Below are 55,711 nucleotides of genomic sequence, written 5' to 3'. Positions count from 1 at the left end.
TCCGACCCACACATGTTGAACTTCGGCGTGAGGCTTCAGCCTCGCGCCGCAGGCCGAAGCTTGCTCGAGAACGGAAGATGGACCTGATCGATCGATCATAGACACGAGGCAAAACTCCGCGGGACCCTATGGTGCTCGACACCGCCTTCCTGTTTGGAACTCGTGCTGTGTACCCCATCTTGGCAGCGGTCATGTGCGACCGCATCAAAGACCGGACATATGGCCGCAATCGCTTCGATCACAACCAGCATTCCGCCTCTTGCCAGCAGGGGGCCGTCCACATATGGGTCCCGGCTCGGCGCTGCAACGCCTTCGGCATTGCAGCTTGTCCGGGACACGAGAATGGTGGTTGCGCGACGCTGCGATCAGGCGCTCTGGGCGGTCTTCACCACCACGACGTTGCTGTCGTCCGGCTGGGCCGGGCCGGCATCGCGCACCGTCTTTTCCGCTTCGCTGGCATGACGTTTCAGATAGTCGCGGCGCATGCCGATCTCGTCGCGGACGAATTCGTAGCCGAGCTTGAAGGTGTCGAGCCCGTCGGTACTGATCGTGCCGTCTCTGAGGCCGATAACGGCGCCGCGCAAGATGGCCTCGAGCTCGTCCTGGAGACATTCGAGCTGATCCAGCGAGTGGGCGTGCTCGATCCGCTCGCCGATATCGAGGATGGCGGTCGAGAGCTCGCTGGCCTTCTCAGGTGCGATGCGGGTGATCTTGGCGTAGATCGCTGCGAAGATCGAGCCGATGACGCTGAGCGCGGCGGCGCCCAGATACATCATGTCGCTGTACTTATCCATGAACGACTTGGTGTCGTCGTTAATGTAGTCGGCGGCGCCCCGATGCGCGATCACGAAGGCATCCTTCTCGACGGAGGCTGGCTCTATCCTGTTGGCAAAGCCGTTGTCGAGCCCGAGCGCGGACTTGTTCTCGTAGATGGTGCGCGCGAGCTCGCCGGCGGTGGTCGGGGACATCCTGGATTGTGCGACCAGGAGCCATTCGAGCCCGATCGTGTCGAGATCGTCGTCGGGAATTTGCGGCGACGTCGACAACGTGCCCGCTGTCAGCGTCTCGTCGGAAATGCCCGGGAATTTGCGCGCCAGCGCCTTGGCCTCGTCGATCGCGTTCAGCGTGAAGCCGCCGCGCTTGGCGACTTGCTCATAGGACTTGTCCCGCACTGCTCGGGAGGCGTGAACGATGGCGATCACCGCACTGAAGCCGGCCGTCGGCGCAAACAGCTTGTCGAGCGTTGCGCCCTGCGGCGCCATCTGGATCTTCATGGCTTCGGGACTGTCGGGAACGTCGAGGATGCTACGGACGAAAGCGAGCGAGGATTCGCTCTCGGCGACGACGGCGACCTTCTTCTTCTTCAGCTCGGCGAGCGACTTGATCTTCTTGTTGCCGGGACCGAGCAGGAGCACGAGATCGTGCTCGAGGATCGCGAGCGTGCGCGCCCGCAGCGGCACCTTGGCGTCCGTGCGCAGCACGGCGAGGTCGGCCTGCTTGCGGTCGAACTGGGCAATCGCCTTGGCGTTGTCGGCGTTGTTGACGACCTTGATCCGGAACCGCGATGCGGTGTTCTTCAGAAGAGCGGCGAGCTTGGCCGCGAACAGCGCCTCGTCGCTGTTGGGGCCACCGACGGCAAAGGTGAGCGTTTCCGAATTGTGCACCAGCGTGCGGCCGGCCCAGACAGTGGCAAGCGACAGCAGCAGGGTCAGCACGACGTAGAGGAAAACCTGCTGCTGGTTGGTCTTGATCACCTTGGGACGCCGGTGCGGCGGCACGGTCGGGGACGCGGTTGGGCCGTCAGTACTCATGGCAGCCTCTGGCCCTATTCTTCGGTGGCAGGCGGTTCGCTTGTGTGATCGCAGCGGACGCCCTGTAATTCGTAAGCGCCTGAAAAAAGAACGATATTCTCTATCGCCGAATGATAGCGTGACGGTAGCGGAATGCAAATTTCGAGCCGAAGGTAACCTTACTCGATGTGGCCGCGGCGATTGGTCATCCTATCACCGGTTAGCCACAGTTGGCGATTTTCCGGTTCCCCCGGCTGCATTCCGCCGCGGGAGATGTCATAAATCACGCGTCCCGGCGATTTTGACCGGTCCAAGAAGAAGTTGCGCTGAACGCTCCAATTCTTCTCGTCACGTCAATGAGGGCGTCAGCTTGTCGTTTCCACCCATGTCATCGGCGATTCCGGTTGAAGCGCTCATTGGCTGGATGTTGCTGCTCACCTTCAAGCACGTCATCGCCGATTTCGTTCTTCAGACCGCCTGGATGGCGCACGGCAAGGACCAGAAGCATGGCTGGGCCTTACCGCTTCTGGTGCACTGCCTGGTTCACCTTGCCGTTGCGCTGCCCCTGATCCTGATCGTGGCGCCAAAATTCTGGTTCGTGGCGTTCATTGATTTCGCGATCCACATCACGATCGACCGCGCCAAGGGATACGTCTCCGCCAATTTCGGCGTCGACCTTTCGCATCCTTGGTTCTGGACCCTGATCGGCGTCGACCAGGCGCTGCATCACCTGACCGGTTTCGGCCTCTCCATCTTCATGGCAGCGAACTGAAGGCTGCGCAGTCATTCCGGGGCTCGCGATGCGAGAACCCGGAATCTCGAGATTCCGGGTTCGGTCCTGCGGACCGTCCCGGAATCACGCCCGGACGACTACCGCGCAGCGTGGTTAACCTTTCGTTAGAGAATTGCGCTGCATCTTCCGAACACGAGGGAGAACTGCAATGTTTTCAAGCCGCGAAACCTTTGAAGGCGATTTCTGCCCGGTCCGCGACGAGCTCCTTGGCGAGATGTATCGCGCCAGCGAGAGTGGCCTGCCGAGGCTGGTTGAGAGTGTTTCCCCTGACGTTCGCGCCAGGCTGGCGCTGTTCTGCTATCGCCGCAGCCATTTGCACTCGCTGGCGGTCGCGATCGCAGCAAGCTGCAGCGAGCGCGACCTGATCGAGAACGGCGGCCGCGTCGGCTCGACGCTCTACGCGCTGTCGCGTGAGAGCTCGGCCAAATCGTCGCCGTCGCTGTCGGGCGGACGTAAGCCGATCACGCTGTCGACCAAGCCGCTGTCGGTGCTCGCTCCACTCGATGACGAGCTTGACGACGAGATCAGCGAAGCAGTTCCCGCTTAAGCGGCCTCGATTACGGGCAGTCCAAACTTCCGCCGTGCCATCGCGCATTCGGCGTCGCCCGGCATGCAGGTGCGGCACACCTCCGGTCGCACCGCATAGATGCCGCAGGCCGTCGCTTGTCCGATTTCCCCCTGCAATGCCGAGCAGCGATCGCCCTCGCAGCGCATGCCGGACTGGCGATCATTGACCAGCGTTTCAGGAATCGCGGCAAGCTCCTCGTCGCTTTCGATCGAGAAGCGCGGCCAGTTCTGCGAATAGCCGCAGCAAGCGCCGCAACTCTGGCAACAGTTCGACAGATCGATCTCTTCCATCGTCCTCACGTGTCCTTTGGCGGACCCCAGACCAGGCTCTGCCGCCATCTTGCGCGCAGTACGTCGCGTCGCTCTGGATATCTTTCGTCGAGATACGTCGCCTCGACCACGCGGTCGGTGCGGAAGCTGCGGAAGTCGCCGCGCAACTCGCACCAGGCCGCCAGCAGCCGCACCGCTTCGAGATAGCCGACCGAAATCGGCCAGATCACGCGCTCGCTGGGGCGGCCTTGCTCGTCGCGATAGCGCAGCATGATCTTCTTGCCTTCGTGGATCTGGGTGCGGGTGCGCGCCATGTCCAGGCGGTCCGGCTCCCTGTTCCAGCTCGGGCGCGCCCGGCTCGCCGGCTCCAGCACGAAGGGCCGCAGGCGCTCAGGCACGGTGTCGGCGATCTTGGCCATCAGGTCTTCGGCCGCGCGCGCCAGCGCTGAATCGGCGTGGCCCGCGACCCATTGCGCGCCCAGCACCGCCGCCTCGATCTCGTCGGGTGTCAGCATGAGCGGCGGGAGGTCAAACCCCTTTTCCAGGATGTAACCCATGCCGGCCTCGCCGCGGATCGGCACGCGCTGGCCGATCAGGGTTGCGATGTCGCGATAGATGGTGCGCTTCGAGGTTTCGAGCTCGGCTGCGATCGCGTCCGCCGTCAGCGGCTTACGCGTGCGCCTCAGCACTTGGATGATTTGAAACAGCCGGTCGGCGCGTCTCATGACAGGTCTCTTATCGCTGCTTTTTCTCGATGGTCTTTTTCAAAAGGCGGCGTGCGGCTGCTGACAGGATGTTGGCAGCAGGGGAGTTCTATACCGGGACAACACATCGACTGAAGAGGGTTTGTCCATGATCATTCCAATCCATCTCGGCCTGGCCGGTCCGCTGTGGCGGGCGCAGCTGTGGCACGGCCAAATGTTGCGGGCTTGGGCGTTTGGCCGCCTCGTTTCGCTCGATCTCATGGCCGTTGATCTCCGATTTGCACTCGCAAGCGTGGTGGCACGCTCGCTGACCCAGGCCGCGGACGCGCTGGTCCGCCACGTCATGAGCCGCGCCTGGCGGGGGGCCCGTTTCGCAGAAGATATCACGGCTGCTGCCACCATGGTGGCAGCAGCCCGGCACTAGGTTCCGTCAAGTTTTCGGTAGACCAGGAGAACGCGCATGATCACGCTTTACGGCTTTGGCACCGGCTTCGGCCTGCCGGAAATCAGTCCCTTCGTCACCAAGACCGAGGTGCAGCTCAAGATGGCGGGGCTGCCCTATCGGAAGGAACGCGCGATGCCGCCCGCTTCGCCCAAGGGGCAGCTGCCTTTCATCGACGACGGCGGCGAGGCGGTGGCCGATTCAACCTTCATCCGCGCCCATATCGAGCGCCGCTACGGCTTCGATTTCGACGCCGGGCTCTCGTTGCAGGAGCGTGCCCAAGCCTGGGCGTTCGAGCGCATGATCGAGCATCATGTCTATTGGGCGCTGGTCGGCGCGCGCTGGGTCGATCCGGTCAACTTCGCCAAGGGCCCTGCGCATTTCTTCGACGGCGCGCCGGAGCACAACCGCGAAAAACTGCGCGAGGATGCGCAGTTCCGCGTCGCCGAGAACTATCTGCTCTCCGGCCTCGGCCGCCATGCGCCCGACGACGACGTCGATCTCGCCGTGCGCTCGCTGTTCGCGCTGTCGGTGCAGCTCGGCGACAAGGCGTACCTGATGGGCAACAAGCCCTGCGGCGTCGATGCGACAGCCTTCGGCGCGCTCGCCGGCATTTTGACGCCGTTCTTCGAATCGGCGCTGCGCAAGCGCGCCGAGGGATTTCCGAACCTCACCGCTTACGTCGACCGCATGATGGACGATTACTATCCGGAGTTCGCCTGGACGCCGCTACGGCAGGCGGCGTGAGGCCCGGTGCATCGGCAGACTCGGTGTAACCTCTCCCGCTTGCGGGGGAGGTCGGCGCGAAGCGCCGGGTGGGGGCTCTCTCCTCTGGGGGATTGTCTCTGCAGGCCTCGGATAATCCCAACGCGGAGGCACCCTCTCCCCAACCCTCTCCCGCAAGCGGGAGAGGGGGCGCACCGGCGCCGGAGCCGCAGCTCACTCCATTAACCAAACAAAAAAGCCGGCCCATCGGGCCGGCTCTCGTCGTCTCAAATCTTCGCTCTGCCTACTTCACGAGCGAGTACTTGCCGTTCTTCACCGTGAGCAGGATGCGCGAGCGCTCATCGAGGCCGTAACGGTCCTTTTCGGTGAAGTTGTAGACGCCCTGGCTCGCCGCCAGCTCCTTCTCCGAGAGCAGCGCCTGGCGGATCGCTTCGCGGAATTCCGGCGTGCCGGGTTTTGCGGTCTTCAGCGCGGTCGGGATGATGCGCTTGAGGATCTCGAACGCATCGTAGGAGTGGCCGGCGAACTGGCTGCGGCTGTTCGGACCGTATTTGGCTTCATAGGCCGAGTTCAGCGCGAGGCCCGGCTTTTTAGTGGCAGCCTCGTCCGGCTGGTCCTCGGGGTCCATCACGGGGCCCGAGGCCATCAGCACGCCCTCGGCCGCTTTGCCGGCGATGCGGATGAAGTCCATGCTGGCCGCGCCATGAGTCTGGTAGATCAGGCCCTGATAGCCGCGCTCGCGCAGCTCGGTCTGCGGCAGCGCTGCCGCGGTGCCGGAGGCGCCGACCAGGATGGCGTCGGGATTGGCGGCGACGAGCTTCAGCACCTGTCCGGTCACCGAGGTGTCAGGACGGGCGAAGCGTTCCTCGTCGACGATGGTCATGCCCATCGGCACAGCCTGCGCCTTGAGGTCGTTGAACCAGAGGTCGCCGTACGAATCCGAATAGCCGATATAGCCGAGCGTCTTCACGCCCTTGGCCTTCATGTGATCGTACAGCACCTTGCCCACGATCGGAATCGGCTGCGGCATCGCGACCGACCACTTCATGCGTTCCGGCGTGATCGGGAAGGGCGCAAGACCAAAGTGCGGAATGCCAGCCTCGTTGGCGACGTTGGAGACCGCGATCGTCGGCGGCGTCAGCGCCGAGCCCATGATGATGTCGGCCTTGGATTCGGTGACGAAGCGGCGGGCGTTGGTGGTCGCGGTGGTGGGATCGCCGCCGTCGTCGAGCACGATCACCTTCAGCGGCACGCCGCCGATCTCCTTTGGCACGAATTCCAGCGCGTTGCGCTCGGGTATGCCGAGCGCGGCGCCCGGGCCGGTCGTGGTGGTGGTGATGCCGATGGTGATCTCACTGGTCTGGGCCAGCGCGGGCAGGGCCGGCAGGGCAAGTGCCGCCGCGGTGATGGCAGCGGTCAAATAAAAGCGTTTCATCTATTCCTCCCTTGACGTCTTTCTTTGAAAGCAGAAATCGGGGGGTAATTCAGCCCCCTCTTTTGGTGATGCGGCGATTTAGCTTCCCGTGAATTTGGCGACCATTTCCGGCGGAAACGGTGCCGATTTTAGCTTGTCGGGGTTATCAGGGTCGCGGCCGACTAGAACGCGGGTCTCGAACCCCTCGATCGCCAGTGCCTCGCCCTTGTAGACATTGTGCTTCACCTCGAAGCTCGAGCGCTTGATGCTCTCGATTCTGGTTTCAATGGTGATCCAGTCGCCATAGGTCGAGGGGATGTAGAACTTGGCCCGCGTGTCGACCATGGGAATGCCCACCAGGCCGTATTTGCGGACCAGATCCTGCTTGGAGAATCCGGCGACCTCGAACAGGGTCGAGGTCGAATCGTCGAACATCGCGAAATAGCGCGGATAGTAGACGATGTTGGCGGGGTCGCAATCACCCCACTGGATCTGGACCTCGCGCCGGTTCACGAACATGCGCGGCGCCTTACTTCGGCGCCATGCGCAGCGAGCCGTCGAGGCGCACCACTTCGCCGTTCAGGTAGGCGTTCTCGACGATGTGCAGCGCGAGCGCGGCGAACTCGTCGGCATTGCCGAGCCGGCGCGGGAAGGGGATCGCGGCGGCGAGCGAGTCCTGGGCTTCCTGCGGCAGATTGGCGAGCAGCGGGGTCAGGAACAGGCCCGGCGCAATCGTCAGCACGCGGACGCCGAAGTGCGCGAGCTCGCGCGCGATCGGCAGCGTCATGCCGACGATGCCGCCCTTGGAGGCCGAATAGGCGGACTGGCCGATCTGGCCGTCATAGGCGGCGACAGAGGCCGTGTTGATGATGACGCCGCGCTCGCCGGTCGCCTGCGGCTCGAGCTTGGACATCTCGGCCGCGGCCAGGCGCAGCATGTTGAAGGTGCCGATCAGGTTGACCTTGATCACCTTATCGAAATCGGAAAGCGCCATCGGGCCGTCGCGGCCGACCACGCGCTTGGCAACGCCGATGCCGGCGCAATTGACCAGCACGCGCGCCGGGCCATGGGCCTTGGTGGCTTGCGCGATCGCAGCTTCAGCGGACGCGGCGTCGGAGACGTCGCAGGTCACGGCGACGCCCTTGATCTCGGCGGCAACCGTTTCAGCAAGCTTGGCATTGAGATCGCACACCGCGACCTTGGCGCCCTGCGCCGCCAGTTTCCGCGCGGTGGCAGCGCCCAGTCCCGATGCGCCGCCGGTGACGATGGCTGCCTGATCCTTCAACAACATGGCGTTCTCCTGTGGCGATGATTTTCTAGCCGACCGATATCACACGGTTCGATGGATTGGCAGCGTAGAGCTCCTCGATCAGCTCGCCGCGATGCTCCAGCACCGCACGCTGGTTGATCGAGCCCTTGTCGGTGACCTCGCCCTTGTCGATCGAGAGCGGCGTGTCCATCAGGATCGCGCGCGTGATCCGCGTCGAGGATCCCGTGGCCGAAGCGAGGAACTGGGTCAGGCGCTCGCGAAAAGCCTCGCGCACCAGCCGGTCTCGTGTCGCGACGACGAGATCGTCGGGCGGCAACGTCGGGTTGATCAGGCGGCAGCCGTCGAGGTCGAGCACGACCAGCGCGGAGATCTCGTCGCGGTTGATGCCGGCGATGACGACGTCGCGCACCAAGGGCGCGCAGGCCGCGATGAGGCGCGCGCGCAAGGGGCCGACGCTGACCCAGGTGCCGCTGGCGAGCTTGAAGTCCTCGCTGACGCGGCCATCGAAATCGAAGCCGGCGTTGAGATCATCGGGATCGGCGGGCTTGAGCGCGTCGCCCATCTTGTAGAATCCTTCCTCGTCGAAGGATTTTGCGGTGATGTCGGGCTGGCGCCAGTAGCCGGGCATCACGTTCGGCCCCTTGGCGCGGACCTCCAGCTTGCCGTTGTTCGGCACCAGCTTGGCGTCATTGCCGGAGACGGGCAGGCCGACATGGCCCGAGCGGCTGGTGCGCGGATTGACCGACATGAAGAACGGTGCGGTCTCGGTGGCACCGAGGCCCGTCAGCATCGGCACGCGATAGCCCTTCTCCTTCACCGCGAGCTCGTCGAGACTGTTCCAGACGAACGGCGACAGCGCCGCGCCCGAGAAGAACATCGCATGCAGCCGATCGAAGAACTTTGCGCGCAGGCCCTGGTCGTCGCGCAAATAAGGCAGCAGCGACTCGTAGCCCTTGGGCACGTTGAAATAGACCGTCGGCGAGATCTCCTGGAGATTGCGCACGGTCTCCTCGATGCCGCCGGGCACCGGCTTGCCGGCGTCCAGATACATCGAGCCGCCATTGTAGAGCGTCAGCCCGATATTGTGGTTGCCGCCGAAGGTGTGGTTCCACGGCAGCCAGTCGATAATGACGGGCGGCTCGTCCTTGAGGAAAGCGAGCGTCTCGCGCAGCATCACCTGGTTGGCGCAGATCATGCGCTGGGTGTTGATGACGGCCTTCGGGTTGCCGGTCGATCCGGACGTCAGCAGGAATTTCGCGATCGTGTCGGGGCCGATCTTTTCATGCACGGCGTCGAGATCGCCGCGGAGCGGCGTCGCCATGAGGTCGGCGAGCAGGGTGACGTCGCGGCCCGGCACGCTGCCGTAGGATGCCGCGATCTCGGTGCCGAGCGAGACATTGGCCGCAAGCGCGTCGGCGAACTTATCGGCGTCCTCAGCGAAGACCAGGCCCGGCGTTAGCAGCTTCATCAGGTAAGACAGCTTGCCGTAGTCCTTCGACACCAGCGAATAGGCCGGCGACACCGGGCAGAACGGAATGCCGGCATAGAACGCGCCGAAGGCGAGCAGGGCGTGGTCGATCGAGTTACCGGAGAGGATGACGACCGGCCGCTCCGCCGACAGGCCGCGCTGGATCAATGCGGAGGCAATGTGCCGGCTCGCGGTGAGCAGCTCGGCGTAGGTGATCTTGCGCCAGCCGCGGCCGTCTTCACGCTCGGCCATGAAGACGTGGTCCGGCGTGGTCGTCGCCCAATGATGCAGGCGGTCGGTGATGCGGACCGGATAGTCGCCGAGCGGCTGCTTGGGCCTGAGATAGATCGTGCCGTCGTCGCGACGCTCGACGTTGACGACGGGATCGCCGAACGAAATGGGCCGCAGCGGGAAAGTGCTCGCGCCGCGCTCCGTGCTGGAAGAGGACGGCTGCGCGCTCATGACTTCGGCTTTACCTTTGCGGTCTTGTGCTCGAGGAATTCGCGGATCCTGCGTTTTGCCTCCTTGTCGCTCTGCGCCACGGTGGCCATCAGCGATTCCATCAAGAGGCCGGTCTGCGGATTGGCCTCCGCGATCATCGGCAACGCCTGGAGCACGGCAAAGTTCGTCAGCGGCGCGTTGGAGGCCACCTTGGTCGCAAGCTCCAGCGCCTTGCCGAGCCCGTTGCCGGCCTCCGTCAGGTATTGCGCGAAGCCGTAGGACGCGCCTTCGGTCGCGCTGTAGACGCGCCCCGTCAGCATCATGTCCATCATCCGGGCGACGCCGATCAGCCGCGGCAGCCGCACCGAGCCGCCGCCGCCGACGAAGATGCCGCGCTGCCCCTCCGGCAGAGCGAAATAGGTCGAGGGCTCGGCGACGCGGATATGCGCTGCGCAGGCGAGCTCCAGCCCGCCGCCGATCACCGCGCCCCTGAGCGCCGCGATGACAGGCACCCGGCTGTACTGGATGCGGTCGAACACCCGGTGCCACATCTGGGAATGGAGAAGCCCGCCGGTGGCGTCGTGCTCGGTCAGTTCGGAGAGGTCGAGACCACTGGAGAAATGGTCGCCGATGCCGTGGATGACGACCGCGCCGATGTCCTCGGGCAGGGAGGCAAAGCACTCGCCGATTTCCAGGATGATGCCGTCATTGAGCGCATTGCGCTTGGCCGGCCGGTTCAGACCCACGGTCAGAACCCGGTCCGCCCGCTCGATCCTCAAAAGCCCGGAGGTGCCCGCGTTCGCGGTCTCGGCGTTTCCCTGTGTCATTTGCGTCCTTGTCAGAATAGTTATGTTGTATAACGAATTTTGGGGGTGTCAAGGCGTCACCCGCCCCTTGAGGGGGCGGGTCGCTCGCGCTTCAGCGCGAGCGGGGCGGGGTGACAGTCCCTCAACGGCAGCGGTGTTGCGGTGAGATCACCCCACCCCGCTGCGCATTCCGCTGCGCTGCATGCGCATCGACCCTCTCTCTCCAGGGCACCCCTCCAGGGGAGGGTCAGTGGCGATCTTCGATCAGCTAATGCGCCATCATGCGTGTCGGCAGCCATGTCGCCAGCAGCGGGAAGGCGATCAAAATCACCAGACGCACGAGGTCTGTCGCCACGAACGGGATCACGCCCTTGAAGATGGTGGAGAACGACACGTCCTTCACCACGCTCTTGATGACAAAGACGTTCATGCCGACCGGCGGATGGATCAGGCCGAGCTCGACCGTCATCACGATGATGACGCCGAACCAGATCGGGTCGAAGCCGAGATGCATGATGACGGGGAAGATGATCGGCACGGTCAGGATGATCATCGCCATGGCGTCCATGAGGCAGCCGAGCACGAGATACATCACCATGATCAGCGCCAGCACGCCGTAGGGCCCGAGGCCGAGGCCGGTGAGGAATTCCGTCACCTTCTGCGGCGTCTGCGTCACCGTCAGGAAATAGCCGAAGATCAGCGCGCCGATCAGCACGGTGAAGACCGCAGCCGCGGTGCGCGTCGCCTGCAGCAGCGAGGCCAGCACCTTCTCGCGGTCGAGCCGGCCGGTCAGCACGCCGATGATGAAGGCGCCGGTGGCGCCGACTCCGCCGGCTTCCGTCGGGGTGAAGCGCGGCAGGAACGGCAGGCCGTAGAGGCCGCCGATGACGAACACGAAGAGCAGCACCGGCGCCCAGATCTCCTTTAGGCCGGCAAAGCGCTCGCGCCACGGTGTCACCTTGCCCTTGGGCAGGAAGTCGGGGCGGAAATAACCGATCAGGAAGATCGTGATCATGTACATGGTCATCGCGAGCAGGCCCGGGATGATGCCGGCGATGAACAGCTTTCCGATGTCCTGCTCGGTGATGATGCCGTACACCGCAAGAACAGTGGATGGCGGCAGCATCGCGCCCAGCGTGCCGCCGGCCGCGATCACGCCGGTGGCAAAGGACTGCGGGTAGCCGAAGCGCCGCATCTCGGGATAGGCGACCGCGGAGAAGGTCGCGGCCGTCGCGACCGACGAGCCGCAGATCGCGGCGAAACCGCCGCAGGCACCGACAGTGGCAATGCCGAGCCCGCCGCGCAAATGGCCGACGAAACCGTTGGCGGCGCGGAACAGCTCCTGGCTCATGCCGGAATTGGACACGAACGAGCCCATCAGCAGGAACATCGGGATGACGCCGAAGGTGTAGTCGGTCACCGTCCGCATCGAGGTCTGGCCGACCAGTTTTAGCGCCGGCGTCGCGCCGACCAGATAGGAGAAGCCGGAGACGCCGACGAGGCCCATGGCCATCCCGACGGGCACGCGCAGCAGCATCAGGACAAACAGGGAAACGAAGCCGATAACGGCGACGGCATCGGTGCTCATGGTTACTCCGTCGCCTTGATCTTGGGGTCGTGCATCTCTTCGGGATGGAAGATCAGCCGGTAGGTGCGGATCGCGATCAGCAGCACGGCGGAGACGTCGCCGATCCAGGCGATCGCGAAGAACGGCCAGGTCGGCATGTGCATGTCGAAGGTCTGGACGTTGTCGTTGTAGGTGCCGCGCACCTTGTCGAACAACGTCCAGGTCTGCACGGTCACGACGAACAGCAACACCAGCGTCGCGAACACGTCGATCCAGCGCTGGTAGCGCGGTTCGACATTGCCCCAGACGAGGTCGACGGTGATGTGGGTGCCGCGATAGGAGGTCGCCGCGATGCCCCAGAAAATGAGGATGCCGAGCAGCATGCGGCCGATGTCGAAACTGTCAGGGATCGAATAGTTCAGCGTGTTGCGTAAGAGCACCGACAGGAAGATGTCGAGCGCGACGAGGCCGACGAAGCCGGCCGCGATCCATTCGATCGAGTCGATCACGCGATCCATCCAGGCGCGCTTCATGGGACGTTGATCCTGTTCAAGATAAGTACGAGTTGCATCCACGACGGTGCTGCGCTCCCTCCCCCGCTTGCGGGGGAGGGCTGGGGAGAGGGTGCTTCCACAATCGAGGACCCCCTAGAGGAGAGAGCCCTCACCCGGCGCTACGCGCCGACCTCTCCCGCAAGCGGGAGAGGTGCAGCGAGTGCGCGGCCGCAGTTCAGGTCACTCCGCCAGCGCGTTGTACTTCTTCAGCGAGGCCTTCACATCAGCCAGCGCCGCGTCCGGATCGGCGCCGGCCTTCTTGGCGCCGTCGCCCCAGGTCTTGACCAGCGGCTCGGCGGCCTTCTTCCAGGCGGCGGTCTGCTCGGCCGTCAGCTTGTAGACCTCGTGGCCGGATTCAGCCTTCACCTTGTCGATGCCGGCATCCTCGAACTTGCCCCAATGCTCACCGACCGCGCCCGCCATCTCGACCGAGCAGTTCTTGTCGATCGCGGCCTTCTGCTTGTCGGACATCGCCTTGTACTTGTCCTTGTTGATCACGAACACGAAAGTCGTGGTGTAGAGCGGCGCTTCCATGTCGTATTTGGTCACCTTGTCGATGCCGAACAGCACGAGAGAGCCCCACGGGAAGGTGACGCCGTCGGCGACGCCGCGCTCGATGATGTCGCGCACCTCAGGCGCCGAGGACTGCACGTTGGTGCCACCGAGCGAGGTGACGAAGTTCGCCATGGTGGCGTGGGCGGGGCGGATCTTCATGCCCTTCACATCCTCAGGGTTGACGATCTTCTTGGTGCGGGAATGGAACGAGGAGGGCGAGTGGACGAAGGCGAGGCAGTATTTGACGTCCTTCATCTCCTTCTCGGCATATTTGCGATACCAGGCATCCAGCCCCATCGAGCCGCCCTTGGCGTCCGAGATCAGGAACGGCAATTCCCCGGCGCCGATGATCGGGAAGCGGCCGGGCTGGTAGCCGGGATTGACGTAGGTGACGTCGGCGATGCCGTCGCGCGCCATATCGTAATGGTCGAACGCCTTGCCGAGCTGCTGGGCCGGGAACACCTTGCCGGTAATGGTGCCGCCGGAATCCTTGTTCACCGCGGCCACCCAATCTTCCAGCGATTTCTGCAGCGGGTGCGACGCCGGCACCCAGTGCGAGACCTTCAGATCGAAGGTCTTGTCCTGCGCGAACGCTGGGCTCACGCTTGCTGCCAGCAGCAAGGCCAGACAGGCTTTCCTCATCACGCGTCTCTCCCTTTTTCAACGGCGGGCTTCGATGGCCCGGTCTCGTTAATTAACATGTTATCTAATTGGCCGGCGCGTTCAAGCCGGAACTGACGCGCGCCTCGTCGGGCCATCTACGTCAGCCATGTTGCATGGATTTGTCGCTGCTCGGACGACGACCGCTCCCCTTTTGCGCAAACGTTATATGATATAATTATCGTCTGCCGGCGTTCGCGACAAGCAGGCCGCGACGAAGCCTACAGCATCGGGAGGAGCAAGTATTGCGGACAAAAGTCGCAATCATCGGGGCCGGGCCGGCCGGATTGTTGCTTGGGCAACTTCTGCACACATACGGCATCGACAACGTCATCCTGGAGCGGCAGAGCCCGGACTATGTGCTCGGCCGCATCCGCGCCGGCCTCCTGGAAGAGGGAACCGTCGGGCTGCTCGACCAGGTCGGCGCTGGGGCGCGGGCCCATGCCGAAGGCCTGGTGCATGAAGGCATCGAGCTCGCCTTCTCCGGCCGCCGTCACCGCATCGACATGAAGGGCGCGACCGGCAAGACGGTGATGATCTACGGCCAGACCGAGGTCACGCTCGACCTGATGAATGCGAGGAAGGCCGCGGGCCTCGTCTCCGTCTACGAGGCCAAGGACGTGCAGCCGCATGATTTCGACGGCAGTCACCCGCGCGTTACCTACGTCAAGGACGGCGTCACCCACGCGATTGATTGCGATTTCATCGCCGGCTGCGACGGTTTCCACGGCGTCAGCCGCGCCAGCGTCCCGTCTTCGGCCATCGAAGAGTTCGAGCGGATCTATCCGTTCGGCTGGCTCGGCATCCTCTCGGACACGCCGCCGGTCAGCCATGAGCTGATCTACTCCAATCATGCGCGCGGCTTCGCGCTGTGCACCATGCGTTCGACCAAGCGCAGCCGTTACTATGTCCAATGCGCGCTCGACGACCATGTCGACCAATGGCCGGACGAGCGCTTCTGGGACGAATTGAAAAGGCGGCTCGACCAGGAGGCGGCCGACAGCCTCGTCACGGGCCCGTCGATCGAGAAGAGCATCGCACCCCTGCGCAGCTTCGTCGCCGAGCCGATGCGCTTCGGCAAAATGTTCCTGTGCGGCGATGCCGCCCATATCGTGCCGCCGACCGGTGCCAAGGGGCTGAACCTGGCGGCGAGCGATGCGCACTATCTGTCGAGCGCGCTGCGCGAATTCTACGACGAGAAATCCAGTGCCGGCATCGACGCCTATTCCGCCAAGGCGCTGGCACGGGTCTGGAAGGCGGTGCGCTTCTCCTGGTGGATGACTTCGATGCTGCACAAATTCCCCGACACCGGCACCATCGGCGCCCGCATCCAGCTCGCCGAGCTCGACTACGTCACGCAGTCCAAGGCCGCGATGACGTCGCTATCGGAGAATTATGTGGGCTTGCCGTTTTAGGGGCGGTGCCCACACCTACAACCAGGTGTCATGCCCCGGCTTGACCGGGGCATCCAGTACGCCGCGGCGTCTCGGTATCACGCGCCGTCTCTGGAATACTGGATCACCCGCCTTCGCGGGTGATGACAGCCGTGGTGAGGCTACGGCCCCGTCCAGTTTCAAACACCCACGCAAATCCCGTTTAATACTTTGTAATTGATGCGTCCGTCACGTCCATCGCGTTCAATGGCGACAATCATTGCAACGAACGTGAGACAAGCATGACCTCTCCCGACATCCCCGAAGGCTTCGAGCCGCTCTCCCGCAAGAGCCCGCTCACCGAACCGTGGGAGCCGCTCTACGCAAAGAAGACCGACCGCGCCGTCATCATCGGCCTCCGGCTGGCGAAGCAGCATACCAATGGCCGCGGCCTGATCCATGGCGGTCTCATCACGGCACTCGCCGACAATGCCATGGGCTATAACTGTGCGCAGGCGACAGGCTGGACCACGTCGTTCGTGACGGTCTCGCTCTCGGTCGATTTCGTCGGCTCGGCCGAGATCGGTCAGTGGTGCTCGATCGAGAGCGACGTGATCAAGACCGGCAAGACGATCTGCTTCGCGCAATGCCTGATCAAGGCCGACGACGTCGTGATCGCACGCGCCAGTGGGACGTTCCGCGTGGTGCCGAAGAAGGGGTGATGCTTTCTCGTGTCCCGGACGCGGCGCGGCATGAAATGCCGCGACGCAGAGCCGTGACCCATCGATCCGCAGCCTACTCTGTGGCCTTATGGGTCCCGGCTCTGCGCCGCTTTGCGGCGCGTCCGGGACACGTACCTACCCAAACCTCCATTCCGCCATCTCCACCACGAGATCGATGAACGCGCGCACCTTGGCCGAGAGCAGGCGAGAGGTCGGGTAGACGATGTGGATCGGCAGCGCCGGCTGCTCATATTTCGCCAGCACGATCTTCAGCCACCCGCGCTTCAGTCCCTCGACGGCCTGATAGGCCAGCACGCGCGTCACGCCGCCGCCGGCTTCGGCATATTGCAGGGCGGCGTCGGCGCTGTTGCTGGTGAAGCGCGGGGTCGGCGTCACCTCGATGTCGCGGCCGTCCTGCACGAAGTGCCAGCTGGCCGATGGGCCGAACTGGATGGTCTGGTGCGCGGCGAGCGCCTCCGGCGTCTTCGGCTCGCCGTGGCGCTTCAGATAGCCGGGCGCGGCCACCACGATCCGCCGCATCTCGCCGACCTGGCGCGCCACCAGCGAGGAATCGGCGAGATGGCCGATCCGCACCACGGCGTCGACGGCGTCTTCCACGAGGTTGACGAGGTGGTCCGAAAGCCTGAGCTCGGCGGCGACCTCAGGGTAGCGCTTGAGATAGGCGGTCATAACCGGCCCGACATGCAGCCGCCCGAAGCCGACCGGTGCCGACACCACCAGCCGTCCGCTCGGCCGGTTGCGCTCCTCCCGCGCCGAGCCGTCGGCCTCCTCGACATCGGCGAGGATGCGCCGCGCGCGCTCCAGATAGCGCGTGCCGACGTCGGTCAGCGTCACCTGCCGCGTGGTCCGCTGCAGCAGCCGTGCGCCGAGATGCTCTTCCAGCGCCGCGATCATCCGTGTCACCACCGAGGGCGACAGGCGCAGTTTTCGCGCTGCCGGCGCAAAGCCGCGCAGATCGGCGACCGTGACGAAGACGTGCATGGCTTCCAGGCGGTCCATGGCATTATTGCATATATCGCAATGATGAAGTGTCAAGCGGCTAGATTGTTCTGTGCCGCGGAAGCTCCATCTTGACCAGCGAAGACGCAGAGATGCGCCGGAATTTCAGGAGATGTTCCGTGACGGCCGCAGTCCACACCTATGCCAGCGACGTCGCCTTCTCGCCGACGGTGAAGGCGATCCAGGCCCGCAAGGGTTCGCGTGAGGCCTACGCGCGGAGCGAGCAGCGCGGCTGGCGCACCGAGGTCGACGACAACCTCGCGGCCTTCCTGGCCGACGCCAACAGCTTCTATTTCGCCACCGCTTCAGTCGACGGCCAGCCCTATATCCAGCACCGCGGCGGGCCCAAGGGTTTTCTCAAGGTGCTGGACAAGCAGACGCTGGCCTTCGCCGACTATGCCGGCAACCAGCAGTTCATTACCCAGGGCAATCTCTCGGAGAATCCCAAGGCCTACATCTTCGTCATGGACTACGCCCATCGCCGCCGCGTGAAGATCTGGGGCGAGGCGCGCGTGGTTGAGGACGACGAGGCGCTGATCGCGTCGCTGATGCCGAAAGGCTACCGCGCGCGGCCCGAGCAGGTGATCCTGTTCAAGATCGCGGCGTGGGACACCAACTGTCCGCAGCACATCCCGCAGAAATTCGACGCGGGCGATGTCGCAGCAGCGCTGGCGGCGAGAGACGCGAGGATCGCGCAGCTGGAGGCGGAGGTCGCGGCGCTGAAGGGGGAGAAGGCCGCGACGATTTGAGCGGCCCTCTTCGCCTCTCCCCGCGTGCGGGGAGAGGCCGGATCGCATCGCAGATGCGATCCGGGTGAGGGGGAGCCTCCGCGAATCGATCTGCTTGATATAGCGGCTGCTCCGTCTACACCATCATTGCGAGCGTAGCGAAGCAATCCAGTGTCTCCGCGGAAAGATTCTGGGTTGCTTCGCTGCGCTCGCAATGACGAGGAGAGATCGCGAGCTCGGCTATCACCGTCTGCGCGGAGGCGGCCCCTCACTCCGACCCTCTCAGCGCGAGCGAAGCTCGTCGCGGCCCCGTAAGAACGAGGAGAGGGAGAGGAGAGACCTAGATCCGACTCTCGCCCTCATGCTGGAAGCCGAGATAGCTCGCCGCCACCCGCTCGTTCGCGGCGATGTCACTGGCCTTGCCGCTGAGCACGAACTCGCCAAGCTCCATCACATAGGCCTGGTCCGCGATCTTCAGCGCCGCCTGGGCGTTCTGCTCGACCAGCAGCACGGAGACGCCGCTGGCGCGCAGCTCGGTGATGATGCGGAAGATGTCGGCGACGATGATGGGAGCGAGGCCGAGGCTCGGCTCGTCCAGCATCAAGAGCTTCGGCTCGCCCATCAGCGCGCGGCCCATCGCGAGCATCTGCTGCTCGCCGCCGGAGAGCGTGCCGGCGAGCTGCTTGCGGCGCTCCTTGAGCCGCGGAAACAACGCGTAGACCCGCTCGATCGAGGACTTCGCCCTGCTCCGCTCGATGCGGAAGGCCCCCAACTCGAGATTGTCCTCGACATTCATGGTCACGAACAATTCGCGGTGCTCCGGGACGAGCCCGAGCCCCATCGCGACGCGGTCCTCGATGTCGAGCCGGGCGAGATCCTGCCCGGCAAAGGCGACGCGGCCCTTCAGCGGCAAGATGCCCATGATGGCCGAGAGCAGCGTGGTCTTGCCGGCGCCGTTGGCGCCGACGATGGTGACGATCTCGTTGGTGCCGACCTCGAGCGAGACCGAGCGCACGGCCTCGACCTTGCCATAGGCGACATGCGCATCGGTGACGGACAACAGCGCGCTCATGCCGCCACTCCGAGATAGGCCTTGATCACTTCGGGATTGGTCTTGATCGTGGCGGGCGTCCCTTCGGCGATCTTGGTGCCGAAATCGAGCACCACGATGCGGTCGGCCAGGTTCATGACGAAGCCCATGTCGTGCTCCACCAGCAGCACGCTCATGCCGCCGTCGCGCAGCTCGCGGAGCAGCGTTGCGAGACGCTGCTTCTCCATGTGGCGCAGGCCCGCGGCCGGCTCGTCGAGCAGCAGCAGCATCGGATCGACACACAGCGCGCGCGCAATCTCGACGATGCGCTGCTGGCCGAGCGAGAGCGAACCTGCGAGCTGGTGCATCTGCTCGGCGAGCCCGACGCGCTCGATCTGGCGGGCGGCTTCCGCGAGCAGCTTGGCCTCATCCGCGCGGTCGAGCCGCAGCATCGATGAGATCGGCCCGGAATGGCCGCGCAGATGGGCGCCGATCGCGACGTTCTCCAGCACGGTCATGTCAGGGACCAGCTTGACGTGCTGGAAGGTGCGGGAAATGCCGAGCTTGACGATCTCCTGCGGCGGCGCGTTGTCGACCTTCCTGCCGAGCACCGAGATCGAGCCCGAGGTCGCCGACAGCACGCCGGTGATCAGATTGAACGTCGTGCTCTTGCCGGCGCCGTTCGGGCCGATCAGCGCGACGATCTCGCGGGCCTGGACGTCGAAGGAGACGTTGTTGACCGCGACCACGCCGCCGAACTGTTTTCGCGCTTTTTCGACTTGGAGAAGCACGCCCGATTCGCCGGCCGCGCGGGCGCGATGCTCCAGCTTCAACGAGGTGTCAGGCTTCCTGCCACCGGTGCGCTCGGGCAGGAACGATATCAACCAGGGCCAGAGGCCGCCGGGCGCGAGCTGCAGCAACGCCACCAGCATGATGCCGAACACGATGGTCTCGACCTGGCCGGAGCCGGGCAGGATCAGCGGCAGATAGCTTTGCAGTACCTCCTTCAGCACCACCACGATGGCCGCGCCCAAGACGCCGCCCCAGACATAGCCGGCGCCGCCGACGACCGCGATGAAGAGATATTCGATGCCGGCCTGGGCGCCGAACGGCGTCGGGTTCACGGCACGCTGAAGATGCGCGTAGAGCCATCCCGAAAGTCCCGCGAGCACCGCGGCATGGATGAACACCAAGAGCTTTGCGCGCGGCGTGTGCACGCCGAAGGCCTCGGCCGCGACATGGCCGCGCCTGAGCGCGCGAATGGCGCGGCCGGTCCGGGAGTCCAACAGGTTCATCGTCAGCACGGCCGAGACGATCACGGCGACCCAGATCGCGTAATAGATCGAGCCGGGCGAGAGCATCTTGAACGTGCCGATCGACAGCGGCGGGATCGCCGAGATGCCGTCGTTGCGGCCGAGGAACTCCAGCTTGCTGAAGAGGTAGAACAGGCCTAACCCCCAGGCGAGCGTGCCGAGCGGCAGATAATGGCCGGAGAGGCGGACCGTGATCAGCCCGAGCAGCACCGCGAGCGATCCGCTGACCACGAGCGACAGTGGCAGCGTCAGCCACGGCGACAGGCCGTAAGCCGTGGACAGCACCGCGGTGGTGTAGGCGCCGAAGCCGACGAAGGCGGCCTGGCCGAACGAGGTGAGGCCGCCGACGCCGGTCAGCAGCACGAGGCCCATCGCGACCAGGGCGGCGAGACCGATATTGTCGAGCAGCACGATCCAGAACGGCGGCATGCCGGGAAGATGCGGGATCGCCGCCATGAGAAGAGCGAAGATGAGGATGGGAAGCCGGCTCTGCATCTTGGCGTCAGTCCTTCTCTTCCTCGACCGCGGGAGCTGCGAGCGAGCGCAGCAGCAGCACGGGGATCAGCAGCATGAAGACGATCACTTCCTTGTAGTTGGAGGCATAGAAGGACGAGAACGCCTCGACGATGCCGACGACCAGCGCCGCGACAGCGGTGAGGGGATAGCTGACGAGCCCGCCGATGATCGCGGCGACGAAGCCTTTCAGCCCGATCAGGAAGCCCGAGTCGTAATAGAGCGTCGTGATCGGCACGATCATGATGCCCGACAGTGCGCCGATCACCGAGGCCAGCAGGAAGGCGATCTGCCCCGACAGCGTGGTGCGGATGCCCGCAAGCCGTGCGCCCAGCCGGTTCACCGCGGTTGCGCGCAGCGCCTTGCCGTAGAGCGTCAGGCCGAAGAACAGCCAGAGGGCGACGATGAAGGCGATGGTGATGGCGTAGACGGTGATGCTCTGGCCGGTAAAGCGCAGCGCGCCGGCGGTGAAGGCGCCGGACAGCACGGCAGGTCCGCGCTGGCCTTCGGCGCCGAAGAACAACAGACCGAGGCCCTGCAGCGCGAGGTGAACGCCGACGGATGCGATCAGCAGCACCAGCACGGAGGTGTGCGCCAGCGGCTGGAACGCGATGCGATAGAGATAGACGCCGATCATCGCCACGATCACCAGCGACAGCGCGATGCAGACCGGCACCGGCGGCTTCTGCGCAGCGAAGTACAGGGTTAGTGCCAGCACGATGGCCGGCAGCACGATGTTGGTGATGCAGCTGCGCAGGATCAGCCGCGCATGCAGCGCCTTGCGCGCCACGAACAGGTCGAAGACGAAGGCACCGATGCCCAGCGCCAGTGCGAGCTTGCCCGTGCCGGGCATCTGGCCCGCGGCCAGCGAGGCATAGGTCAGCGCGCCATAGGTGACGAATTCGCCCTGGGGAATGAGGATGACGCGGGTGACGGCGAACACCAGCACCAGTGCGAGGCCGAGCAGCGCATAGATCGCGCCATTGGTGATGCCGTCCTGCACCAGGAACAGCATGATGGTGGTATTCAAGACCGGACGCTCCCCCTAATCCGGACCGGTCCTCTCGATTGCGGTGGACGGTCCGCTCACAGCCATTGAAAAACGCTGACGATATTTGATATGGTCCATAACAATTATCAAATATAACATCAAGGGTGGCGAGCGACCCGTCCCGAATTTAGCGGGATTACGAGCACGAGGCGATGACCGTTTCCAAAACCGCTGAAAAGTCCTCCGAAAAGGCGGCCGACGCGGCCAAGGGCCGCAAGGACCCGGCCGAGCCGCAGGCCGAGGCGCTCCAGCTCGGCGAGCTCTCCGAGCAGCTCGGCTATGTCCTGAAGCGGGCGCAGCTCAAGGTGTTCGAGAACTTTCTGCGCTGCATGGCCTCGCTGCAGCTGACGCCGGCGCAGTTCTCGGTGCTGCTGCTGGTCGAGAAGAACCCCGGCCGCAATCAGACCGAGATCGCCTCCACCCTCGGCATCCTGCGCCCGAATTTTGTGGCCATGCTCGACAACCTGGAGAGCCGCGACCTTTGCGCGCGGATCCGCTCCACCAACGACCGCCGCTCGCACATCCTGGTCTTGACCGACAAGGGCAAGGCCGTGCTGGCGCGCGCAAAAAAGCTCGTCGCCACCAAGCACGAGGCCCGGCTGAACGATCTGCTCGGCCAGTCCAACCGCGAGGCCCTGATCGGGATGCTCGCGAAGATCGCCAACGAGTTTTGAGGGATTTCGTCATTCCGGGGCGATGCGTAGCATCGAACCCGGAATCTCGAGATTCCGGGTTCACGCTTCCGCGTGCCCCGGAATGACGAGAGAGGCACGACCTCAATCCACCAAAATAACCCGGATATCATTCACATTGGTCAGCGTCGGCCCCGGCTGCAGCAGATCCCCCGTGGCTTCGAAGAACGTCGTCGCGTCGTTGTTGTCGAGATAGGCCTGCGGCTTAAGCCCCAGCGCTTTCATCTTCGTGAAGGTTGCCGCGTCGATCAGCGCGCCGGCGGGGTCGGTCGGGTGACCGGCGCCGCCGTCGGCACCATCGGTGTCGCCGGCGAGTGCCGAAATGTTCGGCGTGTCCTTGAGCAGCTCGGCGAGCGCCAGCGCGTATTCCTGGTTCGGCCCGCCGCGCCCGTTGCCGCGCACGGTGACCGTGAGCTCGCCGCCGGAGAGGATCGCGACGCGCTTGCCCTGGGCGCGCGCTTGCAGCGCCAGCCTGGCATGATCGGCGGCGACCTCGCGGGCCTCGCCTTCGAGATCGGCGCCGAGATCGATGGTCTCGTAGCCGGACTCGCGCGCGAGCTTCACCGCGGCGTCCAGCGATTGCTTGGGCCGCGCGATCAGCTCGAAATGCGCGCGCGCAAACGCCGCGTCACCCGGCTTGCAGCTTTCGTTATTGGGATCGTCGAGGGCGCGGCGCACGGCGTCGTCAATGTCGAGCCTGTATTTCGCCACGATCGCGCGCGCATCCGCCAGCGTCGTCGCGTCGGGCACGGTGGGGCCGGAGGCGATCGCGGAAGGATCGTCATGCGGCACATCGGAGATCGCGAGCGTGACGATCTCGGCGGCATTCCTGCCGGCGCGCGCCAGCCGGCCACCTTTGATGCGTGACAAGTGCTTGCGCACGACATTCATCTCGCCGATCGGCGCGCCCGAGCGCAGCAGCGCCTTGTTGACGGCCTGCTTCTGCGCGAAGCTGATGCCCTCCACCGGCGCGATCCAGTTCGCCGAGCCGCCGCCGGTGAGCAGCACCAGAAGCAGATCGTCAGGCCCGGCCTCGCCGGCGAGCGCCAGCGTGTCGGCTGCGCCCTTGAGGCCGGCCTCGTCGGGCACGGGATGACCGGCCTCGACCACGCGGATGCGGCGCGTCGGCACGCCGTAGCCGTGGCGCGTGGTGGCGATGCCGACCAGCCGCTCCGGCGCGAGCTTGAGCGCGTCCAGATAGTGCCGTTCCGCCGCCGCAGCCATCGCGCCGGCGCCCTTGCCGGCGGCAAGACAGATCACGCGTCCCCTGGGGGCCGGCCGCAAGTGAGGGGCCAGCACCACATTGGGATGGGCGGCGGCAACGGCGGCATCGTAGAGCGCGCGGAGCAGGGGACGGCGGTCGGTCATGGACAATGGCCTTGAGCAGACTGAAGTGGCGGCGACAAGGTCGCCGGTCATCTGCCTACCGCATCGGGCGCCAAAGCGTAAGCGGCCTTTACCATCATTCGATTGTGCAATCGCGTGATCATAATCGCTGCGCAAGCAAAGCCCCCTGCGTCGCGCAGGGGGCTTTCCGTCACGAGGTCGTCAGGCAGCTAGCCGCCGACGTCCGCGCTGATCACGTCGCCGAACAACTCCCATTTCTCGCCCTTGAACTTCTCAAGCCGGAGCTGGCTGATTGGCGCGAAGTCGGTCGGGGAGGTGTTGATCTGGATGCCGGGCAGCAGCACCTCCGTGCGGAAGTCCTTCAGGCTGGCGGCTTGCTTCATGATGTTCGCACGCGTCAAGTCGTCGCCACATTGCTTGAGCACCTGAACCAACGTCTGGGCGACGGCATAGCCGACGATGGTGCCGTGATCGAGCTTGTCGCCCTCCGGAAAGTACTTGTTCATGAAGGCCAGAAAGTCCTTCATGCCGGGATCGGTGGACCACTGCGGATCCGCGGCGTCCTTGAGATAATCGGCCGAGATGATGTCCTGGCCGTTCTCGAAGCCGGCCGGTTTCATCACGCTGCCGACGGAGGCGGAGACGTTGTTGAGGAAGTGCAGCGGCTTCCAGCCGATCTCGGCATTCTTCTTGATCGCCTGCGCCGCGAATTTCGGCGTGGTGATGTTCATGAAGACGTCGGCGCCGGTCGACTTCAGCTTGACGATGTGGTTGTCGATGGTCGGCTCGGAAGTCTCGTAGCTCTCCTCGATCACGATCATCGAGGCCGCTTTGGCCCCGAGGCCGTCCTTCAGGCCCTTGAGATAGTCCTTGCCGTAATCGTCGTTCTGGTAGAGCACGGCGATCTTGGCGTCCGGCTTGTTCTTCAAGAGCCACTTCGCATAGATCTGCGTCTCGCTCTGGTAGTTGGGTTGCCAGCCCATGGTCCAGGGGAAGTCTTTCGGATCGTTCCACTTGGTGGCGCCGGTGGCGACGAACAGCTGCGGCACCTTCTTCGAGTTCATGTACTTCTGGATCGCCGAGTTCGGCGGTGTGCCGAGCGAGTTGAAGATCAGCAGCACCTCGTCGCTCTCGACCAGCTTGCGGGCCTGCTCCACCGTCTTTGGCGGTGAGTACGCATCGTCATAGCTGATGAAGTTGATCTTGCGGCCGTTGATGCCGCCCTCGTCGTTGATCTTTTTGAAATAGGCGGCTTCGGTCCGCCCGATGATGCCGTAGGCGGAAGCCGGTCCGCTGTAGGGCATGATGTTGCCGATCTTGATCTCGGTGTCGGTCGCGCCGGTATCGTATTTCTTCTGCGCCGATGCAGTTGAGGTCGAGGCCGCGATGAGCGCGAGCGCCAATGATGCGGCCGCAAGCTTGCCGGTGACAGCAGGCATTCCAATCTCCCTGTTTTTCTTGGTGTGTGCGCGTCCTTTTCTTGTCTCGGTTTTTTTGGCGGCGCGACCGCAATTCAATACGATTTGCCCGAAAGCTTCAAGGAAAAGCCCCTGCGACTTGGCCGCAGGGGCTGCGTCTTTAGTCGTTAATCACGCCAGTCGATCCCCTAGCCTCCGACGTCGCTGCTGAGAACGTCGCCGAACCGCTCCCAGGCTTCTCCTTTGAAGCGGATGAGCTGCAACTGCGAGATCGGAGCAAAGTCGGTGGGGCTGGTATTAACCTTGACACCCGGGAGCAGGCCGGCGGGTTCGAAGTCCTTGATGCTGGCCGCCTGCTTCATCACGTTCGCACGCGTCAGATCGTCGCCGCAGGCCTTCAGCACCTGCACGAGACCCTGGGACACGATGAAGCCGTACATCACCGAGGCGTCGGCCCGGTTGGCCTCGGGATAGTATTTGTCCAGGAACTCGTTCCAGGCCTTCATCGCGGGATCGTCCTTCCATTGCGGATCGGTGGGATCCTTGAAATATTGCGAGGAGATGATGTCCTGGGCGTTCTCGAAGCCTGCTGGCTTGATCACACTGCCGATCGATGCCGATACGTTGTTGAGGAAATGGAGCGGCTTCCAGCCGATCTCCGCATTCTTCTTGATCGCCTGGGCCGCGAATTTCGGCGTCGTGATGTTGAAGAACACGTCCGCGCCGGATGACTTCAGCCTGACGATGTGGGAGTCGATGGTCGGCTCGGAGACTTCATAGCTGTCCTCGATGATGATCATCGAGGCCTTGCTCCCAAGCCCGTCCTTGAAACCCTTCAGATAGTCCTTGCCGTAATCGTCGTTCTGATAGAGCACGCCGATCTTGGCGTCGGGATGGTTCTTCAGGATGTACTTTGCGTAAATCTGCGACTCGCTCTGGTAGTTGGGCTGCCAGCCCATGGTCCAGGGGAAATCTTTCGGATCGTTCCACTTGGTGGCGCCGGTGGCGACGAAGAGCTGCGGCACCTTCTTCTGGTTCATGTATTTCTGGATCGCCGAGTTCGGCGGTGTGCCGAGCGAGTTGAAGATCAGCAGCACCTCGTCGCTCTCGACGAGCTTGCGGGCCTGCTCCACGGTCTTCGGCGGCGAATAGGCGTCGTCATAGCTGACGAAGTTGATCTTGCGGCCGTTGATGCCGCCTTCAGCGTTGATCTTGCGGAAATAGGCTTCTTCCGTCTTGCCGATCACGCCGTAGGCGGACGCCGGACCGCTGTAGGGCATGATGTTGCCGATCTTGATTTCGGTGTCGGATGCGCCGGTGTCGTATTTCTTCTGGGCCGATGCTGCCGTGGACAGGGTGGCAGCAAGCACGAGGGCAGCCGAGAAGGCCCCCAAACGCACATGCATTGCAGGCATCTTGCTCTCCCTAGCTCGGTTTGAATGTGTCGATTGTTTTTGGTTGGGAGCGATCTTTGCCCGTCACTCCGACGCATATTCAATACCCTTCTCGGGCGGCCAGCAAGGAGAACGCCCAGCCTGAGACACCGCGGCGAGGCGCTCTTTTTTTGAGATGATGCGGAATATTCCGGTGCGCGAGATGAGGCGCGTCGTCGCTCGACCGCGCTGAGATTGTCTCGCTGAATATCGGCTATTTTGAATTGCGCGCCGGCGCGCTCAATGCACGAGCTCGCTGGAAATGATGTCGCCGAACAGCTCCCACCTTTTGCCCTTGAAGCGCATCATCTGGAGTTGCTCGATCGGCGCGAAATTGTCCGGCGCGGTATTGATCTTGATGCCGGGCAGCAGCGTATCGGGTTCGAAGTCTTTCAGGCTGGCGGCCTGTTTCATGACATTCTGGCGGGTGAGATCGTCGCCGCACATCTGCAGCACCTTCACCATGGTCTGTGCGGCGGCATAGCCGAACACGACGCCGGCATCGAGCTTGTTGGCCTTGGGGTCATATTGGGCGAGGAAGCTGTAGAACTTCTTCATGCCGTCGTCGGCATTCCACTGCGGATCGGAGCCGTCCTTGGTGTAACTCGCCGACAGGATGCCTTGCGAGATCTCGAAGCCCGCTGGTTCGATCACGCCGCCGACCGAGGCCGAGACGTTGGAGATGATCTGGACCGGATGCCAGTTGATCTCGGCCGCCTTCTTGATCGCCTGCGCTGTGAATTTCGGTGTGGTGATGCTGATGAAGACGTCGGCGCCGGAGGCTTTCAATTTGACGACGTGCTCGTCGACCGCCGGCTCCGAGGTGTCGTAGGCTTCTTCCAGCACGATCATCGAAGCCTTGGCCCCGAGACCCTCCTTCAGCCCCTTGAGATAGTCCTTGCCGAAATCGTCGTTCTGGTAGAGCACGCCGATCTTTCCGTCCGGCTTCTCCTTCATGACGTATTTGGCGTAGATGCGCGCCTCGCTCGTGTAGCTCGGCTGCCAACCCATGGTCCAGGGATATTGCTTGGGATCGTTCCATTTCGACGCGCCGCTCGCCACGAACAATTGCGGCACCTTCTTCTCGTTCATGTATTTGCGGATGGCGCTGTTGGTGGAGGTGCCGAGCGAGCCGAAGATCAACAGCACACCGTCGCTCTCGACCAGCTTGCGCGCCTGCTCCACCGTTTTCGGCGGCGAATAGGCGTCGTCATAGGAGATGAATTTGATCTTGCGGCCGTTGATGCCGCCCTCGGCATTGACCTTGTTGAAATAGGCTTCCTCGGCCTTGCCGATCGCGGCATAGGCGGAGGCCGGACCACTATAGGGCATGATGTTCCCGATCTTGATCTCGGTATCGGAAGCGCCGCTGTCGTATTTCTTCTGCGCCAGCACTTCGCTGCTCATTGCAGTGCACAACGCGAATGCGACGCAGAGGGGCGCAACCTGAAAACGAACGGCAGTCATTGTTCTCCTACCCCGAGCTGGATCGGCGCCGCATTGAACAAGATTGCGGCCAGACGTCAACAAAAAGCCCCCGCGGTTGCCCGCGGGGGCTCTTCGCGCTGAATTATAGCGTCAGCGTGTCATTCGGAGGCGACGTCGCCGCTGATGATCTCGCCGAACAGTTCCCACTTCTCGCCCTTGAAGCGCATCATCTGGAGCTGCGCAATCGGAGCGAAGTCGTTGGCGCTGGTGTTGATCTTGACGCCGGGCAGCAGGGTATCCGGCGCAAAGTCCTTCAGGCTCGCAGCCTGCTTCATGAGGTTGACGCGGGTGAGATCGTCACCGCACATTTCCAGCACCTTGGCCAGGGTCGACGCGGCGCCGTAGCCATAGACCATGCTGGTGTCGGACTTGTCGGCGCCCGGCATGTACTTGTCGACGAACTCGTTCCACCTCTTCATGCCGGGATCGTTGGCCCACTGCGGATCCGTCGAATCCTTGGCATAGGCCGCCGACAGCACGCCCTGCGCGTTCTCGAAGCCGGCCGGCTTCATCACGCTGCCGACCGAGATCGACACGTTGGTGAGGATCTGGAGCGGCTTCCAGCTGAGCTCGGCGGTCTTCTTGATGGTCTGGGCCGCAAACTTTGGCGTGGCGTAGATCAAGAGCACGTCGGGATTGGCCGCCTTGATCTTGACGATGTGGCCGTCGATCGACGGCTCGGAGACCTCATAGCTCTCTTCCATGATGATCATGGATGAGGCCTTGGCGCCGAGGCCGTCCTTGGTGCCCTTGAGGTAGTCTTTGCCGAAATCGTCGTTCTGATAGAGGATCGCGATCTTGGCGTCGGGCTTCTCCTTCATCAGCCATTTCGCGTAGATGTGCGCTTCGCTCTGGTAGGAGGGCTGCCAGCCCATGGTCCAGGGGAAGTTCTTCGGATCGTTCCACTTGGTCGCGCCGGTGGCGACGAAGAGCTGCGGGATCTTCTTGGCGTTGAGGTATTTCTGGATCGCCGTGTTCGAAGGCGTGCCGAGCGGATTGAAGACGGCCAGCACCTCGTCGCTCTCGACCAGCTTGCGGACCTGCTCGACGGCTTTCGGCGGCGAATAGCCGTCGTCATAGGTGACGAAATTGATCTTGCGGCCGTTGATGCCGCCCTTGTCGTTGATCATCTTGAAATAGGCTTCTTCGGTCTTGCCGATGATGCCATAGGCCGACGCCGGACCGCTGTACGGCATGATGTTGCCGATCTTGATGTCGGTATCGGACGCGCCGGTGTCGTATTTCTTTTGGGCGAGTGCAGCGCCGGAGGTGAGAGTGACGGCCGCCGTTGCCGTGACCAGCGCGGCGGCTCGCAGTGTTCTTTCGAAAAGCAATTGGGTCTCCTTCGTTAAACAACAGTCCGTGAGAGATTTCAGTTCTTCCTGAGCTTGCCGATCAGTTGCTGGCCCAGGATCGCGACCTGCCTTGCGCCGTGCGGCACGAGGTAGATGACGAGGAACAACAGCACGCCGAACACTGCGCCGGAGAGGCCCTTGGAGATGCTTTCCGCCATGTTCGGCACGAAGATGATGAAAGCCGCGCCGACGAACGAGCCGGGCAGCCAGCCGACGCCGCCGACGACCATGCCGAGGAACAGCGAGATCGCGAGCGTGATGGTGTAGCTGTCCGGCGCGACGAATTGCACGGCGATGGCGCCGAGCGAGCCGGCAACGCCGGTGATGCCGGCGGACACCCCGAACGCCAGCGTCTTGTAGAGCGAGACGTTGACACCCATCGAGGAGGCCGCGATCTCGTTGTCGCGGATTGCCATGAAGGCGCGGCCGGAGCGGGAGCGCAGCAGGTTGACCGAGAAGATGTAGATCGCGACCGTCACGACGAGCGTGAAATAGTACAGCCACATATCCTGCGACATCGGCAGGCCAAATGGCGCGTCCGGCTTGGTGACGACGAGACCCTGCACGCCACCGGTCCAATGCTCGAGGAAGTTCAGCTTGAGCAGCTGCGGCATCGCGGTCGCGAGCGCGAAGGTCGCGAGCGCGAGATAGACGCCGGACAGCCGCAGCGCCGGCTTGCCGAACAGGTAACCGAATGCGAAGCAGATCGCGGCGGAAATCGGAATGGTCAGGGCGTAATTGATGTTGGCGTGCTCCATCAGCACCGCCGAGGTATAGGCGCCGACGGCGTAGAACGCGCTCTGGCCGAGCGAGAACTGGCCGCTTCCGCCGGTCAGGATGTTCAGCGCCAGCACGGCGAGCCCGTAGATCAGGAGCATCGTCATCTGGAAGATGATGAAATTCTTGACGAACATCGGCACGATCAACAGCGCCGCCAGCACCAGCAGCGAGGTGCCGGTGCCCAGCGTCATGGCCCGCTTCGGAACCGCCTCGACCGCTTCGTGGCCTTCGGCGACGACTTCTTCTGCAGCGCTCATGATCAAACTCGCTTGACGATGTGCCGGCCGAACAGGCCAGCGGGTTTGACGACCAGGACGGAGATGATCAGCGCGAGCGCGATCGGGAGCTTCAGCTCGTTGCCGACGCCCGGGATGTAGGTGCCGGCGAGATTCTCGAAGATGCCAACCAGGAAGCCGCCGACCACGGCGCCGAACGGGCTCGACAGTCCGCCGAGCACTGCCGCGGCGAAGCCGTAGATCAGGACGCCGCCCATCATGTTGGGCTCGAGGAACACGACGGGAGCGATCAGCATGCCGGCGATCGAGCCGATCGCGGTCGCCATGCCCCAGCCTAGCGCGATCATCCAGCTCGTGTTGATGCCGACGAGACGGGCCGATTCAGGCACGGACGCGGCGGCGCGCATGGCGAGACCGATGCGGGTGTACTGGAAGAAGAAGTAGAGGCCCAGCAGCAGCAGCACGGTGACGCCGATCATGCCGGCCTGGTGGGTGGAGATCAGCTGGCTGCCCAGGAACGGTGCGGAGCCGAACGGGGTCGGATATTGCTTGATGGTGAAGTCCCAGATCAGGCCGGCCGAGGAGTTGATGATCGCAAACAGGGCGATGAAGCCGGCGACGTTGGTCAAAACCGGTGCCTTCGCGAGCGGCTTGAACAGGATGCGCTCGATCGCGATGCCGGCGACAAAGGAAAATGCCAGCGTGATGAGGAAGGCGGCCCAATAGGACACGCCCCACTGCATCAGCTGCCACGAGATGAAGGTCGAGAACATCGCCATCTCGCCTTGCGCGAAGTTGAGATGGTCGATGGCCTGGTAGATCATGACGACGGCGAGCGCCATGCAGGCATAGATCGCGCCCGTGGCGATGCCGGCCAGGACTTGGTTGGTGAACAGCTCCATTGTCCCGGCTCCCTAAAACTTGCCCGATGGGGTTTGAACTGCAACGGCGTCGAACGTCCACCTCTCCCTTAGGGAGAGGTCGGCGCGAAGCGCCGGGTGAGGGGTTTCGGTCTTCCGGTGAAGCTGCGGCCCCTCACCCGATTTGCTGCGCAAATCGACCTCTCCCCTTCGGGGAGACGTGTACGGAGAGCGCGTGTGATTCCTTGCCATCATCCGCTCCTCAGTAACCCAGATAGGATTTGCGGATTTCTTCGTTGTTCGCGATGTCCTTGGCTTTGCCAGACATCACGATGCGGCCGGTCTCGATCACATAAGCCTGGTCGGCGAGCTCGAGCGCGAGCTGGGCGTTCTGCTCGACCACCAGGATCGACACCTTGTCCTCGCGGTTGATCTTGCCGAGGATGCCGAACAGATCGCGCACCACCAGCGGCGCGAGGCCGAAGGACGGCTCGTCCAGCAGCATCAGCCGCGGCCGCAGCATCAGCGCCCTGGCGACCGCGAGCATCTGTTGCTCGCCGCCGGAGAGTGTGCCGGCCTGCTGGGTGTGGCGCTGCTTCAACACCGGGAAGTGCGCGTACATGCGCTCGATGTCGGAGACGATGCCGGCGCCGTCCTTGCGGGTGATGGCTCCGAGCTGGAGGTTCTCCTCCACCGTCATGGTGGTGAAGGTGCCGCGGCCCTGCGGCACATGGGCGATGCCGAACCGCACGATGTTCTCGGTCGAGCGGTTGTTCAGCGGCTTGCCGTCGAACTCGATCGCGCCGGTCGAGCGCACCATGTTGCAGATCGCGCGCAGCGTGGTGGTCTTGCCGGCGCCGTTGGCCCCGAGCAGCGTCGTCAGCGATCCCTCGTTGAGCGAGAAGGACAGGCCATGAAGCGCCTGGACCTGGCCGTAATAGGCGCGCAGGTCCTTGACGTTGAGCAGTGTCGTCATTGGTCTTTGCTCCCGAGGTAGGCCTTGATGACGTCGGGGTCCGCCTGCACCTGTGCGGGGGTGCCTTCCGCGAGCTTCTTGCCGAAATTGAGCGCGACGACGTGGTCGGCAATCGACATCACGAGGCCCATATGGTGCTCGACCAGCAGCACGGTCATGTGGCGCTCATCGCGGATGCGGCGGATGAGGTCGCCCAGCACATGGACTTCCTCGTGATTGAGGCCGCCGGCGGGCTCGTCGAGCAGCAGGATCTTCGGATCGGCCGCCAGCGCGCGCGCCAGCTCGACCCGCTTCTGCGTGCCGAAGGGCAGGCCGGAGACGATGGTGTGGGCGACGTCCTCGAGGTCGAGATAGGCGAGGATCTCGTGCACCTTCTTGTTGACGTCGGTCTCGCTGCGCCGGACCCAGGCAAGCCTTAAGGAGTCGCTGATGATGTCGCTGGAGGTCTTCGAGTGCGCGCCGACGCGGACGTTGTCCATCACCGACAGGTTCGGGAACAGCGCCACGTTCTGGAAGGTGCGGCCGATGCCGATCTCGGCGATCCGGTGCGGCGGCCGCGACAGGATGCTTGCGCCGTCCATCAGGATGTCGCCGGACGACGGCTGATACAGACGCGAAAGGCAGTTGAAGAGCGTGGTCTTGCCGGCGCCGTTGGGGCCGATCAATCCGAGGATCTGGCCCTGGTGCATGTCGAAGGACACACCGTTGAGCGCGACGATGCCGCCGAACACGACGCTGACGTCGCGAACCGCGAGCAGGGGCGATGTCCCCCGCGCGAGCTGTGCCTGCGTCATCTCGTCTCGCTCACGTCGTTCAGTGAGCGATGGGGCGATGCGAACCGCTCCCGATGATGACAAAGGCTATCTGAACCCCTCGGCCACACGCGCAACTTTTCCTCCTGATTTCAGCTTTTTGCTGATGTCTTTTTTTGAATGCGGCATCAGACCCCCGAGCGCCGCTTCGATGTTCCTTACCATCGCTAGGAGACGCGGTCCAATGTCGTTGATCAAACGCTCTTCCGTGAAGCGGAATGCCGGCGCGCCGCAATTGAATGCGTAAGGTCCGGTTCCATCGTTGAGCTTGAGCGCGACTCCGGCCGCGCCAATATCGTCGTGCCAGTCGCCGACCGAAATCGCAAAGCCGTATTTCGCGACGGTCTCGCCGGAACGCTCCAATCCATCGCGCATCTTCGGCCAGCGGCTGCCGTAATGTTCGCGCAGTATGCGCGACACTTCAGTGCGACCCTCGTCGTCGAGAGCCCAGAAATAGGCGCGGCCCATCGCGCTGGTTGCAATCGGCACGCGCGAGCCGACGTCAAGTTGAACACCGACCGTCTCGCTGCCGCGGCTCTGCCCGAAATAGATCATGCTGTGACGGTCGCGGCCGCCGACGGCCACGGCGCCGCCGGTCGCGCGCATCACTTCCTCGCGGAACGGCTCGGACAAATGCCGAACGCCCAGATTGGCCAGTGCCGCGTAACCGAGCGACATCGCTGCGGGTGCGAGCTGGTACTTCTCGAACCGGGGAACCGGCGTCAGATAGCCGAGCTTGGTCAACGTGTAGGTCAGCCGCGACACGGTCGGCTTGGGCAGATTGGTGCGGGCCGCAATCTCCTGATTGCCGAGAAGGCCGTCATTGGGTTGGAACGCGCGCAATACATCCAGTCCGCGGGAAAGCGCGACGACGAAATTCCGATCGGTCGCAGTCTTCTTTCCTGTACGCTTCATCCCTGATCTGCTTCTTGCGCGGAGTCGTTGACAACGTCCGTGCTTCAAAATAACCCTGCCGTCAAGATGCGGAATTAAATTCCGCACCGCGAAATCGAACAAAAGTAAATCCCCACCAAGGAGGGACACCGTGAGCGAAGTGGTCAAGCTTGAGCGTCATGACGAAGTCGGTATCGTCACGGTCAACAGCCCGCCGGTCAATGCGCTGAGTGCCGCAGTCCGCGGTGGCATCCTCGAGTGCATCAAGGCTGCGGTCGCCGATCCCGCCATCAAGGGCATCGTGCTGACCTGCGCCGGCCGCACCTTCATCGCCGGCGCCGACATCACCGAATTCGGCAAGCCGCCGAAACCGCCCGCGCTCAACGACGTGCTGTCCGAGATCGAGAATTCGCCCAAGCCGGTCGTTGCCGCGATCCACGGCACCGCGCTCGGCGGCGGCCTCGAGGTCGCGCTCGCCTGTCATTTCCGCGTTGCAGTGAAGGAAGCCAAGCTCGGCCTGCCCGAGGTGAAGCTCGGTCTTCTGCCCGGCGCCGGCGGCACCCAGCGCCTGCCGCGCGCGGTGGGCCCAGAGCTCGCCGTCAAGATGATCGTCGGCGGCGACCCGATCGGTGCAGCGGAAGCGCTGAAGAACGGTTTGATCGAGGAGATCGTCGAGGGGCCGGCGTCGGGCGGCGAAGCCTTCGTGCGCAAGCTGCTCGCCGAGAAGCGCCCGCTGCGGCGCCTGCGCGACGACGATTCCAAGCTCACGGCCGCCAAGGCTGATCGCTCGATCTTCACCAATGCGGTTGCGGCCATGACCAAGAAGTCGCGCGGCCTGGAGGCGCCGTTCGCGGCGGCCGACGCTGTCGGCTATGCCATCGACCTGCCGTTCGACGAAGGTCTGAAGAAGGAGCGCGAGGGCTTCCTCAAGCTCGTCGCCAGCGACCAGTCCAAGGCGCAGCGCTACGCCTTCTTCGCCGAGCGCGAGGCCAACAAGATCGCGGGCGTGCCTGAAGGCACCAAGCCGCGCCCGGTCAACCGCGTCGCCATTCTCGGCGCCGGCACCATGGGCGGCGGCATCGCCATGTCCTTTGCCAATGCCGGCGTTCCCGTCACCCTGATCGAGACCGGCGAGGAACAGCTGAAGCGCGGCATGGGCATCATGCAGAAGAACTGGGAAGCGACCGCCGCGCGCGGTGGCATCCCCGCGGATGCGCCCGCCAAGCGCATGGCGCTGATCGACGGCAAGGTCGGCATCGAGAATGTCGGCGACGCCGACCTCGTCATCGAAGCCGTGTTCGAGACCATGGCGGTGAAGAAGGAGGTGTTCGGCAAGCTCGACCAGTACGCCAAGCCCGGCGCGGTGCTCGCCTCCAACACCTCGTATCTCAACATCGACGAGATCGCGAAGTCGACCAAGCGTCCGCAGGACGTGCTCGGCATGCACTTCTTCTCGCCGGCCAACGTCATGAAGCTGTGCGAGATCGTGCGCGCCGACAAGACCGCGCCGGACGCCCTGGTGACGGCCGTCACCATCGCGCGCAAGATCGCGAAGGTACCGGCCGTGGTCGGCGTCTGCGACGGCTTCGTGGGCAACCGCATGCTGGCGCAGCGCGGCAAGCAGGCCGAGAAGCTGTTGTTCGAAGGCGCGTTGCCGCAGCAGGTCGACGCCGTGGTGACAAAATTCGGCATGCCGATGGGGCCGTTCGCGATGGGCGATCTCGCCGGTCTCGACATCGGCTGGCGCTCGCGGAAAGACCGCGGCATCAAGTCGGAGATCGCGGACGCGCTGTGCGAAGCCGGCCGCTTCGGCCAGAAGACCGGCAAGGGCTACTACAAGTACGAAGCCGGCTCCCGGGCGCCGCTGCCCGACCCGGAGGTCGAGAAGCTGATCGACGAGACGCTTCTCCGCCTCGGCCGCAAGAAGCGCGTCGTCAGCGACGAGGAGATCCTCGAGCGCATGATGTACCCGATGATCAACGAGGGCGCGAAGATCCTGGAAGAGGGCATCGCGGCGCGTCCCTCCGACATCGACGTGGTCTGGCTCTATGGCTATGGCTGGCCGATCTATCGCGGCGGCCCGATGTTCTGGGCCGACAGCGTCGGCCTCAAGCACATCGCCGACCGCCTGTCGTTCTACGCCAAGGAGACCAACGATCCGAGCCTCGAGCCCGCGCCGCTGCTCAAGAAGCTTGCGGCGGAGGGCAAGACGTTCGCCTCGCTGGCCGCGGCGTCGAAGGCGGCGTGATGGAGCTTTACGCTCCAACTCTCAGTCATTCCGGGGCGCCCGCAGGGCGAACCCGGAATCTCGAGATTCCGGGTTCGGCTCTTCGAGCCGCCCCGGAATGACGGTCTGTGTGGTTTAGAGAAGCAATGACCCATCCCGGCGAACAGTTTTATCCCGAGGGCGTGCGGTGGGACGACACCATCGCCCAGGGCACGCTCCCCGACCTCTTGTCGAAAGCCGCCGCCGACTACGGCCCGCGCACCGCGCTGGAGTTCCGCGACCGCCCGATCACCTACACCGAGCTCGGCGCGATGGCGGAACGCGCCGCGGCGGCGTTTCTGCGCGCAGGCTGCGGCAACAACTCTTCCGTCGCGCTGTTCCTCGGCAACACGCCCGATCATCCCGTCAACTTCTTCGGCGCATTGAAGGCCGGCGCCCGCGTCGCGCATCTCTCCCCGCTCGACGGCGAGATCGCGCTGACGCACAAGATCTCCGACTCCGGCTCGCGCCTGCTGGTCACCTCGAACCTCCAGGCGCTGCTGCCCACCGCGCTGAAATTCCTGGAGAAGGGCCTGATTGACCGCCTCGTCGTCTGCGAGGACGATCATTGGGGCAAGGTCGGCACGCCGCAGGCGGCGATCCCCGATGATCCCCGCATCGTCACCTTCAAGACTTTCGTCGAAGGCGCCACCGCGCCGGCACAGTGGCCGTCCGTGACCGCCGACGACGTCGCGCTGCTGCAATATACCGGCGGCACCACCGGCCTGCCCAAGGGGGCGATGCTCACCCACGGCAATCTCACCTCGGCCGTGTCGATCTACGACGTCTGGGGCAAGCCGGCGCGCGCCGCGCGCGGCGATGTCATCGAACGCGTCATCTGCGTGCTGCCGCTGTTCCACATCTATGCGCTCACCGTCGTGCTGCTATCCTCGCTCCGCCGCGGCAACCTGATCTCGCTGCACCAGCGCTTCGACGTCGAAGCTGTCATGCGCGACATCGAGATCAAGCGCGCGACTTACTTCCCGGGCGTGCCGACGATGTGGATCGCGATCGCCGCATTGGCCGATCTCGACAAGCGCGACTTCTCCTCGCTCGCCACCATCGGCTCCGGCGGCGCGCCGCTGCCGGTGGAGATCGCGAGCTTCTTCGAGCGCAAGGTCGGCAAGAAGCTGCGCAGCGGCTGGGGCATGACCGAGACCTGCTCGCCGGGCACCGGCCATCCGCCCACCGGTCCCGACAAGCCCGGCTCGATCGGCCTGATGCTGCCCGGCATCGAGCTCGACGTCGTCGCGCTGGACGATCCGACAAAGGTGCTGCCGCCCGGCGAGGTCGGCGAGATCCGCATCAAGGGCCCGAACGTCACCAAGGGCTACTGGAACAAGCCGGAGGGCTCCACGGAGGCCTTCGTCGACGGCCGCTTGCTCACCGGCGACATCGGCTATGTCGACACCGACGGCTATTTCTTCCTGGTCGATCGCAAGAAGGACATGATCATCTCCGGCGGCTTCAACGTCTATCCGCAGATGATCGAGCAGGCGATCTACACCATCCCGGGCGTGCACGAGGTGATCGTGCTCGGCATCCCCGAGCAGTATCGCGGCGAAGCTGCAAAAGCCTTCATCAAGCTGAGGCCCGACGCAAAGCCGTTCTCGCTTGAGGAACTGCGCGCGCAGCTTGCCGGCAAGCTCGGCAAGCACGAATTGCCGGCTGCGGTCGAGTTCGTCGACGACCTGCCGCGCACGCCGGTCGGAAAATTGTCGCGCCACGAATTGCGCCAGCAGCAGAAACCGTCACAATCCACCAAAACTGCATCAGGAGGTCGCTCGTGACCGACGCCGTCATCGTTTCCACCGCCCGCACCCCGATCGGCAAGGCCTATCGCGGCGCGCTCAACGCCACCGAGGGCGCAACCCTTCTCGGCCACGCCATCGGCGAAGCCGTCGCGCGCGCAAAAGTCGATCCGAAGGAGGTCGAGGACGTCGTGATGGGCGCGGCGCTGCAGCAGGGCGCGACCGGCGGCAACATCGCGCGCAAGGCGCTGCTCCGCGCCGGCCTGCCCGTCAGCGTTGCCGGCACCACCATCGACCGGCAGTGCGCCTCGGGCCTGCAGGCGATCGCGCTCGCCGCGCGCTCGGTGATTTTTGACGGCGTCGAGATCGCGGTCGGCGGCGGCGGCGAGTCGATCTCGCTCGTGCAGAACGACAAGATGAACGGCTTCCACGCTCAGGATCCGGCGCTGCTCAAGATCAAGGGCGAGGTCTACATGCCCATGATCGACACCGCCGAAATCGTCGCCAAGCGCTACGGCATCTCGCGCGAACGCCAGGACGAATATTCGCTGGAGAGCCAGCGCCGCACCGCCGCCGCGCAGCAGGGCGGCAAGTTCAAGGACGAGCTCGCGCCGATCACGACGCAGATGGCGGTCACCGACAAGGCAACCGGCGCCGTGTCGATGAAGGAAGTCACGCTGTCGCAGGACGAAGGCCCGCGCCCCGAGACCACCGCCGAAGGTCTCGCCGGCCTCAAGCCGGTGCGCGGCGAGGGCTTCACCATCACCGCCGGCAATGCCAGCCAGCTCTCCGACGGCGCCAGCGCGTCCGTCATCATGAGCGACAAGGAAGCCGCCAAGCGCGGCCTTGCGCCGCTCGGCATCTTCCGCGGCTTCGTCTCCGCCGGCTGCGAGCCGGACGAGATGGGCATCGGCCCGGTCTTCGCCGTGCCGCGCCTTTTGAAGCGCCACGGCCTCACCGTCGACGACATCGGACTCTGGGAGCTGAACGAAGCCTTCGCCGTGCAGGTGCTGTATTGCCGCGACAAGCTCGGCATCGATCCCGACAAGATCAACATCAATGGCGGCGCGATCTCGGTCGGCCATCCCTACGGCATGTCCGGCGCGCGCCTGACCGGCCACGCCCTGATCGAAGGCCGTCGCCGCAAGGCCAAATACGTGGTCGTCACCATGTGCGTCGGCGGCGGCATGGGCGCGGCCGGCTTGTTCGAGGTGCTGCAGTAACAGGCCCCGTCGTTCCGGGGCATTCGCGGTACGCGAATGAACCCGGAACCTCGAGCCACAAACTTCTGGACTCCGGGTTCGCGCTTCGCGCGCCCCGGAGTGACGAATAGAGAATAGCGCTCACAGGAGGATCCAATGGATCTCGCATTCACGAAAGAAGAGCAGGCGTTTCGCGAGGAAGTGCGGCAGTTCTTCCGCGACAACGTGCCGCCGGATACGCGGCGCAAGCTGGTCGAGGGCCGTCATCTCACCAAGGACGAGATGGTGACGTGGTGGCGCATCCTCAACAAGAAGGGCTGGGGCGTCAGCCATTGGCCGAAGGAATATGGCGGCACCGGCTGGACCAGCGTGCAGCACTATATCTTCAACGAGGAGCTGCAGTCCTATCCGGCGCCGCAGCCGCTCGCCTTCGGCGTCAGCATGGTCGGGCCAGTCATCTACACCTTCGGCAACGAGAAGCAGAAGAAGAAGTACCTGCCGCGGATCGCCAATGTCGACGATTGGTGGTGCCAGGGCTTCTCCGAGCCGGGCTCCGGCTCCGACCTCGCCTCGCTCAAGACCAAGGCCGAGCGCCGTGGCGACAAGTGGATCATCAACGGCCAGAAGACCTGGACGACGCTCGCCCAGCACGCCGACATGATCTTCTGCCTGTGCCGCACCGATGCCAGCGCCAAGAAGCAGATGGGTATCTCCTTCATCGTGTTCTCGATGAAGTCGAAGGGCGTGACCGTGCGTCCGATCCAGACCATCGATGGCGGCCATGAGGTCAACGAGGTCTTCTTCGACGACGTGGAAGTCCCAATCGAGAACCTGATCGGCGAGGAGAACAAGGGCTGGGACTACGCAAAGTTCCTGCTCGGCAATGAGCGCACCGGCATCGCCCGCGTCGGCGTCTCCAAGGAGCGCATCCGCCGCATCAAGGATCTCGCCTCAAAGGTCGAGTCCGGCGGCCGCCCGATCATCCAGGATGCCGCCTTCCGCGAGAAGCTGGCGGCCTGCGAGATCGAGCTGAAGGCGCTCGAGCTGACCCAGCTCCGCGTCGTCGCGGACGAGGGCAAGCACGGCAAGGGCAAGCCGAACCCGGCTTCGTCAGTGCTGAAGATCAAGGGCTCCGAGATCCAGCAGACCACCACCGAGCTCTTGATGGAAGTGATCGGCCCCTTCGCCGCGCCCTATGACGTGCACGGCGACGACGGCTCCAACGAAGCCATGGATTGGACCGCCCAGATCGCGCCGAGCTACTTCAACAACCGCAAGGTCTCGATCTACGGCGGCTCCAACGAGATCCAGCGCAACATCATCGCCAAGGCGGTGCTGGGGCTGTGATGTGCTCCCTCTCCGCGAAGGCGGGGAGGGCAATCTTTCCACCGTCATTCCGGGGCGCGACGAAGTCGCGAACCCGGAATCCATCGGGCCGCATACGCTGAGGCGAAATGGATTCCGGGCCTGGCCCTTCGGGCCATCCCGGAATGACGAAGCCAAATAAGTCCGGGTACGAGGAACCAAACAACATGGATTTTGACCTGAACGAGGAGCAGCGGCTTCTCAAGGAAAGCATCGACGGCCTGCTGACCGATTCCTACGATTTCGAGCAGCGCAAGAAGTACATGGCGGAGAAGGGCGGCTGGAGCAAAACGGTCTGGCTCAAGCTCGCCGAGCAGGGCCTGCTCGGCCTGCCCTTCGCTGAGGCCGACGGTGGCTTCGGCGGCGGTGGCGTCGAGACCATGATCGTGATGGAAGCGCTCGGCAAGGCGCTGGTGCTGGAGCCGTATCTGGCAACGGTCGTGATCGGTGGCGGCTTCCTGCGCCACGCCGCCACCGATGCGCAGAAGGCTGCGCATGTGCCTGCCATCATCGACGGCAGCAAGACGCTGGCGTTCGCCCAGATCGAGAAGAACTCGCGCTACGATCTGTTCGACGTCTCGACGACGGCGAAGAAGAAGGGCGACGGTTGGGTCATCGACGGCGAGAAGTTCGTCGTGCTCAACGGCGAGAATGCCGACACGCTTGTCGTCACCGCCCGCACCAAGGGCGATCGCCGCGACAGAAGCGGCATCGGCGTCTTCCTGGTCCCCGCGAATGCCAAGGGCGTCACGAAAAAGTCCTACCCGACCCAGGACGGCCTGCATGCCGCCGACATCACCTTCACCGGCGTCGAGGTCGGCGCCGATGCCGTGCTCGGCAACCCCGAGGATTCGCTGGCGCTGATCGAGCGCGTGGTCGATGAAGCCCGCGTCGCGCTTTGTGCCGAGGCGGTCGGCCTGATGGACGAATCGCTCAAGACCACGGTCGAGTACATCAAGACGCGAAAACAGTTCGGCGTCGCGATCGGCTCGTTCCAGTCGCTGCAGCACCGCGCCTCCGACATGTTCGTCGCGGCCGAGCAGGCGCGCTCGATGTCGATGTTCGCGACCATGGCGAACGACTTCGAGGACGCCAAGGAGCGCACCAACGCGATCGCCGCGGCCAAGGTGCAGATCGGCAAGTCCGCCAAATTCGTCGGCCAGCAGTCGATCCAGCTCCACGGCGGCATCGGCATGACCATGGAGGCGAAGATCGGCCACTACTTCAAGCGCCTGACCATGATCGAGAACACCTTCGGCGACACCGACTACCACCAGCGCCGCGTCGCGGACGCGGGCGGGTTGATCTGAGTCGATCTGGACCACGCGACGACTGTCATCCTCCGCGAAAGCGGGGGATCCAGTACGCCGCGGCTTCTCGATTCTAGCCGCGCCGCCTCTGGAATACTGGATCGCCCGATCAAGTCGGGCGATGACACGGAGCAAGTTGAATCAGCGGAGCAACACCAATGAAAAACACCCCGTTCGATCTCACCGGCAAGGTCGCCGTCGTCACCGGCTCCAGCCGCGGCATCGGCCGCTCCTCCGCTGAACTCCTGGCAAAGCTCGGCGCCAAGGTCGTGGTCTCCTCGCGCAAGCTTGAGGCCTGCAAGGAGGTCGCCGACGGCATCATTGCGGCCGGCGGCGAGGCAACCGTCATCCCCTGCAACATCGCGCGCAAGAACGAGGTCGAGGCGCTGATCGCAGGCAGCACCAAGCATTACGGCAAGATCGACATCCTCGTCTGCAACGCCGCGGTCAATCCCTATTACGGCCCGCTGCTCGACATCACGGACGAAGCCTTCGACAAGATCATGGGCTCGAACGTCAAGAGCAACATCTGGCTCTCAGCGCTCGCCATCCCGCAGATGGCCGAGCGCGGCAACGGCTCGGTGATCATCATCTCCTCGATCGGCGGCTTGCGCGGCTCCACCGTGATCGGCGCCTACGGCATCTCCAAGGCCGCCGACTTCGCGCTGTGCCGCTCGCTCGCCGGCGAATGGGGCCCGAAAGGCGTCCGCGTCAACTGCATCGCGCCCGGTCTCGTCAAGACCGATTTCGCGCGCGCCCTCTGGGAAGACGAAGCCAACCTGAAGCGCCGCACCGCCACCACGCCGCTGCGCCGCATCGGCGAACCCGACGAAATCGCCGGCGCCGTCGCCTACCTCGCCTCCGACGCCTCGAGCTTCATGACCGGCCAGACCATCGTCATCGACGGCGGCGTCACCACGGCGGCGGTGTAGCCGCTCCACCACTTACAATTGCAACGCGAGCGCGCTTCGCTTACCCTCCCCTGGAGGGGGAGGGGTCGCTCGCGCCAAGCGCGAGCGGGGTGGGGTGAAGCCGCAACAATGGTCTCGACATCAATCCGACGCGCCGCCGCGAAGAAGATGAGGGCCAACACGACGCCGCACGAGCGCATCCTGTGGCGCGCCCTCAAGAATCTCCCGCTCGAAGGCTCACACTTCCGCCGCCAAGCGCCGATCGGGCCTTACGTCGTCGATTTCTTCTGCCCAGCCAAACGCCTCATCATCGAACTCGATGGCGGGCACCACAATGAAGACGATACAGCCGCACGCGATCTTGTGCGTCAAGGTTGGCTCGAACGTGAAGGTTACAGCGTCATCCGCTTCCGGAATTGAGATCAAGAGCGATTTGACCGCCGTGCTCGAACGCATCTATGTCGAGCTGTACGGATCTCGCGAGGCAGAAACGACACCCCTGAAACATCGCCGAACTTAGCAGTCCAGACCGCGCTTTCTCTTACCCTCCCCTTGAGGGGGAGGGTCGGTTCGCATGCAGTGAAGCGGAATGCGAACCGGGGTGGGGTGACAGACCATCCGCGAATGCGATGCTTCCGAACGTACGACAACAGTCCTTCTGATAAAGAATGTGAGACCGTCTCTGTGGCTTCACCCCACCCCGCCCGCGCTCTGCGCGGTCGACCCTCCCCCTCCAGGGGAGGGTAAGGACGCCGCCATCATCCAACCTTGACCTTCCGCCTCCAATCCGCTCCCTTTGCCGCGACACAATGATCCCCTCCAGGGAAACGCCAAGGTAAGCCGCCATGTCTTTCGTCCTCGCCATCGACCAGGGCACCACCTCCTCGCGCGCGATCGTGTTTCGCGGCGACATTTCCATTGCGGCGAAGGCGCAGGCCGAGTTTCCGCAGCATTTTCCGGCCTCGGGCTGGGTCGAGCATGAGCCGGAGGACATCTGGACTTCGACCGTGATGGTCTGCCGCGAGGCGATCGAGCACGCCGGCATCACCGCAAAGGACATCGCCGCGATCGGCATCACCAACCAGCGCGAGACCACCGTGGTGTGGGACCGCGCCACCGGGCAGGCCGTGCACCGCGCCATCGTCTGGCAGGACCGCCGCACGGCCGACATCTGCGCCAAACTGAAGGCCGACGGCCGCGAGCCCGTGATCTCGCAGAAGACCGGCCTGATCATCGATCCCTATTTCTCCGGCACCAAGGTCGCCTGGATCCTCGACCACGTCCCCGGCGCCCGCGCCCGCGCCGCGCGGGGCGAATTGATGTTCGGCACCGTCGACTGCTACCTGCTCTGGCGCCTCACCGGCGGCAAGGTGCACGCCACCGACGCCACCAACGCCTCGCGCACGCTGCTGTTCAACATCCACACCGGCGAGTGGGACGACGAGCTGCTGGAGATCATCGGCGTGCCGCGCTCGATGCTGCCCGAGGTGAAGGACTCCTCCGCCCGCTTCGGCGAGAGCACGCCCGACCTGTTCGGCGGCCCCATCGCGATCTCCGGCATCGCCGGCGACCAGCAGGCCGCGACCATCGGCCAGGCCTGCTTCCGCCCGGGCATGATGAAGTCCACCTACGGCACCGGCTGCTTTGCCCTGCTCAACACCGGCGCCACGCCCGTCGTCTCCAAGAACAAGCTGCTCACCACCGTTGCCTACCAGCTCGATGGCAAACGCACCTACGCGCTCGAAGGCTCGATCTTCGTCGCAGGCTCAGCGGTACAGTGGCTGCGCGACGGCCTCGGCATCATCAAGCACGCCGCCGAGACCGGGCCTCTTGCTGATCAGTCGGACTCAATGCAGAGCGTCTACCTCGTCCCCGCCTTCGTCGGCATGGGCGCGCCCTACTGGAATCCGCGCGTGCGCGGCGCGCTGTTCGGCCTCACCCGCAACACCGGCCCTGCCGAGCTCGCCCACGCCGCGCTGGAAAGCGTCTGCTACCAGACCTTCGATCTCTGGGCCGCGATGCGCGCGGACTGGCCGAGCTCGGAAACGGCCAGCGTCGTGCTCCGCGTCGACGGTGGCATGACGGCGTCAGACTGGACCATGCAGCGCCTCGCCGATTTGTTGGATGCGCCCGTCGACCGCCCCGTGATCCAGGAGACCACGGCGCTGGGCGCAGCCTATCTCGCCGGCCTCAACGCCGGCGTCTATCCCGAGCCGACCAAATTCGCCGACAATTGGCGATTAGAGCACCGCTTCAAGCCGAACATGAGCGAAGCAACGCGCGAACGAAAACTCGTCGGCTGGGCAAGAGCGGTGAAGGGCGTGCTGGCGAGCGATGAGGGGGAGGGGTAGCGCTAGGCGCAGCCTCGCAGGTCGATGCTGCGAGGCGCACTCAACTGCCTCCCCGTCGTCATTGCGAGGAGCTCCTGCGACGAAGCAATCCAGAATGCCTCCGTGGAAAGATTCTGGATTGCTTCGCGGAGCCTGTCATCGGGCCGCGCTTTGCGCGGACCCGGTGGATCGCAATGACGGAGTGTGGAGCTGCTGTCGTTCTTCAAAACGGCACAACTCGCACGCTAGCCATGACGCAGGATGACAACCAGCATGATCCTCCCCGACGGCTATTCCGACGTGCCCGCCGGCAAGATCGCCGCCGTGGTCACTCATTTGGAGATGACCGCGCGCCCTCCGCGCCGTGACGATCCGCCAGGAAACTGGACCCTGCGCAAGGTCGACGCCCCCGCGCTCGACTGGTACCGCGACATCTTCCGCCGCGTCGGCGAGGAGTGGCTGTGGTTCTCGCGGGCACGCTTGAACGATGCGGAGCTCGCCGCAATCATCCACGCACCAGGCATCGAGGTCTACGCATTGTCCGCGGACGGCCGCGACGAAGGCCTGCTGGAGCTCGACTTCCGCGAGCCCGGCCAGTGCGAGCTGGTCTATTTCGGCGTCACCGCACCCTTGATCGGCAACGGCGCCGCCCGCTTCCTGATGAACCGCGCACTGGAGCTTGCATGGTCGCGCGAGCTGCACCGCGTCTGGGTGCACACCTGTACCCTCGACCATCCCTCCGCCGTCGCATTCTACCAACGCTCCGGCTTCCGCCCGTTCCGCCGCCAGATCGAGGTCGCCAACGATCCACGCCTCGACGGCACCGCGCCGCGCGATGCGGCGAAGCACGTGCCGATCATTGAATAGTACGGAAGAGCGTAGCCCGAATGGAGCGCAGCGTAATCCGGGGGGCGATTTCCCCGTTGCCGCGCACTCCGCCGTCATCCTGAGGTGCGCGCTCTTGCGCGCCTCGAAGGATGGGCGGCGGGCGCCTGTGGCCCATCCTTCGAGGCTCCCTTGCGATGCTCGTGCATCGCAAGGGGAGCACCTCAGGATGACGGTTGAGCTCGTGGCAGCACTGTAGCCCGGATGAGCGGAGCGAAATCCGGGAGAGTGTCCCCGCATTCCGCTCTGCTCCATGCGGGCTACGAACTCAAAACACCTCCTGCTTCGCCCTCGCCAGCGAAAACCCGCGCTGCATCGCGTTGAAGCACGTCAGCCCGCTCTGCTCCGACCGGCACGTGAATCCGCCGCGCTGCCACACCTCGCCATAAGCGAGGACCGGCAGTGAGGCGTCCATCACCGTATCCCCGGCGCAGATGCGGCCGGCGTTGCCCTTCGCACTCATCTCGAAGGCGTTGCCATAGTCGAGCTCGCAGTCGGCTGGCCGGCGCGGACGCGCGTCCATGTTCATGATGTCGCAGCGGAGCGCGCCCTGTCCGTTGTCTGTGAAGAACTGGCAGGCGATATTTTTCGACGGCGTGAGGAAGCCGATCGGGCGGTCCTGCGCGTCGGCAACACCGGCGATTGGCAGCATGATCGCCATCAGGATCAATGCGCGTGGTCTGGTCATGTCACTCAAACTAGCCATCGAAATTCACCGCCGTAGTGTTGGCGCCGCAAACCAGCACCGCAACCCTTTCACCGGGTGAGGGACGATAGCGGCCGGAGAGCACCGCGGCAAATGCGGCGGCGCCGCCGGGCTCGGCCACGAGGCGCAAGTGCGACCACAGCGCGGCCTGGGCCTGCCGGATCGCATCGTCGCTGACCAGGACGACGCGCTCGACATGGGCCCGCGCGATCGGAAACATCAGTTCGCCAACGCGCCGCGGCGCAAGGCTGTCGGCGGCGATGCCGCCGGCCGGCGCATCGACCGGAGCGCCCGCTTCGAACGCGGCGTGCAGGGTGGGCGATTGCTCCGGCTCGACCGCGACGATGCGCGTCCTGCCGGCGTACCATGCCGCAATGCCGCCGATCAGCCCGCCGCCGCCGACCGCCACCAGCAGAGTCTCGATGTCGGGCGCGTCCTGCTCGAGCTCCAGGCCGACGCTGCCCTGGCCGAGCAGGGTCTCCGTCTGATCGTAGGCATGGACGGCCAGCGCGCCGGTCTGCGCGACATGCGCTTCGCTCGCGGCGAGCGCATCCGCGTAGCGGCTGCCCGAAATCACGAGCTTTGCGCCATAACCCCTGATCCGCTCGGCCTTGGCCGGCGAGGTGATGTCGGGCACGAAGATCGTGGCGCGAATGCCGAGCCGCTGCGCCGCATAGGCCACCGCCGCGCCGTGATTGCCGCCGGATGCGGCGACGACGCCCACGTTCGGCACCCGCCGCAGCAGCAGGTTGGCGAAGGCGCCGCGCGCCTTGAACGATCCGGAATGCTGCAGCATCTCGAGCTTGAGCGTGACCGGCGCTGTCGGCAGGCCGAAATCGGCGAGATTGGCCTCAAGAAGCGGCGTGCGTCTGATGTGCGGACGGATCACGGCCTCGGTCGCCGCAATCTGCTCCCGCGTAATGTCCATCGTCGGTGTCATGATGCTGGTCAGGATAGCGCGTCTGGCAGTTGACATCAATTAGGTAATTAGCAAAATAACTAAATGAAATTTGCCGTCGCGTTGCGCGCGCTCGCCAACGAGCGCCGCCTGCAGATCCTGGAATGGCTGCGCGACCCGCGGAAGCACTTTCGCGAGCAGGCCGATGGCGACCTGGTCGAGGACGGGGTCTGCGGATTGCTGATTGCCGAAAAGCTCGGCGTCAGCGCGCCAACGGTGAGCGAGCACATGCGGGTGCTGACGGCCGCCAAGCTGGTGCGCGCCAAGCGGGTCAAGCAATGGACGATGTACAAGCGCAACGAGACGGCCATCGCCGCGATCAAGCGTTCGATCCAGGACGGCCTTTGAGCGCAAGGGCCTTCGCGGGCGTCGTTGCAGCCGGAGCAATGCTCCATTTCCGAGATTTTTGTTGCGCCGCGCCGAGCTGGTCGTGGAGACTGATGGGCCCTGCCTTGTCCAATGATTGAGAAGAGCGAGAACCATGTTCCTGATCGGCCAATATGATTCCCCCTTCGTCCGCCGCGTCGCGATTGCGCTGCGGCTCTACGGGCTCGCCTTCGAGCACAAGCCGTGGTCGACCTTCGGTGACGCCGACCAGATCGCGCCATACAATCCGCTGCGTCGCGTGCCGACCCTGGTGCTCGACGACGGCGAGGCGCTGATCGAGAGCACGATCATCCTCGATTATCTCGACGATCTCGTTGGCCCCGACAAGGCGATGCTGCCGTGCGGCGGCGCCGATCGTCGCAAGCATTTGCGCATCTGCGCGCTCGCCTCGGGCCTCGGCGACAAGGCGGTGAGCCTGCTCTACGAGCGCGTGCTGCGGAAGGAGCAGCTCGCGCTGTGGGTCGAGCGCTGCCAGGCGCAGATCGCGGACGTGCTTGGCGTGCTCGAGGCCGAGCGCGCCAAGGTGACGACGCCGTATTGGCTGGGGATGCGCATCGGTCACGCCGACGTCGCGGTGGCCTGCGTCGTCCGCTTCACCCGTGAGGCCCATCCGCAGCTGTTCGAGCCTGCGCGTTACCCGGCGCTGTCGGCACATGCCGAGCGTTGCGAGGCACTCGCCCCGTTCAAGGAGATCATCCAGCCACTCGCGCCGCCGAAGGGGTGAGATCTCTTACCCTCCCCTGGAGGGGGAGGGTCGATCGCGCGCAGCGCGAGCGGGGTGGGGTGACAGACCATCCGCGATCTCGCTGCTTCTGTTCGCGATCTGGAGGCTCTCAGCGGGGTCTCGTTCGTGGCTTCACCCCACCTCGGTCCGCATTCCGCTGCGCTGCATGCGAACCGATCCTCCCCTCCAGGGGAGGATGGGCATCGTGCGTGTCGGAAGAGCGAAAGGACACATCCGCCGGCGTTACGTCACTGGGCGCAGCAGCCGGTGATGAAACAATACCCCTGTTTTGCCCGACGCCGCAACTCGTTTCGGCAAGACCGAAATTGTCCAGCCTTTTCAACCCCATCGCTACTGTGCATGGGGTTGTTTTCTCATTTTTTGTTTTTGGCGGCGCTTAACCCGCCCCCGCGCGCTTTTTCTGCCAGACGAGGTGCACCGCGCAGGTGCAGCCGGGCGGATGCGAGGCGAGGTCTTTCGGCATCTCGTCGTTCGCCGGCATCGCCGCGAAGGCCTTGTCTTGCTGCGACGGGATGTAATTCAGCACCGGCGCGAGCCAGCGCTCGGCTTCCGCCACGCTCATGCCCTTGCGTGCCGCGTAGTCCTCGACCTGATCGCGCTCGATCTTGCCGACGCCGAAATAATAGCTCTCAGGGCTCGCGAAATAGAGCCCTGAGACGGACGAGCCTGGCCACATCGCAAAGCTCTCGGTCAGCTTCACCCCGGCGGTCGCTTCGGCATCGAGCAGCGCGAACAGCGTTGCCTTCTCGGTGTGGTCGGGCTGAGCGGGATAGCCGGGCGCGGGACGGATGCCCTGATACTTTTCGAGGATCAGCTCCTCGTTGGTGAGCGCCTCATCCGGTGCGTAGGCCCAGAACTCGCGGCGCACGCGGGCATGCATGCGTTCGGCGAAGGCTTCGGCGAGACGGTCGGCCAGCGCCTTGCACAGGATCGACGAATAGTCGTCATTGGCGCTTCTGAAGCGGTCGGCGACCGCATCCTCACCGATCCCTGCGGTGACGACGAAGCCGCCGATATAATCGGGGACGCCAGGAGGCGCGATGAAGTCGGCGAGCGCCGCGTTGAAGCGCCCCTCGCGCTTCTCGAGCTGCTGGCGCAGCGTGTGCAGCGTCGCGATCTGCTTGGTCCGGCTTTCGTCGGCATAGAGCACGATGTCGTCGCCTTGCGCATTCGCCGGCCAAAAGCCGATCGTGGCGCGCGCCCGGAACCATTTTTCCTTGACGATGGTGTCGAGCATCTTGCGCGCATCGTCATAGAGCGAGCGCGCGACCTCGCCGACCTTGGCGTCGTCGAGAATGGCCGGGAAGCGCCCCGCGAGCTCCCAGGTCTGGAAGAACGGCGTCCAGTCGATGCAGTCGACGAGCTCGGCGAGGTCGTATGCGTCAAAGCTGCGGGTGCCGAGGAAGGTCGGCTTCACCGGCTTGTTCTTGGCGAAGTCGACCGGCACGCGGTTGGCGCGGGCAGCGCTGAGCTTGAGCCGCTTCTTGTCGGCCTGCGCGCGCAGATGCGCCTCGGAGATTTTTGCGTACTCGGCACGCACTTCGGCGGCATAGGCCTCGCGCTTCTCGGGCGAGAGCAGCGCGGAGGCGACGCCGACGGCGCGGCTGGCATCGTTGACGTGGACCACGGGACCGGCGCGATAGCTTGGGTCGATCTTGACAGCTGTATGCACGCGGCTGGTCGTGGCGCCGCCGATCAGCAGCGGCAGCTTGAGGCCTTCGCGTTGCAACTCGCCGGCGAAGAATGCCATCTCGTCGAGCGAGGGCGTGATCAGGCCCGATAGCCCGACGATGTCGGCCTTCTCCGCCTTCACGGTCTCGACGATCTTCGCCGCCGGCACCATCACGCCGAGGTCGATGACCTCGAAATTGTTGCACTGGAGCACGATGCCGACGATGTTCTTGCCGATGTCGTGGACGTCGCCCTTGACCGTCGCGAGCACGATCTTGCCGGCGGACGAGGAGCCTTCGGTGCCGATGCCGCTGGCGAGGTTGCGCGCCTTCTCCTCCTCCATGAACGGCATGAGGTAAGCGACGGCCTGCTTCATCACGCGCGCGGATTTCACCACCTGCGGCAAAAACATCTTGCCGTCGCCGAAGAGGTCGCCGACCACGTTCATGCCGGCCATCAGCGGCCCCTCGATCACGTCGAGCGGGCGCGAGGAATTCTTGCGGGCCTCCTCGGTGTCCTGCTCGATGAATTCGGTGATGCCGTGCACCAGCGAATGCGACAACCGCTTCTCCACCGGCCATTCGCGCCAGGCGAGATCGGCTTCCTTGCCTTCGGTCTTCTTGCCGCGGAACTTCTCCGCGAGCGCCAGCAGGCGCTCGGACGCACCGGGGTCGCGGTTGAGGACGACGTCCTCGCACACTTGCCGCAATTTCGGGTCGATGTCGTCATAGACGATCATCTGCCCGGCATTGACGATTCCTAAGTCCATGCCGGCCTTGATGGCGTGATACAGGAACACCGAGTGCATGGCCTCGCGCACCGGCTCGTTGCCGCGGAACGAAAACGACAGGTTGGACACGCCGCCCGAGACATGCGCGCCCGGCAGGTTCTGGCGGATCCAGCGCGTCGCCTCGATGAAGTCGACGCCGTAATTGTTGTGCTCCTCGATGCCGGTCGCGATCGCGAAAATGTTCGGATCGAAGATGATGTCCTCGGGCGGGAAGCCGACCTTGTTCACCAGGATGTCGTAGGCGCGCTTGCAGATCTCGGTCTTGCGCGCGAACGTGTCGGCCTGGCCGACCTCGTCGAACGCCATCACGACGACGGCCGCGCCATGGCGGCGGGCGATCCTCGCCTCGTGGATGAACTTCTCCTCGCCTTCCTTCATCGAGATCGAGTTGACGACCGGCTTGCCCTGGACGCATTTCAGGCCGGCCTCGATCACAGAGAATTTCGAGGAGTCGACCATGATGGGCACGCGCGCGATGTCGGGCTCGGCGGCGACGAGGTTGAGGAACGTCACCATCGCCTCTTCGGAATCGAGCAGACCCTCGTCCATGTTGACGTCGATAACGACCGCGCCGTTCTCGACCTGGTCGCGCGCGACCTGGAGCGCGGCGGTGTAATCACCGGCGGTGATCAGCTTGCGGAAGCGCGCCGAGCCCGTGACGTTGGTGCGCTCGCCGACATTGACGAAGGGAATCGCGTCGGTCAGCACGAACGGTTCGAGGCCGGAGAGCCGCAGGCGCGGTTCGATCTCGGGCACGATGCGCGGCTTGTGTGGAGCGACCGCTGCAGCGATCGCCGCGATATGGTCCGGCGTGGTGCCGCAGCAGCCGCCGACGATGTTGACGAGGCCGTCGCGCGCGAACTCGCCGATCAGGCGCGCCATGTACTCAGGCGTTTCGTCGTACTGGCCGAACTCGTTCGGCAGGCCGGCGTTCGGATAGGCGCACACGAGCGTGTCGGCGACGCGGCCGATATCGGCGATATGCGCGCGCAGGTCTTCGGCGCCGAGCGCGCAGTTGAAGCCGATCGTGATGGGCTTGGCGTGCCGCACCGAATTCCAGAAAGCTTCCGGCATCTGGCCCGACAGCAGGCGGCCGGACTTGTCGGTGATGGTGCCCGACACCATCACGGGCATGTCGATGCCGCGCTCTTCGGTGATCTCGGCGATCGCATAGAGCGCCGCCTTGGCATTGAGCGTGTCGAAGATGGTCTCGACCAGCAAGAGGTCGACGCCGCCGTCGATCAGGCCGCGGATCTGCTCGCCATAGGATTTGCGGAGATCGTCGAAGGTGACGGCGCGATAGCCCGGATTGGACACGTCGGGCGAAATCGAGGCGGTGCGGTTGGTGGGACCGATGGCACCGGCAACGAAGCGCGGCTTGCCGTCTTCGGCTGCGACGCGCCGTGCGGCATTGCCGGCGAGGCGGGCGCCTTCACGCGCCATCTCGTGGACGATGTCGGTGAGATCGTAGTCGGCCTGCGCGATCGAGGTCGTGGAGAAAGTGTTGGTCGCGACGATGTCGGCGCCGGCGCGCAAGTAAGCAGCGTGGATGTCCTCGATCGCCTGCGGCTGGGTCAGGATCAGAAGATCGTTGTTGCCGCGCAGGTCGCGATGGAAGTTCTTGAAGCGCTCGCCGCGGAAGGCTTTCTCGTCGAGCTGCAGGTTCTGGATCATCGTGCCCATGGCGCCGTCGAGCACGAGGATGCGTTCGCGCGCGGCGTTCAGCAGGGCAGTTCGCTTGGGAGAAACGGGAGCGGTCATCTTACGCTGCCTTCTGCGCGCTCTTGGCGCGAATGCCGAGCAAATGGCTGATCGCGAAGACGAGATCGGCGCGGTTCATGGTGTAGAAATGGAAGGTGTCGACGCCGTGCTTGGCGAGCTTCTGCACCTGGCCGGCTGCAACCGTCGCCGCCACCAGCTTGCGGGTCTCGGCGTCGTCATCGAGGCCCTCGAATTTCGCGGCGAGCCAGTCGGGCACCGAGGTGCCGTTCCGGGTGACGAAATTGCGCGCCTGCTTGAAATTGTGCATGGGCATGATGCCCGGCACGATCGGGATGCCGATGCCGCGCGCACGCACGCGGTCGAGATAGCGGAAGTAGAGGTCGTTATCGAAGAACACCTGCGTGATCGCGCGCGTCGCACCCGCATCGACCTTGGCCTTGAGCGTGTCGATATCGGCATCGAAGTCGCGCGATTCAGGGTGCTTCTCGGGATAGGCCGAGACCGACACCTCGATATCGCCATGCCGCTCCTTGATCCCCGCGACCAGGTCGGCGGAGCTCTGGTAGCCGTCGGGATGGCTGGAATAGGGTGTGCCGATGCCGCCGACAGGGTCACCGCGCAAGGCCACGATGTGGCGGACGCCGACCTCGTGATAGCGGTCGACGATCTCGTCGATCTCGCCGCGGGAAGCGCCGACGCAGGTCAGATGCGCGGCCGGCAGCAGCGCGGTCTCTTTCAGGATGCGGGCAATGGTCGAATGGGTGCGCTCACGGGTCGAGCCGCCGGCGCCATAGGTCACCGAGACGAATTTCGGCTCAAGCGGGGCCAGTCGCTTGATGGTCTCCCAGAGATTGCGCTCCATCTCCTCGGTCTTGGGCGGAAAGAACTCGAACGAGATCGCAGGCCGCTTCAGGTGCCCGTCTTGCCGGTCGGCTGTCGCAGGCGTCGTCAGGTCAGTCATTGGCACCACTCGCTCCAAAGAATCCCGCCAGATGTTCGTGGCCGGCCGCCGGGTCTAGATTGGGAGAACCTAAGATAGGACAAAGGCAGCCCGGCCGACAGCCCATCGGAAGTGGGAAATGGCCCACTTTCATTGGGCGGCGCGGTATTTTATGCCGTTTCGAAGTTGATGTGGGATGCGGGTAGATGTGGGAATTACGTAGCGTTTATGTATACTTGCTGAGATTTTTAGGTGCGCGATACCACTCGAATTGAGATGGGCAATTTGTAATTAGTGTCTCCACATCTATCCCTGTCCCAATGCTGGCAGCTCGGCTGTGCACAGGCGCGGCCTGCACACGCCAGACCTGCGCAGCCTACCATTGCCGCCGCGTGGCCCTTCACTACGTTAACCCGCCATGATCCCGCTCTCCGTCCTCGACCTCTCCGTGGTCACCACCGGCACCAAGCCCGCCACGGCGTTGCGCAACAGCATCGACCTGGCGCGCCACGTCGATGCGCTCGGCTATGTCCGCTACTGGCTCGCCGAGCACCATAATCTCGCGTCCGTTGCGAGCCCGGCGCCCGATGTGATGATCGGGCAGATCGCGGCGGTGACAAAGCACATCCGCGTCGGCTCCGGCGGCGTGATGCTGCCCAACCACGCGCCGCTGGTGGTGGCCGAGCGCTTCAAGATGCTGGAGGCGCTGTTTCCCGGCCGGATCGATCTCGGTCTCGGCCGCGCGCCGGGCACCGATGGTGCCACGGCCTATGCGCTCAGAAGCCGGCTCGATCGGCGCGAGGGCGACGATTTCCTGGAGCGGCTGCACGAGCTGATTCTGTGGGAGACCCGCGAATTCCCTGCGGGGCACCCCTACAACAATGTCGTCGCGATGCCTGATGATACCCGGCTGCCGCCGATCTGGCTGCTTGGCTCCAGCGATTATTCCTCGGAGTTGGCCGCCCAGGTCGGCATGGGCTTCGCCTTCGCCCATCATTTCGCCTCCCACGACGCGATCGATGCGATGGTGCATTACCGCAATCGCTTTCAGCCCTCAGCCTGGCGCGCGGAGCCGCATGCGGTCCTCGGGGTCGCCGTCATTGCGGCCGATACGGACGAGGAGGCCGAAAGGCTCGCCTCTTCCTTCGACCTCAACCGCCTTCGCCGTGACCGCGGTCAATATTTGCCGCTGCCGAGCGTCGAGGAGGCGATGGCCTATCCGTATACGGAGGCCGAGCGCACCTCGATCCTGCGCAACCGATCGCGCCTGTTCGTCGGCAGCCCCGCGACGGTGCAGAAGAAGCTGCAGCCCTTGATCTACGCGAGCAAGCCGGACGAGTTGATGGTGATCACGGCGGTGTACGACCACGAGGCACGGAAGAAGGCGTATTCGCTGCTGGCGGAGGCGTTCGGGCTTAGAGCAGCGGCCTAGTCTTACTGCGTCATGGGCGTCGACGTCCATTTGATGCTTCGCGGGCGCCACAGCACGGACATCGCGGCAAGGTCTTGATGAGCGCCCGAAGCAAGCGGGCGTGCATGGTTGCGATCGAGTTCGGGACATGGCGTTCAGGCCGCGCGGGCGGAACCTCTGGGTCGGTAATCGTCGGGTAAGGGAGGGACCTGGACCGACGGGGCGGAACGAGGTCCTGAGGGGGGAATCGTCGCCTGCTCGGCGATCAGGAAGCCGTAGGCTGCGATGCACAG

49 protein-coding genes and 1 pseudogene are annotated in these 55,711 nt (G+C 64.4%); 20 read left to right on the top strand and 30 right to left on the bottom strand.

The window, feature by feature from the left end; all coding sequences use genetic code 11:
• Positions 1 to 365: 365 nt before the first annotated feature.
• Complete coding sequence (locus tag YU9_RS0128580) at positions 366 to 1,811, bottom strand: TAXI family TRAP transporter solute-binding subunit (RefSeq protein ID WP_027575878.1); 1,446 nt, start codon at positions 1,809 to 1,811, stop codon at positions 366 to 368.
• Between the two features lie 403 nt (positions 1,812 to 2,214).
• Between YU9_RS0128580 and YU9_RS0128575 the strand changes: the two genes are divergently transcribed.
• Both YU9_RS0128575 and YU9_RS0128570 read left to right on the top strand, forming a co-directional pair.
• Positions 2,215 to 2,562, top strand: a complete 348-nt coding sequence (locus YU9_RS0128575; protein ID WP_051380554.1) for a DUF3307 domain-containing protein — start codon at positions 2,215 to 2,217, stop codon at positions 2,560 to 2,562.
• Between the two features lie 169 nt (positions 2,563 to 2,731).
• A complete protein-coding gene (locus tag YU9_RS0128570; RefSeq protein WP_027575876.1) occupies positions 2,732 to 3,130 on the top strand; it encodes a hypothetical protein in 399 nt (132 codons plus the stop codon).
• Here YU9_RS0128570 and YU9_RS0128565 read toward each other — a convergent pair.
• Both YU9_RS0128565 and YU9_RS0128560 read right to left on the bottom strand, forming a co-directional pair.
• Complete coding sequence (locus YU9_RS0128565; protein WP_027575875.1) at positions 3,127 to 3,441, bottom strand: YkgJ family cysteine cluster protein; 315 nt, start codon at positions 3,439 to 3,441, stop codon at positions 3,127 to 3,129. The two genes, YU9_RS0128570 and YU9_RS0128565, sit on opposite strands and share 4 nt — an antisense overlap.
• Before the next feature lie 5 nt (positions 3,442 to 3,446).
• Positions 3,447 to 4,145 carry a YafY family protein gene (locus tag YU9_RS0128560; protein ID WP_027575874.1) on the bottom strand — a complete coding sequence of 233 codons (699 nt, stop codon included), beginning with the start codon at positions 4,143 to 4,145 and terminating at the stop codon, positions 3,447 to 3,449.
• A gap of 127 nt (positions 4,146 to 4,272) precedes the next feature.
• Between YU9_RS0128560 and YU9_RS0128555 the strand changes: the two genes are divergently transcribed.
• The gene (locus tag YU9_RS0128555; protein ID WP_027575873.1) at positions 4,273 to 4,548 is read left to right on the top strand and encodes a hypothetical protein; all 276 of its coding nucleotides are present in this window, start codon (positions 4,273 to 4,275) and stop codon (positions 4,546 to 4,548) included.
• Between the two features lie 36 nt (positions 4,549 to 4,584).
• On the top strand, positions 4,585 to 5,313 hold the full coding sequence (locus YU9_RS0128550; protein ID WP_027575872.1) for a glutathione S-transferase family protein: 729 nt from the start codon (positions 4,585 to 4,587) through the stop codon (positions 5,311 to 5,313).
• Positions 5,314 to 5,575: 262 nt separating this feature from the next.
• Here YU9_RS0128550 and YU9_RS0128545 read toward each other — a convergent pair whose 3' ends face one another.
• From YU9_RS0128545 to YU9_RS0128510, 8 genes are all read right to left on the bottom strand, one after another.
• Positions 5,576 to 6,727: an ABC transporter substrate-binding protein gene (locus tag YU9_RS0128545; protein WP_027575871.1), complete on the bottom strand. Its 1,152-nt coding sequence runs from the start codon at positions 6,725 to 6,727 to the stop codon at positions 5,576 to 5,578.
• Between the two features lie 78 nt (positions 6,728 to 6,805).
• Entirely contained in the window at positions 6,806 to 7,225 is a 420-nt protein-coding gene (locus tag YU9_RS0128540; RefSeq protein WP_027575870.1) for a thioesterase family protein, read from the bottom strand.
• A gap of 10 nt (positions 7,226 to 7,235) precedes the next feature.
• The gene (locus YU9_RS0128535) at positions 7,236 to 7,997 is read right to left on the bottom strand and encodes an SDR family NAD(P)-dependent oxidoreductase (RefSeq protein ID WP_027575869.1); all 762 of its coding nucleotides are present in this window, start codon (positions 7,995 to 7,997) and stop codon (positions 7,236 to 7,238) included.
• A gap of 25 nt (positions 7,998 to 8,022) precedes the next feature.
• The gene (locus YU9_RS0128530) at positions 8,023 to 9,906 is read right to left on the bottom strand and encodes a feruloyl-CoA synthase (protein WP_027575868.1); all 1,884 of its coding nucleotides are present in this window, start codon (positions 9,904 to 9,906) and stop codon (positions 8,023 to 8,025) included.
• On the bottom strand, positions 9,903 to 10,712 hold the full coding sequence (locus YU9_RS0128525) for a crotonase/enoyl-CoA hydratase family protein (RefSeq protein ID WP_027575867.1): 810 nt from the start codon (positions 10,710 to 10,712) through the stop codon (positions 9,903 to 9,905). The genes YU9_RS0128530 and YU9_RS0128525 overlap by 4 nt, the downstream gene beginning before the upstream one ends.
• Before the next feature lie 247 nt (positions 10,713 to 10,959).
• On the bottom strand, positions 10,960 to 12,279 hold the full coding sequence (locus tag YU9_RS0128520) for a TRAP transporter large permease (protein WP_027575866.1): 1,320 nt from the start codon (positions 12,277 to 12,279) through the stop codon (positions 10,960 to 10,962).
• A 2-nt stretch (positions 12,280 to 12,281) separates the two neighbouring features.
• Positions 12,282 to 12,791 carry a TRAP transporter small permease gene (locus YU9_RS0128515; protein ID WP_027575865.1) on the bottom strand — a complete coding sequence of 170 codons (510 nt, stop codon included), beginning with the start codon at positions 12,789 to 12,791 and terminating at the stop codon, positions 12,282 to 12,284.
• 201 nt (positions 12,792 to 12,992) lie between these two features.
• Positions 12,993 to 14,009 (bottom strand): TRAP transporter substrate-binding protein, encoded by a 1,017-nt coding sequence (locus tag YU9_RS0128510; protein WP_027575864.1) that lies wholly within the window; start codon positions 14,007 to 14,009, stop codon positions 12,993 to 12,995.
• 263 nt (positions 14,010 to 14,272) lie between these two features.
• Between YU9_RS0128510 and pobA the strand changes: the two genes are divergently transcribed.
• Together pobA and YU9_RS0128500 are read left to right on the top strand one after the other, a co-directional pair.
• Positions 14,273 to 15,442, top strand: coding sequence for a 4-hydroxybenzoate 3-monooxygenase (gene pobA / locus YU9_RS0128505; RefSeq protein ID WP_027575863.1), 1,170 nt, complete (start codon positions 14,273 to 14,275; stop codon positions 15,440 to 15,442).
• A gap of 260 nt (positions 15,443 to 15,702) precedes the next feature.
• On the top strand, positions 15,703 to 16,122 hold the full coding sequence (locus YU9_RS0128500) for a PaaI family thioesterase (RefSeq protein ID WP_027575862.1): 420 nt from the start codon (positions 15,703 to 15,705) through the stop codon (positions 16,120 to 16,122).
• A 135-nt stretch (positions 16,123 to 16,257) separates the two neighbouring features.
• On the opposite strand, the gene YU9_RS0128495 is transcribed toward YU9_RS0128500, so the two are convergent.
• Complete coding sequence (locus YU9_RS0128495) at positions 16,258 to 17,142, bottom strand: LysR family transcriptional regulator (RefSeq protein WP_027575861.1); 885 nt, start codon at positions 17,140 to 17,142, stop codon at positions 16,258 to 16,260.
• Positions 17,143 to 17,261: 119 nt separating this feature from the next.
• Here YU9_RS0128495 and YU9_RS0128490 point away from each other — a divergent pair, with 119 nt between their 5' ends.
• Positions 17,262 to 17,891: a pyridoxamine 5'-phosphate oxidase family protein gene (locus tag YU9_RS0128490; RefSeq protein ID WP_027575860.1), complete on the top strand. Its 630-nt coding sequence runs from the start codon at positions 17,262 to 17,264 to the stop codon at positions 17,889 to 17,891.
• 319 nt (positions 17,892 to 18,210) lie between these two features.
• Here the strand turns inward: YU9_RS0128490 and YU9_RS0128485 are convergent, their stop codons facing one another.
• Genes YU9_RS0128485 through YU9_RS0128475 form a run of 3 tightly spaced genes read right to left on the bottom strand, consistent with a single transcriptional unit; the run spans position 18,211 to position 21,756 of the window.
• Positions 18,211 to 18,942, bottom strand: coding sequence for an ABC transporter ATP-binding protein (locus YU9_RS0128485; RefSeq protein WP_027575859.1), 732 nt, complete (start codon positions 18,940 to 18,942; stop codon positions 18,211 to 18,213).
• Entirely contained in the window at positions 18,939 to 20,708 is a 1,770-nt protein-coding gene (locus YU9_RS42740; protein ID WP_051380552.1) for an ATP-binding cassette domain-containing protein, read from the bottom strand. The genes YU9_RS0128485 and YU9_RS42740 overlap by 4 nt, the downstream gene beginning before the upstream one ends.
• Before the next feature lie 7 nt (positions 20,709 to 20,715).
• Positions 20,716 to 21,756 carry a branched-chain amino acid ABC transporter permease gene (locus tag YU9_RS0128475; RefSeq protein WP_027575858.1) on the bottom strand — a complete coding sequence of 347 codons (1,041 nt, stop codon included), beginning with the start codon at positions 21,754 to 21,756 and terminating at the stop codon, positions 20,716 to 20,718.
• Between the two features lie 173 nt (positions 21,757 to 21,929).
• Between YU9_RS0128475 and YU9_RS0128470 the strand changes: the two genes are divergently transcribed.
• On the top strand, positions 21,930 to 22,451 hold the full coding sequence (locus tag YU9_RS0128470) for a MarR family winged helix-turn-helix transcriptional regulator (protein WP_027575857.1): 522 nt from the start codon (positions 21,930 to 21,932) through the stop codon (positions 22,449 to 22,451).
• Between the two features lie 102 nt (positions 22,452 to 22,553).
• Here the strand turns inward: YU9_RS0128470 and YU9_RS0128465 are convergent, their stop codons facing one another.
• The 10 genes from YU9_RS0128465 to YU9_RS0128420 form a co-directional block, all read right to left on the bottom strand.
• Entirely contained in the window at positions 22,554 to 23,837 is a 1,284-nt protein-coding gene (locus YU9_RS0128465) for a glycerate kinase (RefSeq protein WP_027575856.1), read from the bottom strand.
• Between the two features lie 188 nt (positions 23,838 to 24,025).
• The gene (locus YU9_RS0128460) at positions 24,026 to 25,255 is read right to left on the bottom strand and encodes an ABC transporter substrate-binding protein (protein WP_027575855.1); all 1,230 of its coding nucleotides are present in this window, start codon (positions 25,253 to 25,255) and stop codon (positions 24,026 to 24,028) included.
• Between the two features lie 167 nt (positions 25,256 to 25,422).
• Positions 25,423 to 26,649: an ABC transporter substrate-binding protein gene (locus YU9_RS0128455; protein WP_027575854.1), complete on the bottom strand. Its 1,227-nt coding sequence runs from the start codon at positions 26,647 to 26,649 to the stop codon at positions 25,423 to 25,425.
• A 258-nt stretch (positions 26,650 to 26,907) separates the two neighbouring features.
• Complete coding sequence (locus YU9_RS0128450; protein WP_027575853.1) at positions 26,908 to 28,134, bottom strand: ABC transporter substrate-binding protein; 1,227 nt, start codon at positions 28,132 to 28,134, stop codon at positions 26,908 to 26,910.
• Positions 28,135 to 28,253: 119 nt separating this feature from the next.
• A complete protein-coding gene (locus YU9_RS0128445) occupies positions 28,254 to 29,489 on the bottom strand; it encodes an ABC transporter substrate-binding protein (RefSeq protein WP_027575852.1) in 1,236 nt (411 codons plus the stop codon).
• A gap of 38 nt (positions 29,490 to 29,527) precedes the next feature.
• Complete coding sequence (locus YU9_RS0128440) at positions 29,528 to 30,547, bottom strand: branched-chain amino acid ABC transporter permease (protein WP_027575851.1); 1,020 nt, start codon at positions 30,545 to 30,547, stop codon at positions 29,528 to 29,530.
• A 2-nt stretch (positions 30,548 to 30,549) separates the two neighbouring features.
• A complete protein-coding gene (locus YU9_RS0128435) occupies positions 30,550 to 31,428 on the bottom strand; it encodes a branched-chain amino acid ABC transporter permease (RefSeq protein ID WP_027575850.1) in 879 nt (292 codons plus the stop codon).
• A 220-nt stretch (positions 31,429 to 31,648) separates the two neighbouring features.
• Entirely contained in the window at positions 31,649 to 32,362 is a 714-nt protein-coding gene (locus YU9_RS0128430; protein WP_027575849.1) for an ABC transporter ATP-binding protein, read from the bottom strand.
• Positions 32,359 to 33,156: an ABC transporter ATP-binding protein gene (locus YU9_RS0128425; RefSeq protein WP_027575848.1), complete on the bottom strand. Its 798-nt coding sequence runs from the start codon at positions 33,154 to 33,156 to the stop codon at positions 32,359 to 32,361. Before YU9_RS0128425 ends, YU9_RS0128430 begins: the two co-directional genes overlap by 4 nt.
• Positions 33,157 to 33,222: 66 nt before the next feature.
• Positions 33,223 to 34,089 carry an IclR family transcriptional regulator gene (locus YU9_RS0128420; RefSeq protein WP_027575847.1) on the bottom strand — a complete coding sequence of 289 codons (867 nt, stop codon included), beginning with the start codon at positions 34,087 to 34,089 and terminating at the stop codon, positions 33,223 to 33,225.
• A gap of 130 nt (positions 34,090 to 34,219) precedes the next feature.
• On the opposite strand from YU9_RS0128420, the gene YU9_RS0128415 reads away from it, so the two are divergent.
• From YU9_RS0128415 to YU9_RS0128375, 9 genes are all read left to right on the top strand, one after another.
• Positions 34,220 to 36,316, top strand: a complete 2,097-nt coding sequence (locus tag YU9_RS0128415; protein ID WP_027575846.1) for a 3-hydroxyacyl-CoA dehydrogenase NAD-binding domain-containing protein — start codon at positions 34,220 to 34,222, stop codon at positions 36,314 to 36,316.
• 125 nt (positions 36,317 to 36,441) lie between these two features.
• Positions 36,442 to 38,124 (top strand): dicarboxylate--CoA ligase PimA, encoded by a 1,683-nt coding sequence (pimA, locus tag YU9_RS0128410; protein WP_027575845.1) that lies wholly within the window; start codon positions 36,442 to 36,444, stop codon positions 38,122 to 38,124.
• Entirely contained in the window at positions 38,121 to 39,308 is a 1,188-nt protein-coding gene (locus YU9_RS0128405; RefSeq protein ID WP_027575844.1) for an acetyl-CoA C-acyltransferase, read from the top strand. Before pimA ends, YU9_RS0128405 begins: the two co-directional genes overlap by 4 nt.
• A 135-nt stretch (positions 39,309 to 39,443) precedes the next feature.
• The gene (pimC, locus tag YU9_RS0128400; RefSeq protein WP_027575843.1) at positions 39,444 to 40,634 is read left to right on the top strand and encodes a pimeloyl-CoA dehydrogenase large subunit; all 1,191 of its coding nucleotides are present in this window, start codon (positions 39,444 to 39,446) and stop codon (positions 40,632 to 40,634) included.
• A 185-nt stretch (positions 40,635 to 40,819) separates the two neighbouring features.
• Entirely contained in the window at positions 40,820 to 41,962 is a 1,143-nt protein-coding gene (gene pimD / locus YU9_RS0128395; RefSeq protein ID WP_027575842.1) for a pimeloyl-CoA dehydrogenase small subunit, read from the top strand.
• Positions 41,963 to 42,120: 158 nt separating this feature from the next.
• Positions 42,121 to 42,894: an SDR family NAD(P)-dependent oxidoreductase gene (locus tag YU9_RS0128390; protein ID WP_027575841.1), complete on the top strand. Its 774-nt coding sequence runs from the start codon at positions 42,121 to 42,123 to the stop codon at positions 42,892 to 42,894.
• A gap of 147 nt (positions 42,895 to 43,041) precedes the next feature.
• Entirely contained in the window at positions 43,042 to 43,293 is a 252-nt protein-coding gene (locus tag YU9_RS50235) for an endonuclease domain-containing protein (RefSeq protein WP_245266554.1), read from the top strand.
• Between the two features lie 425 nt (positions 43,294 to 43,718).
• Entirely contained in the window at positions 43,719 to 45,224 is a 1,506-nt protein-coding gene (gene glpK / locus YU9_RS0128380) for a glycerol kinase GlpK (RefSeq protein ID WP_027575840.1), read from the top strand.
• 252 nt (positions 45,225 to 45,476) lie between these two features.
• A complete protein-coding gene (locus tag YU9_RS0128375; protein ID WP_027575839.1) occupies positions 45,477 to 46,070 on the top strand; it encodes an N-acetyltransferase in 594 nt (197 codons plus the stop codon).
• Positions 46,071 to 46,356: 286 nt separating this feature from the next.
• Here YU9_RS0128375 and YU9_RS0128370 read toward each other — a convergent pair whose 3' ends face one another.
• Positions 46,357 to 46,776, bottom strand: coding sequence for a DUF6636 domain-containing protein (locus tag YU9_RS0128370; protein ID WP_027575838.1), 420 nt, complete (start codon positions 46,774 to 46,776; stop codon positions 46,357 to 46,359).
• Positions 46,777 to 46,786: 10 nt separating this feature from the next.
• A complete protein-coding gene (locus YU9_RS0128365; protein ID WP_084299097.1) occupies positions 46,787 to 47,770 on the bottom strand; it encodes a threonine/serine dehydratase in 984 nt (327 codons plus the stop codon).
• A gap of 27 nt (positions 47,771 to 47,797) precedes the next feature.
• Between YU9_RS0128365 and YU9_RS0128360 the strand changes: the two genes are divergently transcribed.
• On the top strand, positions 47,798 to 48,100 hold the full coding sequence (locus YU9_RS0128360; RefSeq protein ID WP_027575836.1) for a helix-turn-helix transcriptional regulator: 303 nt from the start codon (positions 47,798 to 47,800) through the stop codon (positions 48,098 to 48,100).
• A 133-nt stretch (positions 48,101 to 48,233) separates the two neighbouring features.
• Positions 48,234 to 48,863 (top strand): glutathione S-transferase family protein, encoded by a 630-nt coding sequence (locus tag YU9_RS0128355; RefSeq protein ID WP_027575835.1) that lies wholly within the window; start codon positions 48,234 to 48,236, stop codon positions 48,861 to 48,863.
• 397 nt (positions 48,864 to 49,260) lie between these two features.
• Here the strand turns inward: YU9_RS0128355 and metH are convergent, their stop codons facing one another.
• Complete coding sequence (gene metH, locus YU9_RS0128350; protein ID WP_027575834.1) at positions 49,261 to 53,106, bottom strand: methionine synthase; 3,846 nt, start codon at positions 53,104 to 53,106, stop codon at positions 49,261 to 49,263.
• Between the two features lies 1 nt (position 53,107).
• Complete coding sequence (metF, locus tag YU9_RS0128345) at positions 53,108 to 54,028, bottom strand: methylenetetrahydrofolate reductase [NAD(P)H] (protein ID WP_027575833.1); 921 nt, start codon at positions 54,026 to 54,028, stop codon at positions 53,108 to 53,110.
• A gap of 397 nt (positions 54,029 to 54,425) precedes the next feature.
• Here metF and YU9_RS0128340 point away from each other — a divergent pair, with 397 nt between their 5' ends.
• On the top strand, positions 54,426 to 55,439 hold the full coding sequence (locus YU9_RS0128340) for an LLM class flavin-dependent oxidoreductase (RefSeq protein WP_027575832.1): 1,014 nt from the start codon (positions 54,426 to 54,428) through the stop codon (positions 55,437 to 55,439).
• Between the two features lie 134 nt (positions 55,440 to 55,573).
• On the opposite strand, the pseudogene YU9_RS48215 reads toward YU9_RS0128340, so the two are convergent.
• Positions 55,574 to 55,711: pseudogene (locus YU9_RS48215) on the bottom strand (IS701 family transposase); the annotation flags it as partial.

This window comes from Bradyrhizobium sp. WSM1743 (assembly GCF_000473065.1).
Taxonomy (GTDB): domain Bacteria; phylum Pseudomonadota; class Alphaproteobacteria; order Rhizobiales; family Xanthobacteraceae; genus Bradyrhizobium.
Note: the sequence above shows the minus strand (reverse complement) of the source record. Positions and strands in the feature narration are given on the sequence as shown.

What these genes read in the sequence shown, in the direction of transcription:
- YU9_RS0128365 (WP_084299097.1), bottom strand. Translation starts at nt 47,770, where the DNA reads ATGTCAACTGCCAGACGCGCTATCCTGACCAGCATCATGACACCGACG.
- YU9_RS0128470 (WP_027575857.1), top strand. Translation starts at nt 21,930, where the DNA reads ATGACCGTTTCCAAAACCGCTGAAAAGTCCTCCGAAAAGGCGGCCGAC.
- pimC (WP_027575843.1), top strand. Translation starts at nt 39,444, where the DNA reads ATGGATCTCGCATTCACGAAAGAAGAGCAGGCGTTTCGCGAGGAAGTG.
- YU9_RS0128485 (WP_027575859.1), bottom strand. Translation starts at nt 18,942, where the DNA reads ATGAGCGCGCTGTTGTCCGTCACCGATGCGCATGTCGCCTATGGCAAG.
- YU9_RS0128535 (WP_027575869.1), bottom strand. Translation starts at nt 7,997, where the DNA reads ATGTTGTTGAAGGATCAGGCAGCCATCGTCACCGGCGGCGCATCGGGA.
- YU9_RS0128550 (WP_027575872.1), top strand. Translation starts at nt 4,585, where the DNA reads ATGATCACGCTTTACGGCTTTGGCACCGGCTTCGGCCTGCCGGAAATC.
- YU9_RS0128540 (WP_027575870.1), bottom strand. Translation starts at nt 7,225, where the DNA reads ATGTTCGTGAACCGGCGCGAGGTCCAGATCCAGTGGGGTGATTGCGAC.
- YU9_RS0128420 (WP_027575847.1), bottom strand. Translation starts at nt 34,089, where the DNA reads ATGAAGCGTACAGGAAAGAAGACTGCGACCGATCGGAATTTCGTCGTC.
- YU9_RS0128525 (WP_027575867.1), bottom strand. Translation starts at nt 10,712, where the DNA reads ATGACACAGGGAAACGCCGAGACCGCGAACGCGGGCACCTCCGGGCTT.
- glpK (WP_027575840.1), top strand. Translation starts at nt 43,719, where the DNA reads ATGTCTTTCGTCCTCGCCATCGACCAGGGCACCACCTCCTCGCGCGCG.
- YU9_RS0128355 (WP_027575835.1), top strand. Translation starts at nt 48,234, where the DNA reads ATGTTCCTGATCGGCCAATATGATTCCCCCTTCGTCCGCCGCGTCGCG.
- pimD (WP_027575842.1), top strand. Translation starts at nt 40,820, where the DNA reads ATGGATTTTGACCTGAACGAGGAGCAGCGGCTTCTCAAGGAAAGCATC.
- YU9_RS0128575 (WP_051380554.1), top strand. Translation starts at nt 2,215, where the DNA reads ATGTTGCTGCTCACCTTCAAGCACGTCATCGCCGATTTCGTTCTTCAG.
- YU9_RS0128425 (WP_027575848.1), bottom strand. Translation starts at nt 33,156, where the DNA reads ATGACGCAGGCACAGCTCGCGCGGGGGACATCGCCCCTGCTCGCGGTT.
- YU9_RS0128440 (WP_027575851.1), bottom strand. Translation starts at nt 30,547, where the DNA reads ATGAGCGCTGCAGAAGAAGTCGTCGCCGAAGGCCACGAAGCGGTCGAG.
- YU9_RS0128360 (WP_027575836.1), top strand. Translation starts at nt 47,798, where the DNA reads ATGAAATTTGCCGTCGCGTTGCGCGCGCTCGCCAACGAGCGCCGCCTG.
- YU9_RS0128430 (WP_027575849.1), bottom strand. Translation starts at nt 32,362, where the DNA reads ATGACGACACTGCTCAACGTCAAGGACCTGCGCGCCTATTACGGCCAG.
- metH (WP_027575834.1), bottom strand. Translation starts at nt 53,106, where the DNA reads ATGACCGCTCCCGTTTCTCCCAAGCGAACTGCCCTGCTGAACGCCGCG.
- YU9_RS50235 (WP_245266554.1), top strand. Translation starts at nt 43,042, where the DNA reads ATGAGGGCCAACACGACGCCGCACGAGCGCATCCTGTGGCGCGCCCTC.
- YU9_RS0128515 (WP_027575865.1), bottom strand. Translation starts at nt 12,791, where the DNA reads ATGAAGCGCGCCTGGATGGATCGCGTGATCGACTCGATCGAATGGATC.
- YU9_RS0128495 (WP_027575861.1), bottom strand. Translation starts at nt 17,142, where the DNA reads ATGGACCGCCTGGAAGCCATGCACGTCTTCGTCACGGTCGCCGATCTG.
- YU9_RS0128450 (WP_027575853.1), bottom strand. Translation starts at nt 28,134, where the DNA reads ATGACTGCCGTTCGTTTTCAGGTTGCGCCCCTCTGCGTCGCATTCGCG.
- YU9_RS0128465 (WP_027575856.1), bottom strand. Translation starts at nt 23,837, where the DNA reads ATGACCGACCGCCGTCCCCTGCTCCGCGCGCTCTACGATGCCGCCGTT.
- metF (WP_027575833.1), bottom strand. Translation starts at nt 54,028, where the DNA reads ATGACTGACCTGACGACGCCTGCGACAGCCGACCGGCAAGACGGGCAC.
- YU9_RS0128555 (WP_027575873.1), top strand. Translation starts at nt 4,273, where the DNA reads ATGATCATTCCAATCCATCTCGGCCTGGCCGGTCCGCTGTGGCGGGCG.
- YU9_RS0128560 (WP_027575874.1), bottom strand. Translation starts at nt 4,145, where the DNA reads ATGAGACGCGCCGACCGGCTGTTTCAAATCATCCAAGTGCTGAGGCGC.
- YU9_RS0128340 (WP_027575832.1), top strand. Translation starts at nt 54,426, where the DNA reads ATGATCCCGCTCTCCGTCCTCGACCTCTCCGTGGTCACCACCGGCACC.
- YU9_RS0128375 (WP_027575839.1), top strand. Translation starts at nt 45,477, where the DNA reads ATGATCCTCCCCGACGGCTATTCCGACGTGCCCGCCGGCAAGATCGCC.
- YU9_RS0128435 (WP_027575850.1), bottom strand. Translation starts at nt 31,428, where the DNA reads ATGGAGCTGTTCACCAACCAAGTCCTGGCCGGCATCGCCACGGGCGCG.
- pimA (WP_027575845.1), top strand. Translation starts at nt 36,442, where the DNA reads ATGACCCATCCCGGCGAACAGTTTTATCCCGAGGGCGTGCGGTGGGAC.
- YU9_RS0128370 (WP_027575838.1), bottom strand. Translation starts at nt 46,776, where the DNA reads ATGACCAGACCACGCGCATTGATCCTGATGGCGATCATGCTGCCAATC.
- YU9_RS0128565 (WP_027575875.1), bottom strand. Translation starts at nt 3,441, where the DNA reads ATGGAAGAGATCGATCTGTCGAACTGTTGCCAGAGTTGCGGCGCTTGC.
- YU9_RS0128390 (WP_027575841.1), top strand. Translation starts at nt 42,121, where the DNA reads ATGAAAAACACCCCGTTCGATCTCACCGGCAAGGTCGCCGTCGTCACC.
- YU9_RS0128570 (WP_027575876.1), top strand. Translation starts at nt 2,732, where the DNA reads ATGTTTTCAAGCCGCGAAACCTTTGAAGGCGATTTCTGCCCGGTCCGC.
- YU9_RS0128580 (WP_027575878.1), bottom strand. Translation starts at nt 1,811, where the DNA reads ATGAGTACTGACGGCCCAACCGCGTCCCCGACCGTGCCGCCGCACCGG.
- YU9_RS0128455 (WP_027575854.1), bottom strand. Translation starts at nt 26,649, where the DNA reads ATGCCTGCAATGCATGTGCGTTTGGGGGCCTTCTCGGCTGCCCTCGTG.
- YU9_RS0128500 (WP_027575862.1), top strand. Translation starts at nt 15,703, where the DNA reads ATGACCTCTCCCGACATCCCCGAAGGCTTCGAGCCGCTCTCCCGCAAG.
- YU9_RS42740 (WP_051380552.1), bottom strand. Translation starts at nt 20,708, where the DNA reads ATGCAGAGCCGGCTTCCCATCCTCATCTTCGCTCTTCTCATGGCGGCG.
- YU9_RS0128520 (WP_027575866.1), bottom strand. Translation starts at nt 12,279, where the DNA reads ATGAGCACCGATGCCGTCGCCGTTATCGGCTTCGTTTCCCTGTTTGTC.
- YU9_RS0128460 (WP_027575855.1), bottom strand. Translation starts at nt 25,255, where the DNA reads ATGCCTGCTGTCACCGGCAAGCTTGCGGCCGCATCATTGGCGCTCGCG.
- YU9_RS0128530 (WP_027575868.1), bottom strand. Translation starts at nt 9,906, where the DNA reads ATGAGCGCGCAGCCGTCCTCTTCCAGCACGGAGCGCGGCGCGAGCACT.
- YU9_RS0128545 (WP_027575871.1), bottom strand. Translation starts at nt 6,727, where the DNA reads ATGAAACGCTTTTATTTGACCGCTGCCATCACCGCGGCGGCACTTGCC.
- YU9_RS0128510 (WP_027575864.1), bottom strand. Translation starts at nt 14,009, where the DNA reads ATGAGGAAAGCCTGTCTGGCCTTGCTGCTGGCAGCAAGCGTGAGCCCA.